Consider the following 55,193-nt stretch of genomic DNA (forward strand, 5'->3'; position numbering starts at 1 on the left):
CTTGCCGGCGACCCGGCCGACCTTGTGAAGATCGTTCATGCCGGCAATGCCGGTCGCAATTGTCAGGAAGATGACAGGCGCGATGATCATCTTGACCAGCTTGATGAAGGCATCGCCCAGCGGCTTCAGGCTCTCGCCGGTCCCTGGATAGAAATAGCCAATTGCGACGCCGAGGGCGATGGCGGCAAGCACCTGCGCGTAAAGCTTGGCATAGAAGGGTTTGCGGGGCGCGGGACTCGCGCCGCGGACTTGTGCAGCTGACACTGTTTCTCTCTCCCTGACCGGATCGAGGTGGCGTGACTTCTCCCGGGCTTCTCCCTATCGCGGCGCTCCGGTCGAACGCTGCACCAACGCCGCCGCAATACCCATGCCAAATGGATCCGCATGACCTGAACTGACGTTGGGCTCGCCAATGATGGGATGAATGCGGTGGCACAAGACGGTTGACAAGGCCGCCGTCCAGCACGCGCTTGATGTTCTCCGGCAGATTGCCGGTCGATCTCTCTGGCTTGCGGTTTTGCTGCACATCGTGGCGGGCTCCTCGGTTTGCCGACTTTGGGAAGGGCCGCATCGCTGGCACCAGGGCGCAGAATTGCCGTGTTCTTTGCCGCGCTCCCGCTGCAGCGACAGCTTGAAAGCGACGTCGAGACGTAGGGATTGACGCCGCTGGTGCTGACCGCGACGATGCGGTTCAGAAGTTCCAAGCACCGCCGAGAAAGCCGCGCTCGACCGCCACCTTCGCGCCTTCACACGCGACGCCGCCGCCTTATCTGCGTCATCAATATCGAGGAAATGGCGGTTGCCGCGACCGACCAGTGTCGTCGGCAGTGATTATCGCTCCCGCCCCTGGTTCGCAGGCGCTGGTGACTGGCACGGCCCGGCAACTCGGCGCGGTCAGCCGCTCGGGCACCGCATCGCCGGCGCCGTATTTCTGTCGTTCAACATCGCCGACAAAAATTAGAACTGATGAATTCTATCATAGGCCGCGAGGTTTCCTTTCACGAATGAAAGAAAGCTCGATTGACTATCCCGCCTCGCTCCAGTCTTTTGAAAATCAACGTGTGGTTGCCCCCGTGCAAGCCGAGAACGTGGCCAAGCTTCGTGGAGGGAGAGCCAAGCGATGCGTCAGGGGTCGACCCGCTTTGTACTCGACCACACGGCGGTGGCACGAGTTCACGTCAGAGCATTTTCGCGCTTGCCCGCGACGTCGCGGGCGCACATGCCGCCGGCATGCATTTCATGGCGCGAGATCGAGGATCATATGCACCACAACATTCCCAAATCAGAACAAAATGCCAGCGAGTGCCGCATTTCGCTTCCGGATGCGAAAAGGGCTTACCCAAAGTCCGAGATGAACACCGCGGTCCCTTTTGTGCCATCGCACGAGCACGCGCTTACCGGCATCTTCGAAATATCGAAAGTACTCACGGACCCCGCCCGGCTCGAAGTCACGTTGGCCAAGGTCGTCGATCTCCTGCCCTCGTTTGTGCAGATGCGGCACGGCATCATCGCTCTCTTCGACGCTGAGGGCGTACTGGACATCACCGTAGTCACCGGCTGCGACGAGAACAGCGATGAGCGCTCCCGCATGCGCCTGCCGCGCAAGGCAATCGATCTGATTGTGACGACGGACACGCCGCTCGTCGCCGAGAACATAGCGGTGCATTCGGCCTTCACTGCCGCTGACATAGAGGTGCTTGGGGCCTCCGACACCGTGTCCTTCATCGGCGTTCCCATTCGTGTTGATGGGAACGCCGTAGGCACGCTGACTATCGACCGCGCCTTGGACAGCAGGTCAACGTATCGGCTCGATTATGATGTCCGGCTGCTCACCATGATCGCCAACATGGTGGGACAGACAGTCAAGTTGCACCGCTTCTCCGCGGGCGACCGCGAACGACCGACGGAGGTGGAAGATGGGCTGCAAACGCAATTCTCTGATCTCAAGCACCCTGCACCGCAGCGCAAGAAGGTTCACGTCAAGGGAATGATTGGCGATAGTCCGGCGCTAAGCGCGCTGCTCGAGAAGATCGCAGTTGTAGCTAAGGCAAAGACCACGGTTCTGTTGCGAGGCGAATCCGGTACCGGGAAGGAGCTGGTCGCCAAGGCAATTCACGAGTTGTCGCCGCGCGCCAAGCGGCCCTTCATCAAACTCAATTGTGCAGCGCTGCCAGAGACAGTCCTGGAATCCGAATTGTTCGGTCATGAGAAGGGTGCCTTCACAAGCGCGTTCAATTCCCGCAAGGGTCGCTTTGAGCTCGCCGACAAGGGGACGTTGTTTCTGGATGAGATCGGCGAGATCTCGGCCTCCTTCCAGGCAAAGCTACTGCGCGTGCTGCAGGAGCAGGAGTTTGAGCGCGTCGGCAGCAACCAGACCATCAAGGTCGACGTTCGCGTGATTGCCGCCACCAACAGGAACCTTGAAGAGGCGGTTGCAAGGAATGAGTTCCGCGCCGACCTATATTATCGCATCAACGTGGTTCCCTTGCTGGTGCCGGCATTACGCCAAAGGCGCAGCGATATTCCGCTCCTCGCAGCTGAGTTTCTCAAGAATTTCAACGATGAGAACGGCCGTACGCTGACCTTCGATGCGCGTGCGATTGAAGTACTGATGAAATGTGAATTTCCCGGCAACATTCGCGAGCTTGAAAATTGCGTGCACCGGACAGCGATCCTGGCGGAGGGACTATCAATCGGGAGAAACGACTTTGCGTGCTCCCACGACCAATGCTTTGCCGAGGCGCTGCGGAAGAGCAGATCGGGCAAGGCCGCGCTGCAACCAGCGCCAATCGTGCCAGAGGCAGTGAATTCGGCCACGCCGCCGGATGCGGCCGCTCGTTCGGCCGCCACCACAGTCCCGCCTGCCGGAGCAACCCACTCATTGGGCGCGAGGACCACCGACGCCGAGCGCGTCATTGCTGCCATGGAAAGATGTGGCTGGGTGCAGGCAAAGGCGGCGCGCCTGCTTGGACTGACCCCGCGCCAGATTGGCTACGTGCTGAGGAAATACGGCATCGAGGTCAAGCGTCTGTGAAAGCATGACTCAGGCGGATTAGCTAAGACCGCTTAGCGGCTTGGCCCGCGCAGGGATGCAGATCCGCGTCCGCGTCAAGTCGATCCGACCGAGGACAGCCTGGCCGAATTCCCGTGGCAGCCGGCGTTGCGACCATCTTGTGAAAGGCGACGCTGCCATCGTCAATCCGTCCGCCATGTTGCTCTCGTTGCGAGCTCATACGGATGCCCCTGTGCGACTGAAACGGAGATAAAATATGTCCGATGCAAAACTGCAAGCTGTGCTTTCGTCTCTTCCGCAAGGGACGCGACAGTTAGATGCTCTGCCGTCCAACGGACCAGCGCCGGACAAAAGTTTTGTCAAGCTGAATACGAATGAGAACCCGTTTCCGTTGCCGCCAATCATAATGCAAAGTGCAGTGGCGGCCCTCAATCGCCAGTATCTGTATCCGGACGACGATAACATCAGCTTGAGGGAAGCAGCGTCCAATACCTATGGGGTATCCACGGATCAGGTCATCGCAGGCAACGGGTCGTCTGAACTGCTCGGACTCATCTACAGAGCTTTCCTCGCCCCTGGCGACAAGGTGGCGATGATATCGCCAGGGTTTTCGTTCAACCGCAAACTTGCCATGTTGCATGGTGCTGAGTTTCTCGAGATCGGATGTCAAACTCATTCGCTGCCAATGGAGCAATTGCTTTCCGGTCCGGCAAAAGACGCCAAGTTCATTCTGGTGGCCAATCCAAACAATCCGACCGGAACATTCCTCTCGATAAGCAATATCGAACGCCTCGTGGCACAATCGGATCGCCTGGTCGTCCTTGATGAGGCCTACGTCGACTTTGCACCCGATCACGGGCTGCGCCTCATCAACCGTTATTCGAACCTTCTGATCTTGAGAACATTTTCGAAGAGCTATGCCGCCGCCGGCATTCGCGTCGGTTTCGGTTTCGGTCACCCTGAGATTATTGGCAGGCTGCGCAACATCCAGAACGTCTTCAACATGAACGTGATCGGGCATGCGGTTGGTATCAGCGTGCTTGCGCATCGCGGCGCCTACGCAGAGAACCACAAGCACATCAGACATGAACGACAGCGAGTGACAGCCGCACTGTCGCAACTTGGATTTTCCGTAACGCCCTCCCACGCAAATTTCTTGCTAGCCCGTGTGCCAGCGGGACAGGACGGCTCATGGTGGCAAGCAGCCTTGGAAAGGCAAAAGATACTCGTTGCCTACTTTCCGGACAATGGTTTGGAACATTGCATCCGCGTCAGCATCGGCACAAAAGAGCAATTGGATGCATTTCTTGCTGCCGCTCGCGATATAGTTGGAAGCTTAAACATACCAAGCACCACGGGCAGGGGAGCGTCAGGCTCTGCTCGTTCGGTACGCTGACGCTAATCCGATATCACACATTGCTATCTTTAGACTTGCTTGGTCACCCAAGCACGACAACATTTTTCTTTAAAATCGGGGACAATATCGAGTGACAAACGTCTTTCCTTCAAACCTAGCCTTCGGCATCTTCGATCATCTGGACGAGGACGGCCTCGATATCGCCCGGCAGTACGAAGATCGCCTGATATTAGCAGAGGCGTGCGATCAGCTAGGGTTCTATGCCTATCATCTCGCAGAGCACCACTGTACCCCCCATGGGAGAGGTCCATCGCCGAATCTGTTCTTATCGAGCGTCGCCCAGCGCACCCGGCGCCTGCGTCTCGGACCCTTGGTGATGCTGCTTGCGCTTTATCATCCGCTGCGTGCGTTCGAAGAGATCTGTATGCTGGACCAGTTGAGCGGTGGCAGGCTCGAACTGGGCATAGGGCGCGGTGCTCTCCCGATCGAATTGGGTTACTTCGGGATTGGTGCGGACGCGGTGCCGGGCCGCTATGCGGAAGCCAGCGAAATTCTTGTTGAAATACTTGTTAATGCCATGAAGGTTGGCACGCTGTGCTATCAAGGCCGCCATTTTGAGCTCAATGACGTTCCTTTGACGCTAAGACCTCATCAGCGTCCACATCCGCCGACATGGGTCGCCGCCAATCGACCCGAGTCCGCAGCCTGGGCCGCTGCGAATGGAGCAAATATCGCGTGTGTAGGACCTTCCTCTTCTGTTCGCAAAACTACTGATGCGTTCCGCGCCTATCAAGAGGACAACACTGGCGCGGGCGATCGAGCGCCATTTATTGGATTGCTCCGCATGGTCGTGGTTGGGCGTTGTGACACACATGCCTATTCGCTCGCGGCACCTGCTTACGAACGATGGCTCAAGAGCTTCCAATTCCTTTACGAGCTTAACGCTATCCCCACTCCACCCAACCTGCCGCTGACCTTCGATGCGGCAGTCGAGAGTGAATTGTGCGTGGTAGGATCAGCAGCGTCTGTGCGAGAAGCTCTGCTCAGTCAGTTGGAAGAGGCAGGTGCTAACTACCTGCTTTGTCAACTGGCATTTGGAAATCTGCCGCTAGATGCTTCCCTGTACACCGCGACGACCATTCAATCCGAAATCATGGCTCGACTTGGCTGACCATGAAATTCGCGGTCTGATCTGAAGGTTAAATCGTTGTAACAGCGCTCCCTCACATCCACGTGCTCGAGCGTGCACGTGGTGGGGATTGGGAAATCGTGAGGGAGGCCAAACTGACGACGAGCCGGCGGCACAGATTACCAGGTTTGTGCGTTGGCCGGCATCTGGGCACGGTGTGAGACTACACGATCCTAAGGAGATGATGGCCGAGCGCGTCACGATGCCGGCACGCATCTGCTCGTCGCGCTCGCGCTAGTCGTTGCCCATAGCCCGCCGCAAGAGGTTCTTCTCGCCCGGGGCGGCGCCGGTGGCGGCTCCCGCATCCAGCTTCAACAGCGGCTCGGCGGTAGCAAAGCCGTCACTCGCTACGGCGCTGTTGAGGGCGCGCTCGCGAGCGGCTTTGCTACGCCGAGCGACACCACCTGGAGCGAGTTCGCCCGATGTCGCGGCGTGCACCGCGGTCGGATAACGACGCTGGAGGAAATCGTTCGCAACCGGTCTTCACGATCCGCGCGAGTGCTTTGCATGAATGCTGCCTGGCTTCCTCGTCTGCGGCGGCCTGAGTGTCCGCCGGCACGCCCGAAGTCAATGTCAGTACCACAAGGCCGCCAAGACGTCAGGTCTGGGAGCCGGCTTGTACGGTCGTATCGTGTTCTGGAATATCGTCAAAGGAGGCGTAGTTGAGATTGTAGAGTTTGGAATACAGACCCCCCATGGCTATTAGCTGATCGTGGTTGCCAGTCGCAATAACTTGGCCATTCTGAAGCACGATGATGCGGTCGGCACCCCGGATCGTGGCAAGACGGTGGGCGATGACGAGGCCAGTGCGCCCTTCAAGCAGCTTTATCAGAGCCTTCTGAATCTGCATTTCCGTGTAGCTGTCGATGTTGGCGGTAGCTTCGTCGAGCACGAGGATCTTGGCGTCGGCGACGAGGGCGCGAGCGAAACTGATGAGCTGGCGCTGGCCGAGAGATAAGTTGTCGCCGCGTTCGCCAAGTTGGGTCTCATACCCATCGGCGAGGCTCATGATGAAGTCGTGGGCGCCGACCGCCTTGGCCGCCTCCATCACCTTGTCTCGCGTGGCCTCTGTCTTGTGGTATCGAATGTTCTCGAAGACCGTCCCGGTGAACAGGAATGGCTCCTGCAGCACCATGGCGACCTGGCGGCCGAGCGATTCCTGGGTGAGATCGCGCACATCATATCCGCCGACCAGCACTTGGCCCTGCTGAACATCATAGAAGCGGTGGACCAGGGCCATCGCACTCGATTTGCCAGAACCGCTCGGCCCGACCAGTGCGACCGTCTCGCCGGGATTGACCCGGAAGGAGACATTTTTCAGCACCGAACGGTTCGGATTGTAGCCGAAGGTGACGTCCCTGAACTCGACCGAGCCGTCCATTTCGGGCGAAAGCACCTCGGCATTGGGTTTGTCCTGAACATCGATCTTGACGTCGAGCACATCGGTCAGGCGCTTGCCTGAGGCCATGGCGCGCTGCATGACCGAATATTGCAGGGTGAGTGAGCGGATCGGGTCAAAGAAGCGCTGGATGTAAAATAGGTAGGCAACCAATACGCCCACATCTATGCGGCCATTCATGACCATCGAGCCGCCGACCACAATAACGGCGGCCATGGCGAGGCCGGTGAGGCCATCGACGATAGGCACCATGACCAGTGCATATTTGGCAGCGATCAGGTGGGTCCTGAGGTTGGCATGGGCCTTGTCGTCAAAAAGGATGAAATTCACCTGCTGGCGGTCCATTGACTGGACGGTGCGCACGCCGTGAATGGCTTCGGCCAGCGCGCCGTTGACGACGGAATTAGTCTCGTGTGCGGCCATGAAGGCGTCGCGGGCACGCGGCAGCCAGACAATGCGGACGATCACCAGGACCGGCAGAACCGAGAGCGTCAGGAGGCCGAGGCGGAAGTCGAGCCACAGCATTACGAAAACGATGCCGAAGAGAAGCGCAACATCGCCTACGGAATATACCGAGGTTTCGAGGAATTCCTGTATGGAGTTGACGTCGCCTTGCAGGCGCGACATGAGGCGTCCGACCTCGGTCTTGTCCATGAATGAGAGCGAAACCTTCTGCAGATGGCCAAACATGGCGCGGCGGATGTCGAACAGGACAGTTTCGGCCACTTTCCCAACCACGGTTTCCTGCATGTAGCCGGCAGCGAAATTGACCAAAATCGCCAAAACGAACGCGCCGACGGCCGCGAGCTGGGCTGAGCGATCGGTCCTTGCCGGGTTCATGCCCTGATCGAGCGCGTAGCGGATGATCAACGGGATGAGAAGCTGCGTCCCGGTGAAGATCAGCATTGCTGCAATCGTGATGACTACCCTGGCCCGATAGGGACGGACGAAAGCCCAGATGCGCCGGAGGATGCTCTTGTCGAAAGCCCGGCCGAACATCTCCTCCTCGATGCGGTGCGAGCCGACAACCGCGCGCGGAGGGCGTCTACCGTCGTCACGTTCGGCTTCGACTTCGCCGGCGCGGCCCTGCGCCATCAGCGGGCGCCCCCATACTGGGTCATATTGTCATCACCCGGGCGCGTCTGGAGATCGTAAAGGGCCCTGTAGCGTCCCCGCTTCGCCAAAAGCTCTTGATGCGTGCCGCGTTCTACGATTTCGCCGTTATCGACAAAAAGGATCTGATCGGCATGCACAAGCGCACTCAGCCGGTGCGCGGTGATGATCGTCACCCGATCCTTGGCGAAGCGCCGCATCGCCGCGCGGATGCGCTGCTCGGTGCCGGCATCGATCGCGGCCGTTGAGTCGTCGAAAACGACGACGGAGGGGCGCAGCATCATGGTGCGAGCAATCGTGAGACGCTGGCGCTGGCCGCCAGAGAGAGAGACGCCGCGTTCGCCCACGACCGTCTCGTAGCCTGCTGGGAGCCCGAGGATGTAGTTGTGGAGCTGGGCGAATTCGCCAGCGCGTTCGATTCGCTGTCTCTTCGCCCAGGGATCGCCATAAGCGATGTTGTTCTCGATCGTAGTGGTGAATAGGAATGCATCCTGCTGTACGACGGCGACCGCCTTGCGAAGCGTCGCGAGGGTGACATTGCGTACGTCCTGGCCGTCCAGCGTGATGGCGCCACCGGTCACGTCGTAAAAGCGGGGGACCAGATGAGCCATCGTCGATTTGCCCGAACCCGGCGGACCGACGATCGCGATCGTCTCGCCTCTACGGGCCTCAAAGCTGAGGTTCTTCAAAATGGCGCGGTTTTCGGCGCTGGGGTACGCAAACGAGACATTGTGGAAGCGCAGAGTGCCGTCGCGTATCTCGAGCGGTCTGGCCTCGAGAGCATCCCTGATTGTGATCTCCTGGTCGAGGAGACCGAAAAGCCGCGAACCGCAGCTAGAAGCGCGGGCAAAGGCATTGACCATGAGGCCGATCTGGCGGACTGGCATTTGCAGGATTGTCATGAAGGTCAGGAAGGTCGCCACCGTTCCGACGCTGATCTCGCCAGCGACGAGCTTGCTGCCACCGATCCAGAGCACCAATCCCATTGCGAAAAAGAAGGACAAGGTCATCGTCGACGTGCTGGGCACGTAGATGTCAACGCGGTCGTGGGCGAGGTCGAGCGCGTTCTTGGAAGCGCCGTCGAACTTCAGCATCTCGTAGGCTTGAGCCGCAAAAGCGCGGACCACGCGGATGCCTGCGAGATTTTCCTCCATCACGCGGCTCAGTACCGAAAGCCGCTCATGCAGGTCGAGCCAGGTGGCGCGCAGCCTAAGCTGTGTGGCCGATGAGCGCCAGGCGACAAAAGGCACGAAGCTCAGCGCGACCAGGCCGAGCATGGGATCGGTCGAGATCATCATGTAGGCGCCGATCCCGATCAGCATGGTGAGCAGGAGCACGCGAACGAGCGCGGTGGAAAAATACATCCGCACGCCTTGGAGATCGAGCATTCCGATGGTGATCAGATCGCCTGAATGGACCCGGTCGTGAAAGGAAAAGCTGAGACGCTGGATCTTGTCGTAGTAGGCGAGCCGCAGTTCGTACGCGACATGATGCCCGACGGCTTCGGCAAAATAGTTCTGCGCCATCGTGAAAAGGCCGCGTAGCGCGCTGACGGCGAGCAGCAGGAGAGCCGGGGTCCAGAGCGCTTGTCCTGCCGCGGTCCCCGCGACACCGCCCCCGATGGCTGTCTGGGTCTGGTCGACAGCCCGGCCGAGAAGCTGGGGAATGAGCAACTGGAGGATTGCCGCCATGATCGTCGAGCCCATAGCGAAGGCGACCTGCCAGGGATGCCGCAAATTCATACGCGTGATACGCAACAGCGTACTCAAATCCCTGCCCCAGCGCGCCGCTTCCACATGGGTCAACGAATTCAGAGCGTTCGTTGCGCTGCCAATAGCATCACTGCTCACGGGTGTATTCCCGACTGCATTTTGCGCCTTCGAGGCAAGCCGAAGGACCAATCATCAAAGGGGCCCGCCATTGTTAATCCTGTCCACCACCTGCAGCAGTGCCCCTCCCTATAAGCCGAGCCGCGGCTTCACTTACTGGCATGTCGATCACCGTGATTCCGCTTGCCGCAAGGAAACGCGCTTCGTTTCTGGTCAGCGTTTCCGCGTCCATTACCGCGCAATGTGGACCTCGGGAGCGCTTCATGATCTGCCTGGCGTAGGTGCGCAGCATCTGATCGTTGAAGCGGCAGCCAACGAAGAAAAATCCACGGATGATGCGCCCTTCCTTCACCACGTCTGGGATCGGTGTCTGGATATCGATTTCGGTCAGGACTTCGACATAGTCGGAATCTGCCACGAGAAAGTTTTGCGCCGGCCTAATACTCCCGTGAGGTGTATAGAGAACCGTCTTTGCCCCCGATCGGGGGTCGAGTTCCCTCCCGGACAAATCGTAGGTTTTCGTCCAAATGTTACCGATTTCGTTCGCCCGCGTGACGCCTTGTATCTCAACGACGTCCGTTCGGCCGGTCTCTACGAGAGCCGTGCGCATCGCGCCGTCGTACCAGCTGTCGACGATGAGGGAGAGCGGCAGCCTTGCGAGCCAGGCGTGGAGGAGGGTAGGCGCCACCGGCGCTGCGAATATGTCGGTCATCCAAGCTTGAAGCGTCCGGCGATGCCGGCGCTGTTCGATGAACTGCGCAACCGACCACATATTGGTGCGGATCCTGGAAGGGGCTGGCGCCCGTGCATTGAGTGCCGCGGCAACGACCTCGGGCGTATGCGGCACAGGCGGTTCCGCACAGTTGAACCCAAGAAGACCCGGACCGAGATAGGGGATCACCTGATCGGCGGCGAGCGCTTCCTTCGCCAGGTCAAGCAGCTTTTCGGCAAAACTGTCCCGCACGATGACCAGGTGGCCCGATGTCAGGATCGTGTTCATGCTCGTTTCCTCGCGACGCACCTTATGAACGGGCAGCATCAGTCCTCTTCGGAAACCTTCCTTGCCTCGACGGTGATCGGCAGACGCGTATCCCGTGGAAGATCGGGTAGGAGGAGCCGCCACCCGTTCCTGAGCGTCACAGTTCCGCCCCACAACTCTTCCTTCTCGAGCTTGATGATCGGCTCTTCGAGGTCCTTCTTCGGGACATACGCCGACAAGCCAGCCTCGGTCCTGCGGATCATGACTTTCATCTGGCCGTCCCTTCATTGGTATTGCTATCAGCACTGCAGGGCGCCTCGGCTTTGTCGAGGCTCATCAGTTCACGCGCTCGCATGCCGACGACGGTGCCACGGTCGATCCATTCGACCGCATAGATGAAGAATTGCTGGAGAAAGGTGCCAATGTCGCGCACATATCCCTCGTCGCCCTTCCGCACGAGATTTTCGCCGATCTCCCTGCCAGGATAGGTGCCGTCATTCTTTATGTGGCGAGTGGCACGTACCCGCTCTCCCGGCATGAATCGTGGAGGCCTGCGGATTTCGACCTCCTCTTCGCGTCCGAGCGACATGTCCGTTCCCTGATTTCTCTTGAGGCTGCAGATCGTGAACAAAGGCGTTCCAGGCGTCCTGCAAAGGCATCCCCGACCATGTCGGCAGCCCAATGTCCGTCACGCAGGAACGCAGGTCTTCGGCACCGGGCATACCGAGGCACATTGCTGCGCATCGAAGACCCCCTCGCACTCGGTGCACTTGTGCGGCTCGATCACGTAGCTCTCGCCTTTGAACTTGATCGCGCCGGAGGGACATTCGAATTCGCAGGCGCCGCATTGGGTGCATTGGGATGCGATGATCTTGAAAGCCATTTTAACTCCTGGTCCGAATGAATGAGACAGCTCAGGCCGTCGCCGCGAGTGCGGGGGTCCCACACGCGGCGGCGTAAATCGCGCTGATTGCGGTCTCGATATAGTCATGGGCATAAGCGTCGGTGGCTCGGATTCCAGCGTCCGCGAGCTGATCCTCGGGGCAATTTCCGATCTTGGCGCACAGCACGATATCTATGCCTTCAAGCGCTGCGATGACGCCATCGAGGGCGGCTTCTCCGCCCCAGCCGCCGAGGCAATACTGCTCCACCTTGCGATGCCCGACAAAGCTGATCCCTCCCGGCGAGGCTTGATAAACCTGGAATTCCTTCGCATGGCCGAAATGTTCATTGACGCGGCCGCCGCCCTTGGTCGCCACCGCGAAGAGAAGGGACTTGCCGGGGCTCGCTGCCTTGACCAATCCGATCGCTTCTCTCCTAGCAGCCACGTGATCACGGCGCTCCTCCGCGACCAGCTCCCGATAGGCCTTGCGATTGCTGGCATCGTAGGTGACCTCGCCGGGAATCCGGTCGACTGTGAATTCCTGGCCACGATCCTCTCCGAGCAGGCCGACGGCATCTGCCCGGCACTGCCGGCAGTGGCGCATCAACTGGGCGCCGCCTTCGACACGATCCTGAAGAGCCTTCATCTCCATTGCGTTTGGGCCGCGTTGCCCGCTCAGTCCGTAGTGCGTGCCGTGCGCCGGGTCCGAAATCAGCGGCATGAGGTTGTGCAGGAACGCGCCTCGCTCCTTGACCCATCTATTCACCTCGATCAGATGCTCATCGTTCACGCCGGGGATCATCACCGAATTGATTTTGGTGAGGATGCCGCGCGCGGTCAGCATCTCCAGGCCCAACATCTGCCGCTCGTGCAGGATCCGGGCGGCTTCGATGCCGACGTAGCGGCGATGGTCGTAAAAGATCCAAGGATAGATCTTTGCACCGACCTCAGGGTCGACCATGTTGATGGTGATCGTCACGTGATCGACATTCATGTCGGCAAGCTCCTCGACATGGTCCGGCAGCGCGAGCCCATTCGTGGAGATGCAAAACTTGATGTCTGGGATTTCCCTGGCGACTCGTTCGAACGTTGCCTTCGTCTTCTTCCAGTCGTAACAGGCATCGCCAGGTCCGGCGATGCCGAGCACGGAAAGCTGCGGCACCTCGTTGGCGACCGCGATCACCTTGCGTAGCGCCTGGTCGGGCGTCAGCTTTTCGGAGACCACCCCAGGCCGGCTTTCGTTGGCGCAGTTATATTTGCGATTGCAGTAGTTGCACTGGATATTGCAGCCGGGCGCGACCGCGACGTGCATGCGCGCGAAATAGTGATGCGCCTCTTCTGAAAAGCAGGGGTGATCCTTGATCTTGTCCCAGACAGCCGGATCCGTGTCGTCCGGCTTTATCGACGAGCCGCAGGACGAAGACGCGCAGCCACCGGCTTTCACGGTGGCAAGCAACTGGTCATCGAATGTCGTGCTGAGGCTCTCAAGCGAAATTGCCGGTGCGGACATCGAACGGCTCCGTTGCTGGGTGAATGTCGCAGTTCAAACCGCAAGAGCCATGCCAGCTCAAAGAGCGGTTTTGGTTCACGAATTGGCTTTCGTGTCGGAATCCGTCGGATTGCTCCGACACACCTTTGTCGGGCTTCCGACAGTGGACAAGCAAATCGGGTCGCGAAGGCTACCAGCCTTGGGCGCGCAGAGTGTGAGGGAGACTACTCCGGGCTTACGTTTGACGTCATCACAACGTCTAGAATTTCTTCACCTCGATGCCATGTCGGCGCAGGGCGTAGCCGATTTGCCGCGGCGTGAGGCCGAGGATACGAGCCGCCCTGGCCTGAACCCACCCGGCTTTGTCCATCGCGTCGATCAGCCGGTCGCGTTCCGTCAGACACGGGGGACAAGCGGGATCGTTCGGATCGCCGGCCGTAAGGGGAGATACGTTGCCTGCGGAGGCACCGATGCGAGTGGCCGGCAGCCGCAATCCGACCGGCACTGCGTTGACCCGTGCGAGATCGTCGATGGTATTGCCGCCATTCGAGCGGTCGGCTCGCTTCCAGAGGAGCCAGGAAAGGCACTGGCTCTTCTTACAGGCGAAATCGGATGGCGTGATCGTCCTTGAACGCGCAAGTGTGGCCGTCCTTTGGACGCAGTTCTCCAGCTCGCGGACGTTACCAGGGAAGTAGCATTGCGAGATCAGGTCAAGCGCCGACGGCGCGAAGGCGAGTGCGCGATCGTTCTCCTTGTTGAATCGGTTGAGGAAGGCGTTCGCAAGGCGTGGAATATCGCCGGGTCGCTCTCTGAGCGGAGGCAGGATAATCGGCACCACATTGATGCGGTAATAAAGGTCGGCCCTGAACTCCCCTTTTATGACGGCCGTCTCGAGGTCCTTGTTGGTGGCGCATATGAGGCGCACGTCGACCTGTAGCGTTTTGGTGCCGCCGACTCGCTCCAACTCGCCTTCCTGCAAGACACGCAACAGCTTGGCTTGAAAGGCCGGCGAAATCTCGCCGATTTCATCAAGTAGCAGCGTTCCCTCATTTGCCAATTCAAAACGACCGGCGCGCTGGGAGATAGCACCCGTGAAAGCGCCCTTTTCATGCCCAAACAGTTCTGACTCCAGAACGCTTTCAGACAGTGCGGCGCAGTTCAATTTGACGAAAGACTTCTTCCTCCGACGTGAGAGCTTATGGATGGCTTGCGCAAAGAATTCCTTGCCGGTGCCGCTTTCACCCCGCAGTAGCACGGTGGAATTGGTCCCTGCTACGACCGAGACGGTTTCGAGGACCTGCTTGAGTGCGGGGCTTTCCCCGATGATCCCGTCGATTTTGACATCCGCATGCCGGGCAGGGTCGTAGGTCCTACCCTCGTTGGGCGATTTCTCCGGTCTCCATTGCTCATGGACAGACCGCTGACGATCTGTACTCAGGATGCGATGGAGACGGATGGTCCGGCCTACAAGGTTGGCGACCATCGTCAGGAAGTATGTGTCCTCGTCGTCGCGAAAGTCGGTGGCGCCGTCTCCGGCGCGGTCGATCGACAATGTCCCAAGGATCTTATGATCAGCCTTTAGCGGGATACCGATAAAGGCAATTGGGATGGTGCCGCTGCTCGAAGACGTTTGAAGGTCAGCCTGAAATAGTTGGGACTTGCGGACGTCCGGTATCAAGAGCGGCGTCCCCGTAGCGACGATTTGATCTGTTACGGCCTGTGGTATGACGCGGCGAGTGCCTGATTGAGGTGCGTGGGTATTGCCGGCAGTTGCGGCAATCTCCGGCTCTCCTTCAGCGTCCAGGACGATGATTGCTCCGTGACGCATCTGCAGAAACGAAGGCAGGATGTTCACGACATTGGCGAGCGTAATCTCCAGCTCGCTGGGGGCGGTCAGCACCTTCGATATCTCGTAGAGTCCCCTGAGCGCGATATCTGCTTGGGGCATGCTTTTGATGGGCGGTTCAGGGCGGGTATCCCGAGGTGCTACCTCGTCGACCCGATCTTGCGGTACGTGAGCCATGGAAACACCTCAGAGGTTGTCGTCCAGAGTGCTCCTCCTTTTGTATCTGGGTCTGAATTGTGAAAGCACAGTATTCACGAGCTTCTCTTCGTTGCGAGGCGATTCAAGCAAAGATGAGACTTGGCGTTGGTCGCGACCTCAGGTGTACCAAGACTAACGCTCTTGATACGTGCGTGCGTCGGTCATCCGAATTTGAAGAGGACTCCGAAACCGCCGCGTGGATAGTTCCACTCGATCTCGCCACTGGTCTCACACAAAATCCGGCAGGTGCCGCACTCCATGCAGCCGTCGGCAGTGATCTCCACTTGACCTTTGTCGTTCAACTCATAACATTTCGCCGGGCAGACGTGGGTCAGCGCGAGCAAGTTCGCGCTTGGCCTCTCGTGCGGTAGCACTTTGATATGCGGACGGCCGGAATCCACCAAGTAGCGGTTCTGGTAAAGCTTGTCCTCGACACGTGACTTCGTCACTGCGATCGTCATTTCGTCTCCCCTCAGCGCCACGCCAATGCAAGGCGGACCGCGTCGCTGACCAGCCCCCAGCGCGAGCGCGCCTTGATGAAGGCCGCCGTGGTCGCCTTTTCCTTCTCGATCTTCGGCGTGCCGTCGACACGCATGAAATTCTGCGCGGCTTGCGACATCAACCGCGGATAAGTCGTGAAGTAATTGCAGGAATTGGTGTGGAGCAAGGCCGGCATGTCTTTGTATTTCCTTAGGTCCTTGACCACGAAGGACTTGTCCAGCATGGCTTTGTAAAGGGCGAGATTCCGTTTGGTCATAGGACCGTTGCGGCTCTTGACCTCGATGATTGCCTCAGCCGCGATGCGGCCGGAGGTCATGGCGAGGTTCGAACCCTCGCGGTGAATGGCGTTGTTCAGTTGCGCGGCATCGCCGACCACGACCCAACCGTCGCCAAAGAGCTGCGGAATAGCCTTGTAGCCGCCTTCGGGAATGAGATGCGCGGAATATTCTTTCACTTCCGAGCCGGCGATCAGCGGCCGGATCGAAGGATGGGTTTTTAAGGCGTCGAGGAGGACGTAAGGGCTCTCGACCATCGCGGCGAAATCGGAGACGAGGCAGCCAATGCCCAGTGAGATCGACTCCTTGTTGGTGTAGAGGAAGCCGAGCCCGGCCATGCTGCGGGAGGTCGTGCCCACCGCCTCGATCACGCAGCCTTCATCGCCTTTGAGGCCGAACCGCTGCTCAATGACCTCTTCGGGCAGGAAATGCATTTCCTTGACGGCGAGCGCCACGGTTTGCGGCTTCGGCATCTCGCGCAGGCCGGCCCGCGTGCCAAGCAGTCCGCATACACCTTCTGCGAGGACGACCACGTCCGCGTAGATGGCTCCGCCGGCCCGGTCTGTGCGGACGCCGATCACCCTGTCCTTGGCGTCACGGATGAGTTCCGTCACGGTCGTCTCGCACAGAACCGTCGCGCCGGCCTCGCGCACCTTACGCGAAAACCATTTATCGAACTGGGCACGGATGATCGTGTAGCGGTTGGGCTTCGCCTCATTGAAGTCGTCCGACCGATAGTGAATCCCGGTATGGGATGTGTCGTCCATCACCCAAAGCCGCTGTTCAACCAAATGCCGCTCGAGAGGCGCATCGTCCCGGAAATCCGGGATGATCTTCTCCAGCATGTTCGCGTACATGATGGCACCCTGGACATTCTTGGAGCCCGGATATTCACCCCGCTCCAACTGCAGCACCTTCAGGCCGTGGCTGGCCATGGTGTAAGCAGCTGCGTTTCCGGACATGCCGGCCCCAATAACAATGGCGTCGAATTGTTCCTCAATCATGTCCATCCCTTAGCTCGCAAGCTTGTCGCGACTGTGGGGCGACAGCCGCCGGGTGAAGGCTTCCGTCAGTGCGGGCAGGAAGCGGATCGCGTCGGTGACGATCCCGAGGTGAGCGAAATCGAAAATCGGCGCGTTCGGGTCGGTGTTGATGGCCACGATGAGATCCGCCCCCTCGACGCCAACCCGATGCTGGACGGCGCCGGAAATCCCGGCCGCTATGTAAAGCTTCGGCCGGATGGTCTTGCCAGTTTGGCCGATCTGCCGATCAGCTGGCATCCAGCTCTTCTGGACCAACGGGCGCGAACAGCCATGCTCGGCGCCGATTGCCCGCGCGAGATTCTTCACAAGCTGCAGGTTCTCCGCCGCGCCTAGACCGAGGCCTCCCGCAACCACGACGTCGGCATAGGCAAGATTTGCCTTTGCCGACTGACTATCCGGCAGGAAGCCGAGGATTTTGGTAACGATCTCGTCCTCGGCTACCGAGAGCTTGTGCCGGATGACACGCCCGACCGGTTTATCCGCCCGCTGCGGCATGGGCATGACCCTCGGTCGCACTGTCGCCATCTGGGGGCGGAAATTGAGCGTATAGATGGTGCACAACAAGGAACCGCCGAAAGTCGGACGGGTGGCGGCGAGCGAACCGTCGGTATCCACATCGAGTTCGGTGCAGTCGGCCGTGAGCCCTGTCTGCAAGGTCGTCGCCACGGAGCCGGCAAGATCCCTGCCGAGTGTGGTGGCACCGAGAAGAAGGATCTCGGGTTTGTGGGTATCGACCAGATCCGTCATCGCCTTGGTGAAAGGCTCGTTCCTGTAGTCGGCGAGCAGCGGCTCCTCGACGATGTAGACCAGGTCGGCACCATAAACGAAGGCTTCGGCAACGGCGTTCCCGATGGCCTCTCCCGGCGGTCCAAGCACGACGCCCGCAAGCTGGACCTGAAGCTTCTCTGCTAACTTGCGGCCTTCGCCGAGCAGTTCGAATGATACGGGATGGACCTGACCGCGTTCGAGCTCGATGAAAACCCAAACGTGCCGGTAGTCCTTGAAATGCGCGGGCAGCTCCTTCTTTATGCCGGCACGGCCGGCGGCAGGGCGAGGGGTTTCTCGGTTCGCGTTCGACATCGTCTGATCCTTGCCCTCTCACGCGCCGCCGTTGAAGGCGAGCTCATGTTCCAATGCCGGCTGGCGGGTGAAGATTGCCGTGATGAGTTCGTCAGCGACATCGCGCAAAGCCATCTCGGCGGTGTCGATTTTTGCCGCCTTTTCCGCCCGCGCAGGAGGGGCGAAAACGCGCTTGACGACCGTCGGTGAACCGCGCAGGCCGCATTTGGTGAGATCCTCAATGCCGGCGTCGGCCGCACTCCATTTCAAGACCAGGCTGCGCGCGGCGCACAGGGCGTCCTGGATCGAGCCCCGGCGGATCTCGTTTGTGCCTTCCAGCATGGTGATGAGGCAAGGGAGCCTGCTCTTCAGCATCTGTGTGCCGCCTTCGGAGCGGCGCTCGACCTTGATCTCGCGTGCAGCAAGGTCAATAGAGGCGATCTTCGCGACATAGGTCAGTTGCAGGAGTCCGAGGCGCTTGGCGATGCCGGGCCCGACCTGGGCGGTGTCGCCATCGATCGTCTGCTTGCCAGTGAAGACGAGGTCTGGCGTGCCGAACGTCTCGCCAACCTTCGCGATTGCCTGGGAAAGGGCGAACGAGGTCGCCAGCGTGTCGGAGCCGGCAAAATAGCGGTCGGTCAAGAGCACCGCTCGGTCGGCGCCGTAACCGAGCGCCTTGCGCAGCGCGTCCTCTGCCATGGGCGGACCCATAGTGAGCACGGTGACTTCGCCACCATAGGCGTCGCGCAGCCTGAGGGCTTCTTCGAGGGCGAACAGGTCGTAAGGGTTGATGATAGTCGGAACACCCTGGCGCATGATCGTGTTCGTCACCGGATGAACCCTTATCTGTGCCGAGTCCGGCACCTGCTTGATGCAGATTACGATGTGCATTGGCGGTTTCTCCAGGCTCCTGTCCGGATGCGGGCTTGGCGGTTATCTCTTTGGAGCGCATCATTCGTGCCAACTGTTTTGCGCTGCCCCTATTCCTAGAACTTCGCTTGGTTGCTTCCGAGGGCGCCGTGATGATGACGGATTTGTCGGCTTCTCGACATTGTCGCGTCGCAACCCGTGTCGCGGTCATTCCTGTCCGAACCGCTTCAGTACGGAGTCGAACGGGACAAAGGTGCGGCCCGGCGTGGCAGGTTTGTTCGGATCGTGGTCTTTGAGCACCTTGAAGACCCGATGCGAGAGCGGCGAGGAAATCGCGAAGTCTTCGTAAGCGCGTTCGAGCGTCGCGCGCACCCGCGCGGCAATCACCTGGTCGGGCAGACCGGAGAAATCTTCTTCGGCAAGGTATTGGCCGACGCGCTTCATGATATGGAGCCGCGAGACATTCAGCACCTTCGGATCATAGGAGACGCCAAGGACTGCGAAGAACTCCTCCGCAGCCGACAGGCGCTTCAGTCGTGCGAGGATGTCGGTGACATCGATAGGGCGGCTGTCAGCGGAACAATTCATTGCATTCTCCCTGGTCGGAAAACTGTGGTGTCGGTGCGCTCGCGCACGGCTGACCTGGACCCGCACAGCTCCGCGAGGGATGCCTCGCTGCACATTCCATCGTAGAGCTCGACCAGTTTCGTTGCAGTGACGGTCGATTTGGTCTCGGCCGCCTCGCGCCGGGCGCGGGCCACCATCGCGGCTGCCAGATCCGGGTCGAGATCGCGGCCGCTTTCGCTCAGCACATGGGCAATCGCAGTGGCGCCGGAATGCTTGCCGATGACGATACGCCGGCAGCGGCCCACGAGAGCCGGATCGAGCCCCTGATAAGTACGCGAGTCCTTCAGCAGCCCTGCGACGTGAATGCCGGATTCGTGGGTGAAAACATCGGCGCCGACGACCGGCTTAATGGCCGCGGTCTGCCGGCGGGCGGCCCAAGCCACCTGGGCGGCGAGGTCGGGCAATGCGGTCAGCTCGATGCCGGTATCCGCGCCGTCGAGGACCGCCATCGCGGCGGCCACCTCTTCCAGCGCGGCATTGCCCGCACGCTCGCCGAGCCCCAGGACGGTGACGGACGCATGGCGCGCGCCTGCGCGGATCGCGGCCAGCGTGTTGGCGGCAGCAAGTCCGAGATCGTTGTGCGCATGAAATTCAAGGTCGATTGGAGACTGCGCCACGAGTTGGGCGACAAGTTCGAAGGTCGAAAACGGGTCGAGAACGCCGACTGTGTCGGCTAGCCTGACGCGGCTTGCGCCGGCGCGTGCAGCCGTCTCGATGACGCGGGCGAGATGATCCCGATTGGCCCGCGAGGCGTCCTCGCAGCCCACCGCGACGAAGAAGCCGGCGGCGGCTGCGCGCCTGACCATACGTTCGATGACCTGGAGCGCTCCCGCCTTATCGAGGCCGAGCTTGGCGGCAAGTTGGATGTCCGACGCAGGCAGCGATAGATTGATGGCGTGGACGCCGCTCTCGATCGCTGCATCGAGATCCAGCGACGTCATCCGGCACCAGGCCATGAGCCGAACCGGGAGACACCGCGCGACCACGGCGCGAATTGTTTCGATCTCGTCGGCGCCCATGACCGGCGTGCCGATCTCGATCTCTGTGACGCCGGCCGCCGCAAGAGACTCGGCGATCTCCAGCTTTTCCGTCGTGGTAAAGGCGACGCCGGGCGCCTGCTCGCCATCGCGCAAGGTCGTATCGTTGAGAAAGACATGACGGGTCATGAACGGAAGCCTGTTCTGCTGCCGCTCAGGCATAGACCGGATTGAACGTCTTCGGAGCTTCGCTTACCCGGCCCAGAACTGGGAAAGCCACGCAGCTTCTCCACGATTGCCGGCATGACCTCGAGCACCCGGTCGACGTCCGCTTCGCCGTTGTCCCGCGCCAAGGAGAAGCGGACTGCCGCGTGTGGCGTTTTCATCGCGCTCAGGACATGGCTCGGTTCCAGCGAGCCGGAGGTGCAGGCGGAGCCGGAGGAACACGCGATGCCCACGCGGCTGAGGAGAAGTGGAATTCCATCACTTTCGACATGTTCGAAGGAGATGTTTGCGGTGTTGGGCAACCGTTCCAGGGGATCACCAGTGACACAGGTGCTTGGGATGCGCTGGAGAATCCCGTCCTCTAAACGGTCGCGGAGCGACTTTACCCGTGTGGTCTCGTCGTCCATGAATTTCAAGGCGAGTTCGGCCGCCATGCCGAGCCCGACTATGCCGGGCGTATTCTCGGTGCCAGCACGCCGGTTGTGTTCTTGGTGGCCCCCCTTGATCAGCGAGTGGAAATTGACGCCACGTTTTACGAAAAGCGCGCCGATCCCTTTCGGCCCGTGCAGCTTGTGGCCGGAGAGCGACAGCATGTCGATTGCGGTCGACTTCAGGTCCATCGGAAGCTTGCCGACCGCCTGCACAGCATCGGTATGGAAAAGGGCGCCCACTTCCTTGGCCAACTCGGCAAGCCTGACCACGGGGAAGATCACACCAGTCTCATTGTTCGCCCACATTATCGAGACGATTGCCACCTGTGGGGTGAGGGCGGCCATATAGGCGTCGAGGTCGAGCCGGCCACGGCAATCCACCGGGATCCTGTGCACCTTGACGCGGCGGGTCTTCTCAAGATGCGCGCAGAGCGTCAGCACGGCGGGATGCTCGACCGCGGACGTCACGATCTCGGTTCGGTTGGGCGCCGCCTCGAGCGCCGAAAGAAGCGCTGCATTGTCGCTTTCTGTCCCACCCGAGGTGAAGGTGATCTCATCGTCGGACTCCGCGCCGATCAGAGCTTGCAACTGCCTCCGCGCCTTTCTCACCGCCGCACTGACTGAGGCGCCAAGAGCGTGCGCCGACGAAGGGTTGCCGAATTGATCCCTAAAGAACGGCAACATCGCTTGCACGACCTCAGGATCGACCCGTGTGGTTGCGTTGTTGTCGAGGTAGACAGGTTTCATGTGCGATCCTCAGTTGACCGGAATGACGCGAGCGGGCGACCGCCTCATTGAGCCTCTGGCGTATGCCGTTGATGATGATGGGCCCGAACTGGCAGCCGGCGCAGACGCCCGAGAGTTTGACGTAGACCGGATCGGCGTCGACATGGACAAGTCCGCAGTCGCCGCCGTCAGCCCGCAGGTAAGGACGCCCGAACACGACAACGTTATCGATAAGCCGAATTTGGCGCAGCGGCGCGATTTGGCCGCCAGCAGCTTGGGTGCCACCAGGAACCGAACTGTTTCGGGAGGCGACGTTCTTTGCATCCTACCTGAAGCAATTGCCGGTCCCAAGATCGGCTTCGACCTTGCCTTGTTCTTGAGGACAGGGACATCTGTTGTGCCGGCCATATAAGCCTCCTCTGCCGCAAATGAGTCCGTCGGCGGCAATCGCTTCATGGACCCGCACAGGCGCTTCGGACGATCAACTGAAGGACTTGCCGCAGCCGCACTTCTCGCGCGCGTTGGGGTTATCGAAGACAAAGCCGGAAGATTCGAGCCCGGTGAGGAAGTCGACGGTCATGCCGGCGACATGCGGTTGGGAGCCCGCGTCCACGAACAGCTTGATCCCATCTGTCTCGGTGATCGCGTCGCCCTCGCGCGACACGCTCTCCAGGCCCATTAAGTATTTGAAGCCGGCGCAGCCGCCGGCCTGGACCATGATGCGAAAGCCTTCCGCCGGCTCGCTGGCGCGGGAAAGAGCAGTCTTGATGGCGGCAACAGCGTTGTCGGTGAGCGTAATCATGGCTCCATTCTCCTCAGTCCGGGACCTGCTTGCGCATCACGTTGCATGCACCGTGCCAAAGCGAAAAATGTTTCAACACAGCGCGGCATCTCTGACACTGCGGTGGTTCTTGTGAGTCCATTGCTGCGAAGGTGTCGGCCAACCGACACGTACTGTCGGGTTTGTCGGGTCCGCCACGGGGATGTTGGGCCTGAGTTCTTGGCTGAACTCACATTAAACCAATGACCATTACAGAAGACTTCTTCTGAGCTTGCTTCGGCGCAATTGGCACGGTTTTTGAAGCTCCATTTGGCGAGGCGGCAAGAGACTGCCGATCCACAATCATGTCGTGGGTGCCCTCGCGATCGATGGGGCGAAGCAAGGGAGCAACATGTCAGGACTGGGTCAGATACGCTTTGTTTGGCAAAGCAGCGCCGCCTGTGGCATCCGAATGCCCGATTGGCCGATTGCGACAACACCGACAATCGCTCACCACCGCCCAGTGGCCGCCGGCCGGCTCGATGGGATTCCATCGGCATGTGCCTGCTCGTGTCACTCGGGTCTCGCCGCTCCGACAGCACCCCCGGTTTTCGCGCGGGTGCGACGACGTGCGCACGCTGTCCAGCGACACTTTGTTCACGGGCCAGCAGCAGATCAGGGTCGAGCATTACGGCACGCCCTATCGGCTGAAGATTCCCCGGCAGGGCAGCTGATCCTTACACGTAGGTGGAAGCAGGGGTAAGACATGGACCAGCGCGAGAAACCGTCGCCGGACGAAATCCGGCGGGCGTGCGAAGACAATCCGAAAATCCGGGAGCATGATATCGCCGCTCGATTGGGCATTTCGGAAGCCGAATTGGTCGCGGCGCATTGTGGTCACGGCGCGGTGCGCATCGAGCCGCGCGTCGATGACCTGCTGACCGGCCTCGAAGCGGTCGGCGAGGTGATGGCGCTCACCCGCAATGAAAGTGCCGTGCACGAAAAGATCGGCGTCTACGACAAAGTGGTCACCGGCAACCAGCATGCCATGGTGCTCGGCGACGAAATCGACCTGCGCATCTTCCCGAAAGCGTGGGCGTATGGCTTCGCCGTCGAGAAGCGCGAGGGAGCCGAGATCCGCCGCAGCCTGCAATTCTTTGATGCCACCGGCGAGGCGATGCACAAAGTACATCTCAGGGCCGCCTCGAACCTGCACGCCTATCAGAATCTGGCGGCAAAGCTCGCATCCTCCGACCAGGAGCCGATCATATCGGTCAAGCCGAGCGGGGCGGGCGATAACGCAGTGAGTCCGGACCAAGCCGCCACGGTCGACGACCTACGCGAGCACTGGAGCCGGCTGAGCGACGTGCATCAGTTCTACGATATGTTGAAGACACTGAAGCTCAGCCGCTGCCAGGCGATGCGTATGGCCGGCGAGGATTACGCCTGGCAGCTCGACAATGATGCCGTTGGCGCCCTGTTCCAACAAGCGGCCGAAGACGAGATGCCGATCATGTGCTTTGTCGGCAATCGTGGTTGCATCCAGATCCATTCCGGCCCGATCAAGTCGGTCAAGCAGATAGGGCCGCGGATCAATGTGCTCGACGAGACCTTCCATCTGCATCTTAGGACCCATCACATCCGCGAGGTCTGGGCCGTGCGCAAGCCGACGAGGGACGGTCACGTCACGTCCATTGAAGCCTATGGCGCCGACGGCAAGATGATCATCCAGTTCTTCGGCGCGCGCAAGGAAGGCGAACGCGAGCGCAGCGACTGGCGGTTTCTGGCCGAGAGTCTACCACGTGTTCCCGGTCCGACCTACAGGGATGTGTAGAGTGCTGAGAGGCCCTCGGATTGAACCGGCCGCCATAGGACTCGGCACCACGTTGCGACAGCGGCTGCGAGGTCGTAGCGCATACGGACGGTTAGGTGTGCACGCCGGAATTGACCGCATCGATACAGTCAAGCTGGTCGCCGGCCGGACTGCTGCGCACGAGTGCATCGCCGTCTGACCGAAAATCCTTGCAGCGCCTGCGAGCGATAAAACGCATACGCCATCAGCGCCGAACCGAAGCGCGGCTCGACCTTGTTGATATTTCCGATCATCGCGCGCAAGCGCCGTCGGGTATTGTCGGACCGCACCCGATCCTTGCGCTGGATCGCGTCGTAGCTCAATCCGGGCCGTGCGAGCGATCTCCTCGCTCGTCGACCGGAAGGCTGTGCAGCAGCAGCCAAGCCGAACAGCCCTATGTCGCGGACTCGACAAAACCGACCACGGATGTCGGTTGTCGGACGTTGTCCTAAGAATGATGGACAGGTGATCATCAGCGGCGGGCCCAGTGCAGGCTGGCATTGATTGGTGCAGCGCCATGGGTACGCCTATCCGGCACGCGACTTGCTTCGACAATTTGATCAGCAGGGCATCAGCAGTGCGTCACGGTGCTCAGAGGTGATTGACCAGCCTCTCAACCCTAACGGGGATAAGCGGCGGCTTTGCTTCATGACCGCAGCGCGGCGGAGATGCCCCTTCTGATCGACTTCGCAACCGATCTCATCCGCGCTGGTGCAGGTGGGCTGTATCAGGCGACAGAATCTAGAAGGCGCCCGACAAGAGACGTGCCCATGCTGGAAATCGACTTTATGAACAGCGGTGCAATCTCAATCGAGCCATGAACGCCAATGTAGAGAAAACAAAATGGCGACCAACCCCGTTCCAGATCATGTCCCGCCCGAAATGGTGAGGGACTTCAGCCTGTTTACATCGCCAGGGATGCCACCAACACTCAACGGGGATCCACACGCAGCTGTCGCTTGCGTACATGACGGGCCTCCGATCTTTTACTCCCGCTACAACACGCAAGATGGCCGGGGTACCTGGGTCATCACCCGTGCCGCGGACCAGCGGAAGGTGCTGCAGGACGCAGAGACTTTTTCCAGCCATCGCAGCATCTTCTCCTCCATACTGGGTGAAAACTGGCCGACGATCCCGCTTGAGCTCGATCCACCGGCCCATGGCGTCTTTCGCTCACTGCTCAGTCCGCTGCTTTCGCCAAAGCGGGTGAGGGTGTTGGAGCCGGCTGTCCGCGAGCAAGTAATCATGCTGATCGATAGAATTGTCGCATCGGGCACAAGCTGCGACGCGATGAAGGATTTTGCCTTTCCTTTCGCGGTGAGCACCTTTCTTCGCTTTCTGGGGTTGCCCGATGACCGACTCGATACATTCGTCGGCTGGGGGAAAGATCTGCTCCACGGCGACGATAAGGAACGACCTGTGGCTGCCCGGACGATCGTGGCATTCATCGACGAACTTGCAGCCATGCGCCGCCAGGAGGCGGTTGACGATTTCATGACCTTTATCGTGCAGGCACAGGTCGAGGGCCGCCGGCTGACGGACACCCAAGTCCGCGGCATCGGCGTGCTTGTCTTCGTCGCTGGGCTCGACACGGTCGCAGCAGCTATAGGCTTTGACTTGGCGTACCTCGCGCGCAACCTCAAAGATCAGCAATTGCTGCGGAGCGAACCGGACCGCATCCCGCTCGCAACCGAAGAATTGCTGCGGGCCTATCCGCCCATTCAGTTGATCCGCGTGGCTACGAAAGATATCGACTTCGAAGGCGCGCCGATCCGGAAGGGGGACTATGTTTCCTGCGCCACGATGATTGCCAATCGTGACCCGGCGGAATTCGAATGCCCCAACACGATCGATTTGGAGCGGGAGGACAACCGCCACGCAGCGTTTGGCTATGGTCCCCACCGTTGCCTTGGCTCACACCTTGCCCGGCGGGAGATTGTCATTGGCCTGGAGGAGTGGCTGGCGCGCATCCCGGCTTTCAGGATCAAGCAGGGTACGGCACCGATAACCTCTGGCGGCCATGTGTTCGGGATCGAAAATTTGATCCTGGACTGGTCTTAGGCCCGCCCCGAGCCGGGGCACAGACAATGGAGGCAGCGCCATGCGCATCATCGTCCAAAAGGCCAAATGCCAGGGTCACGCGCGATGCGCGGCGCAAGCGCCGGACATCTTCAAGCTTGATGACGAGGGCTACATCCTGCCTGGTGACATTGAAGTTGCGAAAGGGGAGGAACTGCCTGCATCGCGAGGCGCGCGATGCTGTCCTGAACGTGCGCTGGAACTCACCCGCTGACGCTTTGAATCAGACGTCATTCAACCGAGAGTCTGGCGGGCTTGAATGGGGTCGACCATGTGGCCGCACTGGAAAGGACGGCACGCGACCTCTGTCCCAGCACGGTCCACGTCCAACTCCGCGGGGGCACTTCCGGCGCAGAGGTGTTCCCCATGAGGCGCAAACGGCACGGCGGGGGTTCGCGACACACCTCTTCCAATCACAGAATTTGCGACAGAGCCGATGGACCAGACGAAAATTACCGCACTACTCGACCGCGAGACGATCCGCGACTGCCTCTACCCGAAGAACTGCCCGACCCATGTTGCGGCCGGCCGGGTCGCTGCATGACTTGATAGGACAAACCAGGAGAACGGCACCATATTTGCCCAACACTATGCCCGGCTCCGCACCGGCGGATGGCCGCAGATCGAGCTGGAGAGGAGGTTCGACCAGCATGTGCTTGCCTGTGTGCTTTCACGTGCGCTCGAGGAGATCGAGGCCGGCGAGGCGACGGCGACGCAGGCAACCGGCCTTTCGCGCGCCGAGCTGCGCGATGTCCTGGCCCGCTGTTTCCCTGCTATTCCTATCACCGCGTTTGCCTTGGAAGAGGTGAGCGAGCCCGAGCCGGACCTGGAGGAAGAACTTCTGCGCGGACTGCTGCTGGCGCATGCCCGGCCGGGCGACCCGGCGAGCGCCCGCTTCGCCAAGATCATCGCCCGGCGTGCCATGCGCAATGACCATCTCTGGCAGGACCTTGGCCTTTTTAATCGAAGCGACCTCGGCTGCCTGCTCGCCTCGCATTTTCCGACGCTGGCGGCCGGCAACACCCAAAATATGAAATGGAAGAGATACTTTTACCGCAAGCTCTGCGAGGCCGAAGGTTTTTCGCTGTGCAGCGCGCCCAGTTGCCGGGAATGCAATGATTTCGAAAGCTGCTTCGGCCCGGAGGAAGGCGAAAGCCACCTCACACGGATCAAGAACGGCATCGCCTCGGATTGAGAGCCGCTTCCGTCAGTCGTAAGCCCCAGCGCTCGCGCCGCGCCATATGTCTCTTGTCGAATGTCGACTGACGCCTTCGGGGATTGAATGCTGTGCCTGCTGCCCGATTGCTCGCGGTGCTCGCTTCGGCGGGCCGTCGTCATGGCGCGCCGCCGGTGGAGCTCTTACGGCAGGCGCAAGCGATTTGACCTGCTTGCGAGCGTCTTTCTCGTTGCCGCAAAAAGAGAGCCTCAACGTGAGCTAAAGCGGAAAACGGGAGAGTGACCAATTCGTGAGGATATTTGTTGCATTTTTAAGCTGGCATGATTGCAGTTTCTCGATTTTTGGGCACATTGTGCCGCCAAGTCGGGTGGTCACTATGAAATCGCGATCCAGAATGCTTCCAATGCTCGCCGCGTCGTTGGTAGTCGGGGTTGTATCGGCCGAAGCGAAAACCTGCGATGAGGGCGATACCCGTCAGGAACATCACGTCGGCAACTTCAACTTCGTAACCAGCTCCTGGGTCGAGAAGAAAGGCAAGCTGCGACGTTACATTTCTTGTGTTAAAAACCTCGATCCCAACAGCGATCTTCTAGTCACCTGGTTTATCGCTGGGCCATTTCAGACCTATGTTCCCGCGACAGTCGAACTACCCACGCCTCGATTGCGTGACGACATCAGCCCCAGGCCAGTGCGTGGCTGCATCCAATATGGGAACCTCGGAGAAAGGACGCCTGCCGAGTTCATGGGGACGGCAGACGACGAAGAACGAAATGGCAAAGAAGGAAATTGCGCTCCCGCCACCCAAGTTGGGAACGAACCTCAGGGTACGGACTTACCTCCCGATGGGTGGCAGGATGATGTGAGAGTATTCTTCCCAAGCGACCCAGATGATCCGCACGACACAATGCTCGAAGTTACCGGAAAAATTGGCATCGCACCGATCCCAGGAGGCGTGACGGGGGGTGGCTTCCAAAGCTTCTTCGCTTACTCCGCGAAACAGTATGAGGGAAGAAAGCTTGGCAAGGTTGAGGACGTTACGGTCACGCCTGTTTTCCCGATAAAATCCGACTTCTTCGCTGCGGCCTTCTTCAAAGAAAACAAAGAGGCGACAGGGCTTTCGCGCGACGGATCGATCAGCTTTGACGTGCTCGCCCCCTTTTCTAACGCCTGGAGGCCTGCGCCGGCGTTCTACGAGTTTCGCGACAAGCATGGCCGAGTGTTGGGAGCCATACCAATGCCGCTCTTCCAGAGCTCAGGCGGATGAGTTTAGAAGAGATTTTTGACTTTATTCGAAAGGTCACGCCAGAGCTTCTTCAGGGCTGGGTTTCTAGCTGGGCTACGCTCTTCAAAAACACGTACATAATGCGTCCAGATGCCAACGATCAGGTCGTTTCCACAGCGTTGGCCATTTCCACTCTGTTCGCCATTTTCTTCGTATTGATTACTGTTTCCACAACTGCGGCACGCCTTAAAGCGATCGCTATAGGCTTCGCCGCTGCCGTTGTGGTCCTCTTTTGCTTCTGCAATGCCATAAGGATTTGGCTAAATTTCCCTCTGACCCGCGAAACCATAGGGAAGCTGCAACCCACCTGGGACTATGTGACCATGGCATTCACACTTGCAATGGTAATGATGATGCTATTTGCAATCCTGTCATTTATAAAGGCGGTTTACGGAAATCTTCGATCGACCTCGTGAACAAAAAGAAAAGACTCAATGGTCGACTGATTAAGCTCTTGGAAGAAGTAATCTCAATTCAGACGAGAATGAACTTGTAGATTTCTGCCCTTGTTTATCTTATGCACATGAGGGGCATGGAGCGGACGGCGGATGACCTCACATATACGTAGGATGGTTCCTCGTCGCAAGTCGGCTGGGGCGGCCAAGATTGCGACCTCCACTATGAAGCGAACCGGGGCGCCGAAGAAGCCGCTGCTAGTCGAAAGCGTGACGGCATACCTGCAACGGGTGTTCGAGCTCCCTGAGATGACAGGTGGCGCTCGCTGCTACCGTGGCGAGTCTGATGCCAAGTGGCAACTGAAGCCCTCTATTATGCGGGGAGTGCGCTCTGATGCGGAGGCACCTACAGAGTTCAGCACGCATTAGTTCGCTGAAGATGCGGTTCTCGATGTCTGCTCGACTCTGACGTCGCCGATGAGGCTCCCACTTCTTCGGTTCTGACCGGATACGACGAAGAGCGTCTGCTTACCTACATTCGTCTGCTCGACGCCGCGGCCGAGGAGGCGGACTGGCGAGAGGTCGCCAGGATCGTCCTGCATATCGATCCTGAGAAGGAACCGGAGCGGGCATTCAGGGCTTGGGAGACGCATCTCGCCCGCGCCCGGTGGATGACGACGAACGGCTACCGATATCTGCTGGCGGGCGGTGCGCCGCACTGAAAACCTGGCCCGATCGTTTGGCAAAGGACACCTCAGAGAAAGCTGGCCCAGTGACTTTCGGCGACGATCGAGATTGGCAATCCTTTGTCGCGCCAGCCGGTAGCCTTGACGATTTTATCCCCAAATGAAGAATGCTTCCACGATTCGGTGGCATAGGCGCCTATAACCAAAACTTCTGTTTTCTGGCTCAGACCTCCCGCGAAGGCTCCGCGATCTGCGATGGCCTGTTCGCAATGCTTCCGCTGGCCAAAATTGAATGTGCCTGTGAAGCAGTACAACCGGCCGACGAAAGTCAAAGTCGGGGCCGGATCGCAGAGTGGCAGCGACGTCGGCTTTAGCACTTCTCCGAGTTCGAAATTCCGATTCGAGAAGCTGTTTAGCGTATCCACAAGTTGCGCGTGTTCATCGGAATCGAGCACGCCGTCTTCAAGGATCTCATTGATGCGCCGGTACAAGGTTCGGATGATTGGTTGATTACTGATCTCCACATTCGCCGCCAACCATTTTTGAAGGAACTGGACCTCGGCCTTGTTGATGGTTCCATCTGCGGCCAGGCCACGGGCGAGCCCTATGAGTTCGTCGACCTGACGCGACGAGATACGGTCGCCGCCAACGCGATTGTAGAATTTCTCGTCCATTAATACGTCCCCCCGAGGGCCGCGGCCCATTGTCGTTCCTAACAGAGCGTCTCGCACGCCCTTCCGTCGCCATCGCGGTCCAGCTTGCCGCCCCACGGGCAATTGCCGAGATACCATTGCGCCTCGTCGCACGGGCTGATTTTCGAGCAAGTTCGCCGCGGCTGGCATGAGTAGCTTTGCGCCACTTGCCGGCCGCCGACGATGCCGAGCGGCTGGCTGATCGCCGGCTGCGCCTTTTCTGCGTGCTCTACCCGCCAAACCCACGGCGCCTCGAAATCGCCAGCCCAAAGACCGATTTTCGCCGCCTCCGCTCTCGCCTGCTGCGGTGCATATGCGCCCTGGCTGTAGCTAGGCCAATCAAGAGCCTGGCCGTTCTCCACCAGCCACGAGGCAACGCTTCTGCCGTCGGCCCGCGAGCAGTCGGCAACAAAGCGGCCGTAGCGGTCCCAAGCGACGAAAGTGCACCGGAGCGGCCTCGAGGGCTGCCAGGAAGGCGTCAAGGGCGCCGGCGGACTTCGCACCGCACTGGTAGCGGAAGCCCTTGGCGTCATCGCACCGTTGCGCGGCCTCCCGGGCGTCGATTCCACTGAAACGGATACGCTGGCCGTGAATTTCGATCGTATCGCCGCCGATAACGTCGGCCGAGCGCTGGTTCGACCATAGCATCGGTAATGCCGATGGTATCTTTTCGGTCGAGCAGCGGAAGCAATCCCCGCTATTGGAGCGGGAGCCGGGCCGATCCATTTCGACACGGCTTTTTGGAAACCATCGGTGTGCTGCAGGAAGTACTGTGTCGCCAATGCGGCCACTGCCGCGATGGTAACATACACCAGCCGCATCGGCACGCCCGAGAGCGGTCGGGCACGATATCGCCTTACGCCAGGGCGCTTCCGCCACTGGCCAGACCGATTGTCATACCGAGATTTGTCCAAGTCCCCGCTCCCCTCGGGAACAATGCGTTCTTTGCTCCGGAGAGTCCAGTGGGCCTTCACGGTTGCGCGGGCAGGTGCGTGACAAGGGCGTTCGGCTTGGTGGTCATGAAGCCATAGACCTCGTAGCCCCTGGGACCTCCTGGACCTTGCGCATCCCCGCCGTCATGCCATCCACCTCGATACGCAAAACGGAATACGATCTGGATCGCAGAATCCTTTCGGTGTGGTTCGTCGCCAGCGGCAAACGATACGAATTTGAAGATGTGCCGCCGGAGACCTTTGCCGAGTTCCGAGGCCCGGTCGTTGCTGCCGGCCTCGCTGGGGGCGTCCTGCGCGCTCTGTCGCGCCACCGCTACAAGATACGCGCATGGTGGCGTCGCCGATCTGCGGCGCCCTGGCGGCTGCCCTATCTGACGCTGCCGGTAGTGAATTACTTCCGCGCCACAGGGTTGCCGATTCCGGCGACCGACGACGACACAACGACGCTCGCCGCGGCGTTCCTGATCGGGGTGTCGGCAATGTGGATCTCGGACATCCTGTTCGAATTCATCGTGCGGAAGTTCAGACCGGCGGCGGAGGAGTGAATCGGCAGCTGGGTCACTGGGCCGCAATATTTTCTGTATCTGCTGTCGTCTTGTCGATTTCATCCGACTCGGACTGCTCTGATTTGACCACTATACCTAGCTCCTCAGCCACTGCTATTAGGGAGGAGTATATAGCGGACTCTTCATCGTAAATGTACGACGGGCCTTTATCTTCGAGCAAAGGCATAGGCTCTCCTTTGTACCATTCAGCAACTTTCCCATCAGCAGAGCGTCTCGAACCTTTTTCAAATATGTCTCGATACCTGCGGGGCGAAATACCCACGAAATGCTCAAATAAAATGCGTCGTTCATTCTTTTCATCAAGGACAGCAGAGTCCTCGTGAAACTCCACTGCCTTACTTTTTGGGTACGGTTCGATGAACACAACCCGCTTTAAACCTGATGCAATTATGTGCTTCGCGCAGTTGTGGCATGGAAAGGTCGTGACAAAGATGGTCGCGCCGCCTGTTGGCCGACCCAAGCGCGCCGCATCACAGAGTGCCGTCATCTCGGCATGGGTCATTCTCCCGAATTCCGTGATATCGGAAATCGAGGCTGCCTTAATTCGCTTCCGGACGGCCGAGTCGGCATAAAGCGCTTCGGCTGTTGCGCCATCCTTCAAAACGGATGCCTCCTCCAAAGTTCGAAGGAAGTTGAAAATAATTCGGTTCTTTTCGGTTCGATTTACGTCGACCCATCATCATAATCCCTATGGGGATAATCGTCTTCGGTCCAATAGGTGCGCCACCAAATTTCGGCACCTCGTTGCAGCCCCGTGCCTGGTGAACGACTGATCGCCCGCCGTGCCGAAAGGTGCGGCGGGCGGTCCCGATCGCCGGGTTTTGTCGGCGCTCAGACCAGAGGCACGTCGCAGCGCGAGCGCAGTTTCTACCTAGTGGAAGTCAATCTTTTTTGACGACTGCGAGGTGTGTCTTTGGAGACGGATGAGCGCAGGCGTGTCGATCTTCGACGCTATGCGCCTAGCGAGTTCCCGCAATTCGAAAAAGCCGTCAATACTCATTAGGCTCAACGGTTGGCCTGACGAAGTGTCCCACCGCAAAGGTGCTTTGTCTTGCCTGTACGAAGATCCGTTCATCTCGCAAATGGCATCGTAAATCGCCTGTGCGATCGACATTTCGGCAAGGATACGCTCTGCATCTTTTTGGCTATTCACGAAAAGTTCCCCCAAATCCGCGCTCCCCTTAGCCGGTTTCATTAGAAGCCGCTAGATTACCCGGATGTGACACCTCGGATAAAATCGATTGATATGGCGGAGGGAGCACGCCGGGCTTTTTGTCTGGCCGTATGTACGCGATGAAAAATCGACGTTTTTGTTGCTGCAGCCCGGCGCCCGCCGGCTCGAGTTCATTCCGCCGATGGAGCCAAAGCTGGTCGCCAAGCCGCCCGGTGGCGAGTGACCTTGCCCCCAGTTTCTATCCAGTTTTGAGTTCGTTTCCGGCGTGGGTTGTGCCCTGCTGGGCGGGTGAAGCGGCGGGCGCTGGCGCGGAGCCTTTGGCATAGCGCAGCGCGAGCGACCGTCGCAGATTGAAGGTGGTGGCGAACTCGGCCGGTGTCTGCCAGGATTTGGGAATGCGGCCGCGGGGTGTTGTACAACACGACGACAGTACACCCACGGGACGGAGGTTCGCGAGCTTTTATATCCGTGGCATCCTTGGTGCGGTCAGCTCGTGCATGTCCCTCAGGCGCTGGCCAAAGGTACGGATAGTTTCCGCTGCAGCCTTTCTGGTGCTTCTTCTGATCGGCTTCTTGAAGTCCCAGCATGGATGTTCGACCGCGGATATTGGCGCAGCCTGCCGGTTCCGCACGTCGATCTCGCGAGCCTGCATGCTTTGGCAAAGTTACTGGAAGACGCCGACGCCTCATCGCAATCTGCGGTAATGGGCGCAGCATTGGTCTCTCACGAAACGAGTCGGAGAGATGTCCATGCCTCGCCAGTCCATGACATACCAGTTCGATCTGTTTCGGCTCGGCCGCGACAGAGGACGAGTTGGCGGCAGAGAAAGCGGCGGCGCAGACGCAGTCGGTCAAATCGTTCGAGCGCAACCGGCCTTCGCGCAAGCCGTTCCCAGAGCACCTGCCGCGCGAGCGCGTCGTCATCGCCGCGCCCGAAAGCTGTCCCTGCTGCGGATCGGCGAAACTGTCGAAGCTGGGCGAGGACGTCACGGAGACGCTGGAAGTGATCCCGCGCCAGTGGAAGGTGATCCAGACGGTGCGCGAAAACTTCTCGTGCCGGGATGCGAGAAGATCACGCAGCCGCCGGCCCCCTTCCACGTAACCCCGCGGGGCTTCGCCGGCCCGAACCTTTTGGCGATGATCCTGTTCGAGAAGTTCGGTCAGCATCAGCCGCTGAACCGGCAGAGCGAACGATACGCCCGCGAAGGCATCGATCTGAGCGTGTCGACGCTGGCCGACCAGGTCGGCGCCTGCGCGTTGGTGCTGCAGCCGCTGCATGCGCTGATCGAGACCCATGTGCTTGCCGCCGAGCGGCTGCATGGCGAGGACACCACGGTGCCCATCCTGGCCAAGGGCAAGACGGCCACCGGCCACATCTGGACTTATGTCCGTGACGACCGGCCGTTCGGCGGAACCTCGCCGCCGGCCGCGCTCTACTACGCTTCGCGCGATCGACGACAGGATCACCCCGAGCGCCATCTGCAAGACTTCACCGGTTCCTGCAGGCCGACGCCTATAGCGGGTACAACACGCTTTACGATCCGTCGCGGGCTCAGGGACCAGTCACACCGGCGCTGTGCTAGGCCCATGCGCGACGACAGTTCTTCGAGCTGGCCGACATTGCCGCCAATGCGCGGCGCGGAAAGAAGGCGCCGGCGATCTCACCCATTGCATTCGAGGCCGTCAAGCGCATCGACGCGCTGTTCGACATCGAGCGCGACATCAACGGCCTCACTGAGGAGCAACGGTTGGCGGTTCGCCAGGAAAGAAGTGCCCCACTGTTATTGAAGCTCGAAGAATGGCTGCGTGAGGAGCGCTCCCGCCTGTCGCGCTCGGCCTCTGTCGCCAAGCCGATCGACTATATGCTCCGGCGGTGGGACCGCTTTGCCCGCTTCATCGAGGACGGCCGGGTGTCTTACGAACAACGCCGCCGAACGGGCGCTGCGCGGTTTTGCCCTGGGCCGCAAATCCTGGCTGTTTGCCGGCTCCGAACGCGGCGCTGCCCGGGCGGCGGCCATGGCGACGCTGATCATGACCTGCTTATGCCGCGCGCGGCATAAGCAGGTTTATGCCGACCGCCAAACTATGCCGAGTGAGCAAGTTTTTACCAACACTTTCCTCAACGTAGCGGTAGCTGAATCGGCATAGCTTAGGCTCTCTCCGTCGCAATTGACGCGAAGGAGAGGACACATGAATGCAAGTGACTACCTGCAACGCAGCACACTGTTTCGGAAGCTGATCCACGGGCCGTATGGCGAGTTTGCACGCGTTTATGCGGGCAGATTGTCGGATGAAGGCTTCGGTCAGCAATGCACATGGCGATCGCTAAGCCTATTTCGTGAGCTGAGAGACTGGCATCTCGGCAACGGGCACGATCTCCAGGATTTAAACGAAGATCATGTCGAGCGGTTTCTTGAGCACCGTTCCAAACACTGGAGCATCGATTCGGGCGACCGCGCTGCGCTCCGGCGCTTGCTTGCCGCGTTACGGCAAGAAGGCTTGATACCAGCCGCCCTTCCGATTGAGCGCACGGAGCACGAGCGGATTGTTGATGTGTTCGCGGCTTACCTCACGAGTGAGAGAGGGCTCGCCGCCTCGACGGTGGAAAGTCACAAGCTGCTCTCACACCGATTTCTGCAGGAGGTCTGTCCGGCTGGCGCAGATGGGTTTGCAGCGCTCACCCCGGAGATCGTCATCGGCTATGTCGAGCGACATGCTCTCGATGGCTCCGCCGACAGCGGCAAAGCGATGTGCGGGGTGGTGCGCACCTTCCTGCGCTATTTGCATCTGAAGGGCTTCATTTCGGTAGCCTTGGCCGATTGTGTGCCGTCGATCCGTCGCTGGCGGCTTGCTGGCCTGCCAACCTTCCTGCCACCACAGAAGGTTCAGTTGGTTCTCGATGCCTGCGATCGGACCACGGCAATGGGGCTTCGCGACTATGCGGTTCTGATGGCGCTGGCCAAGCTGGGCTTGCGCGCCAGCGAGGTTGCTGCGCTCAGTCTTGACGATATCGATTGGCAGTCGGGCAGTGTCCTCGTCCATGGCAAGGGACGGCGGCAAGCGATGATGCCACTACGCCACGACGTCGGTGCAGCTGTCGTCGCCTACATCCGGCATGGGCGACCGGCTTCAGCGTGTCGCCGATTATTTCTGCGAATGCTTGCTCCGCACGTCGGCTTTGCCTCCGGCTGCGCCATCACGATGATCGCGAAGGAGGCCCTCGAGCGGGCAGGTATTCACGGCTATGCGCACCACGGCGCGCACCTCTTCCGCCACAGCCTTGCGACCGACCTGCTGCGGTCGGGGGCCAGCTTTGCTGAGATCCGCCAGTTGCTTCGTCACCGGAGCATCGACAGCACGAGGATCTATGCCAAGCTCGACATCGAGAAGCTGCGCGAACTGAGCCTGCCGTGGCCGGGAGGTGCCCAATGAGACGTCTTCGAACAGCGCTCGAGCGCTATGTGGGCATGCGCCAGGGGTTGGGATACAAGTACCACGGGCCCGCTCGACGGTTGTCGGATTTCGTCACCTTCATGGAGGCTCGCGGCGCCGAGACCATCACCACGGCGCTGGCAATGAAGTGGGTGACGTTGATCGGCCGACAACCGAGTTGGTCCATCCGCCTGACCGATGTGCGCTGCTTCGCTCAGCACCTCGCTCATTTCGACCCCATGACGGAAGTGCCACCTCAAGACGCTGTGCCGCCGGCGCGGCGGGCAAAGCCCTACATCTATACCGATGCTGAGATCACGGCGCTTCTGGCGGCGGCACTGGCGCTGCCGCCGGCCAACGCCCTCCGTCCCTGGACATATCATTGCCTGTTCGGATTGATAGCGGTCGCCGGGCTACGCCATTCCGAAGCGCTGGACCTGCGCCGAGACGACGTCGATCTCGACCAAGGTGTCCTCACCATTCGGGAGACGAAGTTCGGCAAGTCGCGGCTGGTCCCGCTCCATGCCACGACGGTCGCCGTGCTGTCGGACTACGCCGCGCGACGCGACGCGCATCTCGTCGCGCCTCGTAGCCCCTATTTCTTTGTCGCCGAGCAGGGCGGCAGATTGCTGCACCAATACGTGCACCGGGTGTTCTGGCAGCTGTCGCGACAGATCGGTCTGCGGCAGCGGGGACAGCGCAATGGTCCGCGGGTTCACGATCTTCGTCACCGTTTCGCCGTCCAGGTCCTGACCAACTGGTATCGTGCGGGCGAAGATGTCGAGCGGGAACTGCCGGTCCTCTCGACCTTTCTCGGCCACGCCAATGTTCGCGACACCTACTGGTATCTATCCGCCGCGCCGGAGCTAATGACCCATGCTGCGCGACTGCTGGATGAGCGGTGGGAGGTTCGCTCATGAGCGCCTCGAAGGATCTGGCCGTGCTGATCGAGCGGTGGTTCACCGATCGGCTCATGCGACATCGAGGCGTAAGCTCCAACACCATCGCCTCCTATCGCGACACCTTCCGGCTCCTGTTTGCATTCGCGCAGACACGCCTTGGCAGGTCTCCGACGCAGTTGACGCTGCGGGATTTGGACGCGCCTTTCATCGGCGCATTTCTGGAGGACCTCGAGACACTGCGGTCCGCCTCAGTGAGGACCCGGAACCTCCGCCTCACAGCCATTCGGTCTTTCTTCAGATATGCGTCGTTCGAGGAGCCGGCCCATAGCGCTCAGATTCAACGCGTGCTCGCGATCCCGAGCAAGCGATGCGACAAGCGACAACTTCAGTTTCTCACCAGGCCCGAGATTGAAGCGATCCTGGCCTGTCCGGATCGCAGCACATGGCTGGGACGGCGTGATCACACTCTGCTGTTGCTGGCCGCGCAAACAGGCCTGCGGGTCTCGGAGATCATCGATCTCAACCGGGACTCGGTCATGCTGGGGCACGGTGCCCACGTGCGATGCGTTGGCAAGGGCCGCAAGGAGCGAAGTACGCCGCTCACCAAGGTTGCACAGCAAGCCCTTCGGGGCTGGCTCAACGAGCCCAGGAAACGGGGCGCAACGGCTCTCTTTCCGAACATGCACGGCGGCAGGCTGAGCGCCGACGGCGTGCAGGCGCTGCTGAACAAACATGTCGCCAAGGCTCGCGAACACTGCGTCATCCTCCGCTCGAAGCGGGTGTCGCCTCATGTTTTGAGGCACAGCGCTGCCATGGAGCTGCTGCAGGCGGGCGTCGATTGTTCGGTCATCGCCCTATGGCTGGGCCATGAGGCGATGGAAACGACGCTGACCTATCTTCACGCACATCTTGAGCTGAAGGAATCCGCACTTGGCAAGCTGAAGCCATACGAACGCGCAAAGGCCGAACGATTTCGGCCAAACGACCGACTTCTTGAATTCCTGAACGCCCTTTGAGCATGAGAACTATGCCGAGTGTCAACGACCGGCTCTCGGTCGAAATGGCGGGCAAAGCGCTTCATACCGCCATGATCGGAAGAGGCGCTCGGCATAGTTTGGCGGTCGGCATAAACGGCGAAGCTCAACGACGTCGATCCGCAGGCCTGGCTGGCCGACGTCCTCACCCGCGTCGCCGATACGCCGCAGAACCGGCTTCATGAACTGCTTCCGTGGAATTGGCAGCCCCGCCAGATCCTTATGGCCTCGGCCGCGTGAACAGCGCGCGGAACAGTTCCTCCGACCGCTGAAGACCTTCGTCGGTCAGGACCAAGGACTTCGCCTTGTTCACAGGGTCTGCAATCAGCCCCTTCCGATGCAGCCGATCCGTCACATCCCAATCAAAGCTCTTCCAGGCGCATCGTTCATTGTGCAGCGTCAGCCAAAGCAGCGCCAAGACCGCATCATCGATCTTGTCCGTGTCGATCTCCATCCGCCCAGTCTAGCACAAATCACGCGTCTGCCGCGGCCCAGACCGGCCCAGACCGGATGGTTACCGAAGGGGTGCGCGGCGTGCCGGTGCTCCGGCTGGTCTATCCCGAGCTGATCTACCGGCCATTCACTGCTGGTCTATGTCGCGTCCTGATGATGCCATCTCCCTGATTGGTGCTGTTTAGCACCCGCGTCGGCCTAGGGCTTCGCGCGGTCGACGATAATCCGGCCGCCGTTGACACCACTGGCATTTCGCGACCTGGCTGCGCTATCGTGCGGCATCTTCACCGGCGTTCTGACGGGCATGGCCGGCGCGTAGCTGTCGCTCGCCCAGAATGCCGGCTTGTCGTCAAGGATATGACCGCCAGCAACGCGCTGGCAGCGCTCATCGTCGCCAAGTGGAAACCGGTGCCAGCGAGGTTCGCGTGTCTGGCGGCGAAGGTCGCCATACGCTGCTCTAGGTTTCCCGCTTCGGGCCGAGCAGGAACACTGTCAGGGCAGCGAGGAACGTGGCAACAGCACTGTAGGCAATGGCACTGGTAATCCCGGCATTGTCCACCAATAGTCCGCCGAAAATCGCGCCGCCTGCGATTGCCACTTGGAACGCTACGACCATCAGCACACCCGCGCTTTCGGCCTGCTCGGGAGCGGCGCGCCACACCATCCACGTCTGCAATCCCACCGGCACTGCGCCGAAGGCAAAGCCCCACGCGGCAACCGCAACCGCCGAGGCGGAGGCCGATGCTCCCGCCGTCAGCAGCGAAACAGCGGCTATCGCTATGAGCAGCGGTGCAAGGGCCGCGACTGCCTTGAGACTGTACTCGGCCAGCAGCCCGCCGGCCAAATTGCCGAAGAATCCGCCGATGCCAAAAGCAAGCAACACAAGCGAGATCGTCTCGACATCCAGCGCGGGAACCTTCTCGAGGAAGGCGCGGATATAGGTGAAGCCGGCGAAGTGGCCGGAAGCGACCAGCAGGACGACCAAAAGCGCGACCTTGATCATCGGAATCTTGGCCACATCCAGCAGGCTGCGGAAGCTAGCCACTCCAACCGGAGGCAGCCTCGGAATGGTTATGAGTTGCACCAGCAGTGTCGCGGCGCCGACGACTGCGGCGAGCATGAAGGCGCTTCGCCATCCCCAGATATCGCCGACATAAGCGCCGATTGGAGCTGCGCAAACGGTAGCGACGGAAACGCCGGTGAGGATGATCGATATGGCGCGCGGCAGGAGGTGGCTTGGAACGAGCCGCATCGCCACTGCTGCCGACATCGACCAGAAGCCTCCGAGCGCTATGCCGAGCACGACGCGTGCCGTCAGAAGTACCGCCAGCGACCACGCGCCGGCCGCCAGAACGTCCGACAGGATCAGCAGCAGCGTCATCGCCCACATGACGATCCTGCGGTCCAGGCGCTTTGTGATGATGGCCACAGTCGGCGCCGAGATCGCCCCGACGATAGCGGTCGCCGTCATCGCCTGTCCAGCCGCACCCTCGGTGACACCGAGATCATTCGCGAGGGGCGTGAGGAGGCTGACAGGCAGAAACTCTGCCGTCACCAGCCCGAAGGTGCCCAAGGAAAGCGAAATGACCGCACCCCATCCGGGACCAGACGGTTGGTCGGGCTTTTCTGGGTCGTGCAGAACAGCGTCCATCACGCCTGCCGCGGATCGGGTCATGAACGAAGTCTCCACTTTGGATGCACTGCAACATGAGGTTGGCTGCCTTGACCCACATTAAAGACACAAGCGCATTTCGCGGCGGCGTTGCACGGAGGAGGGGATGTTCATTGCTTCGCGATATTTTGTGACGGTGCGGCGCGCAACATCGATGCCGGTTTCCTTCAGCCGGACAGCGATGTCATCGTCGGAAAGCACGTCGCCGGGAGATTCTGCGGCAATTATCGCTTTGATCCGATGGCGGACAGCTTCGGCGGAGTGCGCATCGCCGCCTTGGCAGGACGCGATCGCGACGGTGAAAAAATACTTGAGTTCGAAGACTCCGCGCGGGGTAAGCATGTACTTGTTCGAGGTCACCCGGCTTACCGTCGACTCGTGCACGCCGATCGCGTCAGCGACGGTTCTGAGATTGAGAGGCCGCAGGTGGGCGACGCCATGTTCCAAAAAGGCATCCTGCTGGCGCACGATTTCAGCCGCAACCTTAAGAATCGTCTTGGCGCGCTGATCGAGGCTGCGGATCAGCCAGTTCGCGTTTTGCAGGCATTCGTTGAGAAATGCTTGATCTTTCGAATTTTGGACAGTGTGACGCGAGACTTCAGCATAGTAGGTTTGGTTGATCAGCAGCTTGGGCAGTGTGGCCGGATCAAGTTCGATCTGCCATCCGCCTTCCGGCGAGGGCGTGACCCAGACGTCGGGTATGATTGATTCACACGCACCGGATTGGAACTGGTTTCCAGGCTTGGGATCGAGCGCACGAATCTCATGCATCATGTCGAGAAGGTCGTCTTCATCGACGCCGCAATGCTGCTTCAGCGCCTGAAAATCGCGTCGCGCAAGCATTTCAAGATTGGCAACCAAAGCTGCCATTGCCGGGTCGAACCGGTCTCGCTGGCGCAACTGGATCTCGAGGCATTCTCTGAGTGTTCGCGCAAAAATTCCCGGTGGATCAAAGTGCTGCAAGGTTCCGAGAACCCGTTCCACATCAGTCTCCCGGACATTCAGGCTCTCGGCCAGCTCCAAAAGGTTGGCCCGAAGATAGCCAGTGTCTTCCAGATCGGCGGCAAGCTGGCCAGCGATCAGCCGCTCCTGTGGTGTGAACGCAGTGAGGGCGATCTGACGAGCGACATGGTCGTGCAATGTTTCGGCGAGGGTGGCAAACTCGTCGAGGGAAGGGCCATTACCCGGCGGGTTGTTGGTCGTGTTGCGAAGTGATTTCCATTGCCCGAGCCGTTCAGGCGACCCGGCCCCGGTCGATCCGTGAACGGCGTTTGCGCGTGGGCCGACACGCTGATCCGCTCCCGAAATCGAAACATCGCCAAAAGGCCCGCCATCGTTTGACGCAGATTCCAAGAGCGGGTTCTTCTCGATTTCCCGCTCCACGAACTGATGCAGTTCAGTATGCGCCAGTTGCAGCAAGCGAATCGACTCAATGAGTTGAGGCGATGCGACCATGGATTGCTTCTGGCGCTGAAGCAGGCTTGCTGAGGATTGCATGGTGAGCGCGATAATCCTGTCGAGGGAGCCTCTTGGGGCGGGCAATGGCACCAGTGAGACGTTTTCTAGGTCATGCGGCGGCTTTCAGCGTTTCGAGAACGTTTTGCGGGGATGAGACGCCATAGGGGTCGGCCTCGCAGTTGTCGGAGAAACCTTCCTCCTCAAACCACTGCTCCACCACGCCATTGTTGATCAGGGCGGCGTAGCGCCAGGAGCGCATCCCGAAGCCGAGATTGTCCTTGGCGACCAGCATGCCCATCTTGCGTGTGAACTCGCCTGAGCCATCGGGGATGAGCTCGACCTTCTGCAGGCCCAAGGACTTCCCCCACGCATTCATGACGAAGGCATCGTTGACGGAGACGCAGTAAATCGCGTCAATTCCCTCCTTCTCAAACTCATCATAGAGCTCTTCGAAATTGGGCAGTTGGTACGTCGAGCAGGTCGGAGTGAAGGCGCCAGGCAGCGAGAACAGGATGACGCGCTTGCCGGCAAAGTAGTCGTCAGATGTCTTTTCTTCCCAGCGATATGGATTTGGGCCCTGGACTGACTCATCGCGAACACGCGTGAGAAAGGTGACGAAGGGAACCTTCTTTTGAACGGTCATCAACTTGCTCCTCAGGAAAAAACTGGCGCGCCGGATTCTGGCAGAGGCTGGCGCAATACCGAGCAAAGGCTCGTATGCCGGGCATGAAATGAGGCCCTCGCGGCTCGCCCCCTCCTTTTTCCATCCCGATGTAGGGGAACGTCTTGGCTGCTGGTCTTCGTCACCCGAACGCCATCGATCTGAGCAACTGGAGGCTGTCGAGCCGCTGGGGCAATCTTTCCACGGCTATGGCGCCGGAAGCGGCATCCATCGCTCGCGCTCGTGCCCGGGAAAAAGTGATAGCGGGCCCGAAGTAGCCAATATCGGAAGCATGTGGAGGCCTCAAATGTGACTTTCCGCAAGAGCCCCGCGTTACTGAGCTGGTTCGGCGTATTGTCGATATTTGCCAGTGACCTGCCGACCTTGGCTTCGGTGGCTCTTTGATGGGGCTCTTGGGCACTCAGATGCTGATCAGAACCGGTAAACGGCAGTTGCGCGAGCGCCATGTGTTGGCGTGCCGGCATCGGACCAGCCGTGCGCAAATCGGCTGCCGAGGAGGGACCTCCGGAGGAGATGATGTACCGATGTTCAGCGGGAACGGGCACCGTCTCCTCAGGCCACGGTCTAGAGCTTCGCGTGTCGGGCATGGCGCAAGTCGCTTTCATCGTGATTTGATGGGCTCTAACCAGGAGCAGCAAGCGACGTGCCATTTCAAATAGAGATGCTTTTGGACCGCCCCCTTTTTCTCGGAGGCCGTGTCTTCGCCAAGATCGGGCGCGCGCTATAACCGCCTCGTCACCACACTCAACAACGGTGCTGTATGGTGCGGATATTCGGCGCTTCCGCCCCGGCTGGGCAAAGACGAACCGGAAGCCGAGCCGATGCACTACCTCACACCGGCGGGCACTGCAGCGATTGCGTAGCGTGTGCCGCTAGCGTGTTCTTGCGTGCGGAGGCACGGCTATCGCGAACACGCGCCTGTCGCAGCAACCATGAGCGTGCGCTCTTCGGCAAGCGCCCTGATTCCGTGAGAATCGAATTCTCCAAGCGAGTCCTATTTGCAACCCTCTTATGTTCGAAACTGGACCAGAATGTCGCAAGCCCGACCGAAAGGTCGCCGAGGCGAACTATCCGACACTGTTCTGTCGCCTTTGTTGGTCCGCGACAGCGGCCTATTTCGCCGAGCTCTTGTCTGGCCTCAGGGTAACCCACTGAAAAGCAATCACAATTTTTTTCTTCTGCTGGGTCGGCCAAATTGGCACGAGTTTTGAAGCTCCTTCGTTGCGGGCCGGGAGCTGCCGACCGACCTTCATTTCGTGGATGGCACCGCGATCGATGGAACGAAGAAAGAAAAGCAAAATGTCAAATCCGCATCAGATGGGGCCTCGGCGAAACCGCCCCCTACCAAACAGGCTCGCCGCCCTTGTCGACCCTTGCGCAGGAAATTTTGATGGCCGGCTGCGACTCAAAGGCCCGCCACACTCGCCTTATCCTGAACTCGAAGGCGCAGGATAACGTTCTGCATCTCGCCGCGCGGTATGCCTAGGCAGTTACACGTTGGCCGACCTTGATAATCGAATCGGGCTACGCTGCGGAGGACGTCGTCTACATGCCTTCCTAGCCCTTCGCTGCCCGCAGCGCCTGCCGGTCACCTTCCGCCCTTCCATCGCTTAGAGATCAAGTGCCACCATGTCCGAACAACCCTTGCCGACGCTGCCGATGTGGCGCGTCGATCACATCGAGCCCTCGCCCGAGATGTTGGCGCAACGCGCCAACGGTCCGATCCACCGCGTGCGCTTCCCGTCCGGGCACGAAGGCTGGTGGGTGACAGGCTACGATGAAGCCAAGGCGGTGCTGTCCGACGCGGCGTTCCGGCCCTCGGGAATGCCGCCGTCGGCATTCACCCCGGATTCGGTGATTCTCGGATCGCCGGGGTGGTTGGTCTCGCACGAGGGGGGCGAGCATGCCCGGTTACGCACGATCGTGGCGCCGGCCTTCAGCAACCGCAGGGTGAAGCTGCTCGCGCAGCAGGTCGAGGTGATCGCCGCGCAGTTGTTCGAGACACTGGCGGCCCAGCCCCAGCCCGCCGACCTGCGGCGCCACCTCTCCTTTCCACTTCCGGCCATGGTCATCAGCGCGCTGATGGGCGTGCTCTACGAGGATCACGCCTTTTTCGCCGGGCTGTCCGACGAGGTGATGACGCACCAGCATGAAAGCGGCCCGCGCAGCGCGTCGCGCTTGGCCTGGGAAGAACTGCGCGCCTACATTCGCGGCAAGATGCGGGACAAGCGCCAGGATCCTGGCGACAACCTCCTGACGGATCTGCTCGCGGCGGTCGACCAGGGCAAGGCGACAGAGGAAGAGGCGATCGGCCTGGCGACGGGCATGCTGGTGGCGGGGCACGAGAGCACCGTCGCGCAGATCGAATTCGGCCTGCTGGCCATGTTCCGCCATCCGCAACAGCGCGAACGCCTGGTCGGCGATCCATCCCTGGTGGACAAGGCGGTGGAGGAAATCCTGCGCATGTACCCGCCGGGCGCGGGCTGGGACGGCATCATGCGCTACCCGAGGACCGACGTGACCATCGCGGGCGTGGATATTCCTGCGGAGAGCAAGGTGCTTGTCGGCCTGCCGGCGACATCGTTCGATGCGCGCCATTTCGACGACCCGGAAATCTTCGACATCGGACGCGACGAAAACCCGCACCTGGCGTTCTCCTACGGGCCGCACTACTGCATCGGCGCGGCGCTGGCCAGGCTGGAACTCAAGGTGGTGTTCGGTTCGATCTTCCAGCGCTTTCCCGCGCTGCGCCTGGCCGTAGCGCCCGAAGAACTGAAGTTGCGCAAGGAGATCATCACTGGCGGGTTCGAGGAGTTCCCGGTGCTCTGGTGATGCGGACGCCGGGAATCGCGATCTTCTACGCAATTTGCCGGCGCGCCTGGCGCGCCGGTCCGATCAGCCAGCCAACAGGTAACCAAGATGGACGTGCAAGAAACCACGGCAGCATGCCGGGACGCCTTCGCCGAACTGGCGTCGCCAGCGTGCATCCACGACCCGTATCCGTTCATGCGGTGGTTGCGCGAGCACGATCCGGTGCATCGCGCGGCGTCGGGCCTCTTTCTGTTGAGCCGCCACGCCGACATCTACTGGGCGCTCAAGGCCACGGGCGATGCTTTTCGGGGACCGGCGCCGGGCGAACTGGCGCGCTATTTCCCGCGTGCGGCGACCAGCCTGTCACTCAATCTGCTGGCGTCCACGCTAGCGATGAAGGAACCACCGACGCATACGCGTCTGCGCCGGCTGATCTCGCGCGATTTCACCATGGGCCAGATCGACAACCTGAGGCCGACCATCGCTCGCATCGTCGCAGCGCGCCTGGACGGCATGGCGCCCTCGCTGGAGCGCGGGGAGGCGGTGGACCTGCATCGGGAATTCGCGCTGGCCTTGCCCATGCTGGTTTTCGGCGAACTGTTCGGCATGCCCCGGGACGACATTCTCGGGCTCGTCACCGGCATCAGCGCCATTCTGGAAGGCCTGAGCCCGCACGCCAGCGATCCCCAACTCGCTGCGGGGGACGCGGCCAGCGCCAGGGTGCAGGCCTACTTCGGCGACCTCATACAGCGCAAGCGCACCGATTCCCGCCACGACATCGTGTCAATGCTGGTCGGCGCACACGACGACGATGCCGAGATGCTGTCGGATGCGGAATTGATCAGCATGCTCTGGGGCATGCTGCTGGGCGGCTTCGCCACCACTGCCGCGGCCATCGGCCATGCGGTCCTGGCGATGCTGGCGCATCCCGAACAGCGGCACTGGCTGAGGGGAGATGCCGTGGGGGTGAAGGCATTCGTCGAAGAAGCCCTGCGCTACGACGCGCCCGCCATGTTCAGCTCCATTCCGCGTATCGCCCAGCGCGACATCGAACTGGGCGGCGTGGTGATCCCGAAGAACGCGGACGTGCGCGTGCTGATCGCGGCCGGCAATCGCGACCCGGACGCCTTCGCCGATCCCGACCGCTTCGATCCCGTGCGGTTCTACGGCACCAGTCCTGGCATGTCGATCGACGGGAAGATCATGCTGACCTTCGGCCACGGCATCCACTTCTGCCTTGGGGCGCAACTGGCCCGGGTGCAGTTAGCCGAGAGCCTGCCGCGGATCCAGGCGCGCTTCCCCACGCTGGCATTGGCCGAGCAGCCGACCCGGGAGCCCTCCGCGTTCCTTAGGACGTTCCGCGCGCTGCCGGTGCGGCTGCATGGGCAGGAGGGCTGAGATGCGCGTCCTGGTCGATCAGGATCTGTGCGGAACTACCGGGCAGTGCGTGCTGACGCTGCCGGGCACCTTTCGCCAGCGCGAACCGGACGGCGTGGCCGAAGTGTGCGTGGCGACGGTCCCGCAGGCGCTGCACGCCGCCGTGCGGCTTGCGGCCAACCAGTGCCCGGTCGCCGCCATTCGGGTCATCGAAAGCGACGCTGGCCATGACGAGCGCGCCAGCGCCGACCCTGCGCCTTCTCCGGCGGAGGCCGAGCGGCATGCCGCGAAAGACCAATGCAATTTAGGAGACACGATGGGACGGTTTGAAGGCAAGGTGGCCGTGGTGACCGGCGCCGGCGCCGGCATCGGCAAGGCATGCGCTCTCGCCATCGCGCGCGGGGGCGGCAGAGTGGTGGTGGCCGACATTGATGGCTCGGCGGCCATCGCCTGCACTGCGCAGATCGCGGCCGAAGCAGGCCACGCGCTGCCCATAGCCATGGATATCGCCGATGAGCAGGCGGTGGCAGCGCTGTTCGAGACGGCGGAGCGGCACTTCGGGGGGGTCGACCTGCTGGTGAACAATGCGAGCGCCATGCATCTGACCCCGCGCGACCGCGCGATCCTCGACCTGGACCTGGCGGTCTGGGATCAGACCATGGCGACCAATCTGCGCGGCACCCTGCTCTGCTGCCGGCAGGCCATCCCACGGATGATCGCCCGCGGCGGTGGCGCGATCGTCAACATGTCGTCGTGCCAGGGACTCAGCGGGGACACCGCGCAGACGTCCTACGCCGCGTCGAAGGCGGCGATGAACATGCTCTCGGCTTCGCTCGCCACCCAATACGGTCATGCGCAGATCCGCTGCAACGCCGTTGCGCCGGGTCTCGTCATGACCGAGCGTCTCCTCGCCAAGCTGGACGAGTGCATGCAACTGCATCTGCGCCGTCACCAGCTCCTGCAGCGCGTCGGCCGCCCCGAGGACGTGGCCGCGCTCGTGGCGTTCCTGCTCTCCGACGATGCTGCGTTCATCACCGGCCAGGTCGTGTGCATCGATGGCGGCATGCTGGCGCATGTGCCGACATACGCCGACGGTGGCAACAGCTGCGCCGCGCGCCCTGCCGGCGACACCGAATCGGCGGCGGCGGCGCGCTGCTGATGGACATGCTGCTCAACCCGTTCAACCGTCGGCACCGGCTGCGATGCGACATCCCGGTCATGCCTGGCGCTTTCCCCCTGGTCGGGCATCTTCCCGCCATTGTCTGCGACCTGCCGCGCCTGCTGCAGCGCGCAGAACGGACGCTGGGCAGCCACTTCTGGCTGGATTTCGGCCCTGCTGGACACCTGATGACCTGCGTGGATCCGGATGCGTTCGCACTGCTCCGGCACAAGGACGTGTCCTCGGCGCTGATCGAAGAGATCGCGCCCGAATTGCTTGGCGGAACGTTGGTTGCCCAGGACGGCCGCGCGCACCGGCAGGCGCGCGATGCGATCAAGGCGGCGTTCCTGCCCAAGGGGCTGACCCAGGCCGGCATCGGCGACCTGTTCGCGCCCGTCATCTGGGCGCGGGTGCAGGCGTGGCGCGACCACGGCGACGTAACCATCCTGCGCGAAACCGGCGACCTGATGCTCAAGCTCATCTTCAGCCTCATGGGAATCCCCGCGCAGGACCTGCCGGGATGGCATCGCAAGTACCGGCAACTGCTGCAGTTGATCGTCGCGCCCCCGGTCGACCTGCCCGGACTGCCCTTGCGGCGCGGCCGCGCCGCCCGAGACTGGATCGACGCGCAGTTGCGCCAGTTCGTCCGCGACGCGCGCGCGCATGCCGCGCGCACCGGGTTGATCAACGACATGGTGAGCGCCTTCGACCGCAGCGACGATGCGCTTTCCGATGACGTCCTGGTCGCCAATATCCGCTTGCTGCTGCTTGCCGGTCACGACACCACTGCCTCGACGATGGCCTGGATGGTGATCGAACTGGCGCGGCAGCCTGTGCTGTGGGACGCCCTGGTCGAGGAGGCGCAACGCGTGGGCGCGGTGCCGACCCGGCACGCGGACCTGGCGGAGTGTCCGGTCGCCGAGGCGCTGTTCCGGGAGACGCTGCGCCTGCATCCGGCGACCACGCTCCTGCCGCGTCGCGCCCTGCAGGAATTGCAACTCGGCCAACGGCGCATTCCCGCGGGCACCCATCTGTGCATCCCGCTGCTGCATTTCTCGACCTCGGCGCTGCTGCACGAGGCGCCTGATCAGTTCCGCCTGGCGCGGTGGCTGCAACGCACGGAGCCGATCCGGCCGGTGGACATGCTGCAGTTCGGTACCGGCCCACACGTCTGCATCGGCTACCACCTGGTATGGCTGGAAATGGTGCAGTTCTGCATCGCCTTGGCGCTGACAATGCACAAGGCCGGGGTGCGGCCGCAGTTGCTGAGCGGCGTCGAAAAAGGCCGGCGCTATTACCCGACCGCACATCCGTCCATGGCAATCCGCATAGGCTTCTCATGAGCTGGCATCGCATGTCCCGTGTGGCGAGGCAGCGGCGCCGGCGAGGCGCGGCATTGCTGCACTCAGCGCACGCGCTCGGTGCGACGCCGGCAACACCGCGGCGGCTTGGCGCTCGCCGTGGCCATCTCGTGTCAGGTACAAGGACATGAAAAACATGCAGACCGGTTCCACGCTACACGACGACCGAACTGGCGTTTCCGCCCTCGGCGGATTGGGTGCGCAGGCGCGCGGCGCATCCGGCAGGCTGCTGCCGGAGATCTGGATGCAGGACGGCGCGAAGCGGCTCGAACAGGCGCTGGCGCGTCTTCTCTGCGCCGAAGACGACGGTGAGACAGAGCTGATGGCGGCGATGCGCTACGCCACCTTGCATGGCGGGAAGCGCACCCGCGCCTTGCTCTGTCTGGCTGCCGGCGCACTGGCCGACACGCCGGCGCACATGCTCGACGATGTCGGCGCCGCCATCGAGATGATGCACGCCTGTACCCTGGTCCACGACGACCTGCCCGCGATGGACGACGACGTGCTTCGCCGCGGCCTTCCGACCGTGCACGTCAAGTTCGGCGAAGCCACTGCGATCCTGGTCGGCGATGCGCTGCAGGCGCACGCCTTCCTGACCCTGGCGAGCCTGGATGCGCCGGGCGACAACCGTATCGCGCTCGTGCGCGAACTGGCGCAGGCCGTGTCCGCCGAGGGTGCCGCAGGCGGGCAGGCCATGGATCTGTCGCTGGTCGGAAAGCACGCCGAGCTGGACAGGATCGTGGCGATGCACCGGATGAAGAGCGGAGCGCTAGTGCGCGCGTCCGTTCGCATGGGCGCGCTATGCTCCATCGCGGAGGATGCCGCGCACGCTGCGCTGTACTGTGCGCTTGATCGGTACACCGCCTGTTTCGGCCTGGCGTTGCAGGTGATCGACGACATTCTCGACGCGACAGCGGATACCGCGACGCTGGGCAAGACCCCCGGCAAGGACGCGGCGGCGCAGAAGCCGACCTGCGCGTCGATCATGGGGCTGCAGGCAGCGCGCCAGTTCGCGCTGGATTTGTTGCGCGACGCCGGGGAGGCCATCGCCCCGCTGGGGCCGCGTGCGGAACGGTTGGCGCAGATGCTGCAGCGGGCCAACGCGTATCTGTTCAAGCACGCGCCATGCGCATGAGCGCGCCCGTCCGCATGGAGTCGCCGCTGTGCCGCTGCGATCGGCCGGCGGCAGCGGTGCATGCTGCACCGTGTCCGAGTCTGCGGCGTCTGCCCGATCCTGGTTCTCCTCAACCGTCTGCAGAAGGAACATCCCGCGTGAACGCGCTGTCCGAACAGATCCTTTCCGAATTGCGCCACCTGCTCAGCGAGATGAGCGACGGCGGCAGCATCGGTCCGTCCGTCTACGACACGGCGCGCGCTCTGCAGTTCCACGGCAACGACGCCGGTCGGCAGGACGCATACGGGTGGCTCATCGCGCAGCAACAGGCCGATGGCGGATGGGGAAGTGCGGACTTCCCGCTGTTCCGCCATGCGCCCACGTGGGCGGCGTTGCTGGCATTGCAGCGTGCCGATCCTCTTCCCGGCGCTGCCGACGCAGTCCAGGCTGCAACCCGGTTCATCGGGCGCCAGCCCGATCCCTACGCGCATGAGGTGCCAGAAGACGCGCCTATCGGCGCGGAGCTGATCCTGCCGCAGTTGTGCGACGAGGCCGCATCCTTGCTGGGCGGCTTAGCGTTTCCGCGCCACCCGGCGCTGTTGCCGTTGCGGCAAGCACGCCTGGTCAAGCTGGGGGCGGTGGCGACGTTGCCGAGCGGCCATCCGTTGCTGCACTCCTGGGAAGCCTGGGGGACGTCGCCGGCCACCGCATGCCCCGATGACGACGGCAGCATCGGCATCAGTCCGGCGGCCACCGCCGCGTGGCGTGCGCACGCCGTGACACAGGGAAGAACGCCGCAGGTCGGGCGCGCCGACGGGTATCTGCAGGCGGCATCGCGGGCGACGCATACCGGCATCGAAGGTGTCGTTCCCAATGTCTGGCCGATCAATGTGTTCGAGCCATGCTGGTCGCTGTACACCCTGCATCTGGCCGGCCTGTTCGCACATCCCGCGCTCGCCGAGGCAGTGCAAGTGATCGTCGCGCAGCTCCACGCCCGCCTCGGCGTGCGCGGTCTGGGCCCGGCCTTGCACTTCGCGGCCGATGCGGACGACACCGCCGTTGCGATATGCGTCCTGCGCCTTGCAGGCCGCGACCCTGCGGTCGATGCGCTGCGCCATTTCGAAATCGGCGAGCTGTTCGTCACCTTCCCCGGCGAGCGCAATGCCTCGGTATCGACCAACATCCATGCCCTGCATGCGTTGCGACTGTTGGGAAAGCCCGCCGCCGGCACCAGCGCCTACGTCGAGGCCAATCGCAACCCGCACGGTCTATGGAACAACGAGAAATGGCACGTTTCGTGGCTGTATCCCACCGCGCATGCGGTCGCTGCGCTGGCGCAAGGCAAGCCCCAGTGGCGCGACGAGCGCGCGCTGGCGGCGCTGCTGCAGGCGCAGCGCGGCGACGGCGGCTGGGGCGCCGGTCGCGCGTCCACATTCGAGGAAACCGCCTATGCGCTGTTCGCGTTGCACGTGATGGACGGGAGCGAAGAGCCGACAGGGCGCCGGCGCATCGCGCAGGCGGTGGCGCGTGCGCTGGAGTGGATGCTCGCCCGCCATGCGGCGCATGCATTGCCGCAGACGCCGCTGTGGATCGGCAAGGAACTGTATTGCCCCACCCGGGTGGTGCGCGTGGCCGAACTCGCCGGGTTGTGGCTGGCGCTCCGTTGGGGGCGGCGCGTCCTGGCCGAGGGAGCAGGAGCGGCGCCATGATCCAGACCGAACGCGCGCTGCAGCAGGTGCTGGAGTGGGGGCATTCGCTGACCGGGTTCGCCGACGAGCATGCCGTGGAAGCGGTCAGGGGCGGCCAGTACATCCTGCAGCGCATCCACCAGAGCCTGCGCGACACCAGCGCCCGCACCGGCCGCGATCCGCAGGACGAAACGCTGATCGTGGCGTTCTATCGCGAACTGTCGCTGCTGTTCTGGCTCGACGATTGCAACGACCTTGGCCTGATCGCGCCGGAGCAGCTCGCCGCGGTGGAGCAGGCGCTGGGGCAGGGCGTGCCGTGCGCGCTCCCCGGATTCGAGGGCTGCGCTGTGCTGCGCGCTTCGCTGGCCGCGCTCGCCTACGATCGTCGCGACTATGCTCAGCTTCTCGACGATACCCGGTGCTACTGCGCGGCGCTGCGCGCCGGACACGCGCAGGCGCGGGCGGAACGCTGGTCCTACGCCGAGTACCTGCACAACGGCATCGATTCGATCGCCTACACGAACGTGTTCTGTTGCCTGTCCTTGCTGTGGGGGCTGGACATGGCGACCCTGCGCGCGCGTCCGGCGTTTCGCCAGGTCCTGCGGCTCATCTCCGCGATAGGGCGCTTGCAGAACGATCTGCATGGACGCGAAAAGGACAGGTCGGCCGGCGAGGCCGACAACGCGGCGATCCTGCTGCTGCAGCTCTATCCGGCTATGCCTGTGGTAGAGTTCCTCAACGACGAACTGGCCGGCCATACGCGCATGCTGCACCGGGTGATGGCGGAAGAACGCTTTCCCGCGCCGTGGGGACCGTTGATCGAGGCCATGGCGGCCATCCGCGCGCAGTACTACCAGACCTCGACCAGCCGCTACCGCAGCGACGCTGCGGGGGGAGGCCAGCGTGCGCCGGCCTGAACGCGCGGGAGGCGGCGGCCTGCGCCCGCTGCCGTCGGTCCGATCCGACGCAACGCCGTCGCCCAATGCGCCGGATGGAGCGAGCATGCGCGACACCAACTTGAGCCGGCGCAAGAACGACCACCTTGACATCGTGCTGGATCGGCGAACGGCGCCGGCCAAGGCCGCCGGCTGGGAGTACATCCGTTTCGAACACTGCGCATTGCCCGAGTTGGACCTGACGCAGATCGACCTCAGCGCCTCGCTGCTGGGCAAGACCATGCGCGCGCCGCTGCTGATCAGCTCCATGACCGGCGGCATGCCACGCGCCGAGGCCATTAACCGCCATCTGAGCGAGGCAGCGCAAGCCTTGGGGATCGCCATGTGTGTCGGTTCGCAACGCGTGAGCCTGCAATCCCGCAACTCCCAGGGGCTGACGCGCGCGCTGCGCCGCCTGGCCCCAGACATTCCCTTGCTGGCCAACATCGGCGCCGCGCAACTGTGCGAGGCCGACGGCCTGGACCTCGCGCGCCGGGCGGTGGATGCGCTGGAGGCCGATGGACTCATCGTCCATCTCAATCCGCTGCACGAAGCAGTACAGCCGGAGGGCGACCGCGACTGGCGCGGCGTCCTGGCACAGATCGCTCGCGCCGCGCGCAGCGTGGGCGTGCCGATCGTGGCCAAGGAAGTGGGGTCGGGCCTGTCCGCCTCGGTGGCCTGTGCGCTCGTCGAAGCGGGCGTGGCGGTGATCGATGTCGCCGGTGCCGGCGGCACCAGTTGGGCCGCGGTGGAGGGCGAGCGCGCCCGCGATGCCGCCGACCGTGCAGTGGCGATGGCGTTCGCCGATTGGGGGATTCCGACCCCGGCCAGCGTGCAGGCGGTACGTCGGGCGCTGCCAACGGTTAAGCTGATCGCGTCGGGCGGGATCCGCGACGGCGTCGACGTGGCCAAGGCCATCCGCCTGGGCGCGGACATCGCCGGGCAGGCGGCCGGCGTGCTGCGCGCGGCTACGATATCCACCGAGGCGGTTGTCGCGCATTTCGAGATCGTCATCCGCCAGTTGGCCGTCGCCTGCTTCTGTACCGGCTCGGCTGATCTGGCGGCCTTGCGTCAGGCGCGCTTGTTGCCCTCGGCGCATCTGCCCGCCGGTTGATGCCGGCATCGCGCGCACGTGGCGGCGGGCGCCTAGAACTGGAGAAGCGAAAAAGTGCGCTACGACATCATCATCATCGGCGGAGCCATCGTCGGCTCCTCGGTCGCCTATTATCTGCGCGAGGAAGGGTTTTCGGGCTCGATCGCGCTTGTCGAGCGCGACCCGCAATTTTCCCGCGCCGCGACCACGCTGTCCTGCGCCTCCATCCGCCAGCAGTTCTCGATCCCGGAAAACATCCGGCTGTCGCAATTCACGCTGAAACTGTTCCGGCGGCTCAGGGAAGAGTTTGGCGCGGACGCCGATATCGGCTTTCGCGAAGGCGGCTACCTCATCCTTGCCGGCGAGAACGGGCTGCCG

The 55,193-nt window shown here is 61.5% G+C and carries 51 protein-coding genes and 7 pseudogenes; 31 read left to right on the top strand and 27 right to left on the bottom strand.

Translation table 11 applies throughout. The annotated features are described in order from the left end of the window. On the bottom strand, window positions 1-264 hold a 264-nt coding region (locus NKJ32_RS26615), incomplete at its 3' end, for a cation:dicarboxylate symporter family transporter (RefSeq protein WP_352829362.1). A gap of 997 nt (window positions 265-1,261) precedes the next feature. Between NKJ32_RS26615 and nifA (NKJ32_RS26620) the strand changes: the two genes are divergently transcribed. The 3 genes from nifA (NKJ32_RS26620) to NKJ32_RS26630 all read left to right on the top strand — a co-directional run bounded on the left by nifA (NKJ32_RS26620) (window position 1,262) and on the right by NKJ32_RS26630 (window position 5,541). Continuing rightward, a complete protein-coding gene (gene nifA, locus NKJ32_RS26620; protein ID WP_502902700.1) occupies window positions 1,262-3,034 on the top strand; it encodes a nif-specific transcriptional activator NifA in 1,773 nt (590 codons plus the stop codon). A gap of 235 nt (window positions 3,035-3,269) precedes the next feature. Next, window positions 3,270-4,409, top strand: coding sequence for a histidinol-phosphate transaminase (gene hisC / locus NKJ32_RS26625; RefSeq protein WP_023678255.1), 1,140 nt, complete (start codon window positions 3,270-3,272; stop codon window positions 4,407-4,409). Window positions 4,410-4,500: 91 nt separating this feature from the next. Then, entirely contained in the window at window positions 4,501-5,541 is a 1,041-nt protein-coding gene (locus NKJ32_RS26630) for an LLM class flavin-dependent oxidoreductase (RefSeq protein ID WP_023678254.1), read from the top strand. Between the two features lie 252 nt (window positions 5,542-5,793). Here NKJ32_RS26630 and NKJ32_RS26635 read toward each other — a convergent pair whose 3' ends face one another. The 18 genes from NKJ32_RS26635 to NKJ32_RS26720 all read right to left on the bottom strand — a co-directional run bounded on the left by NKJ32_RS26635 (window position 5,794) and on the right by NKJ32_RS26720 (window position 22,831). Beyond that, a complete protein-coding gene (locus NKJ32_RS26635; protein ID WP_352829364.1) occupies window positions 5,794-5,997 on the bottom strand; it encodes a hypothetical protein in 204 nt (67 codons plus the stop codon). 160 nt (window positions 5,998-6,157) lie between these two features. Further along, window positions 6,158-8,053, bottom strand: coding sequence for an ABC transporter ATP-binding protein (locus NKJ32_RS26640; protein ID WP_352784640.1), 1,896 nt, complete (start codon window positions 8,051-8,053; stop codon window positions 6,158-6,160). After that, entirely contained in the window at window positions 8,053-9,921 is a 1,869-nt protein-coding gene (locus NKJ32_RS26645) for an ABC transporter ATP-binding protein (protein WP_352829366.1), read from the bottom strand. The genes NKJ32_RS26640 and NKJ32_RS26645 overlap by 1 nt, the downstream gene beginning before the upstream one ends. Before the next feature lie 73 nt (window positions 9,922-9,994). After that, window positions 9,995-10,900: an SIR2 family NAD-dependent protein deacylase gene (locus NKJ32_RS26650; protein WP_352829368.1), complete on the bottom strand. Its 906-nt coding sequence runs from the start codon at window positions 10,898-10,900 to the stop codon at window positions 9,995-9,997. A gap of 38 nt (window positions 10,901-10,938) precedes the next feature. Continuing rightward, entirely contained in the window at window positions 10,939-11,151 is a 213-nt protein-coding gene (nifT, locus tag NKJ32_RS26655) for a putative nitrogen fixation protein NifT (protein ID WP_352687744.1), read from the bottom strand. Further along, window positions 11,148-11,468 carry a nitrogen fixation protein NifZ gene (locus tag NKJ32_RS26660; protein ID WP_352516056.1) on the bottom strand — a complete coding sequence of 107 codons (321 nt, stop codon included), beginning with the start codon at window positions 11,466-11,468 and terminating at the stop codon, window positions 11,148-11,150. The genes nifT and NKJ32_RS26660 overlap by 4 nt, the downstream gene beginning before the upstream one ends. 99 nt (window positions 11,469-11,567) lie before the next feature. Further along, the gene (locus tag NKJ32_RS26665; RefSeq protein ID WP_352457023.1) at window positions 11,568-11,762 is read right to left on the bottom strand and encodes a 4Fe-4S dicluster domain-containing protein; all 195 of its coding nucleotides are present in this window, start codon (window positions 11,760-11,762) and stop codon (window positions 11,568-11,570) included. A gap of 31 nt (window positions 11,763-11,793) precedes the next feature. Continuing rightward, complete coding sequence (gene nifB, locus NKJ32_RS26670) at window positions 11,794-13,272, bottom strand: nitrogenase cofactor biosynthesis protein NifB (protein WP_352641279.1); 1,479 nt, start codon at window positions 13,270-13,272, stop codon at window positions 11,794-11,796. Between the two features lie 238 nt (window positions 13,273-13,510). After that, window positions 13,511-15,274 carry a nif-specific transcriptional activator NifA gene (gene nifA, locus NKJ32_RS26675; protein ID WP_352829370.1) on the bottom strand — a complete coding sequence of 588 codons (1,764 nt, stop codon included), beginning with the start codon at window positions 15,272-15,274 and terminating at the stop codon, window positions 13,511-13,513. Window positions 15,275-15,456: 182 nt separating this feature from the next. After that, entirely contained in the window at window positions 15,457-15,756 is a 300-nt protein-coding gene (locus NKJ32_RS26680; protein WP_352480510.1) for a ferredoxin family protein, read from the bottom strand. A gap of 11 nt (window positions 15,757-15,767) precedes the next feature. Then, window positions 15,768-17,075 carry an FAD-binding protein gene (locus NKJ32_RS26685; RefSeq protein WP_352450801.1) on the bottom strand — a complete coding sequence of 436 codons (1,308 nt, stop codon included), beginning with the start codon at window positions 17,073-17,075 and terminating at the stop codon, window positions 15,768-15,770. 9 nt (window positions 17,076-17,084) lie between these two features. Then, complete coding sequence (locus NKJ32_RS26690; RefSeq protein WP_352829372.1) at window positions 17,085-18,194, bottom strand: electron transfer flavoprotein subunit alpha/FixB family protein; 1,110 nt, start codon at window positions 18,192-18,194, stop codon at window positions 17,085-17,087. Between the two features lie 18 nt (window positions 18,195-18,212). After that, window positions 18,213-19,064, bottom strand: coding sequence for an electron transfer flavoprotein subunit beta/FixA family protein (locus tag NKJ32_RS26695; RefSeq protein WP_352639912.1), 852 nt, complete (start codon window positions 19,062-19,064; stop codon window positions 18,213-18,215). Between the two features lie 186 nt (window positions 19,065-19,250). Next, window positions 19,251-19,631, bottom strand: coding sequence for a nitrogenase stabilizing/protective protein NifW (nifW, locus tag NKJ32_RS26700; RefSeq protein ID WP_352480507.1), 381 nt, complete (start codon window positions 19,629-19,631; stop codon window positions 19,251-19,253). Further along, window positions 19,628-20,836 carry a homocitrate synthase gene (nifV, locus tag NKJ32_RS26705; RefSeq protein ID WP_352639909.1) on the bottom strand — a complete coding sequence of 403 codons (1,209 nt, stop codon included), beginning with the start codon at window positions 20,834-20,836 and terminating at the stop codon, window positions 19,628-19,630. Before nifV ends, nifW begins: the two co-directional genes overlap by 4 nt. Continuing rightward, window positions 20,833-22,050 (bottom strand): cysteine desulfurase NifS, encoded by a 1,218-nt coding sequence (gene nifS / locus NKJ32_RS26710; RefSeq protein ID WP_352829374.1) that lies wholly within the window; start codon window positions 22,048-22,050, stop codon window positions 20,833-20,835. Before nifS ends, nifV begins: the two co-directional genes overlap by 4 nt. After that, a complete protein-coding gene (locus NKJ32_RS26715) occupies window positions 22,001-22,246 on the bottom strand; it encodes a NifU family protein (RefSeq protein WP_352472419.1) in 246 nt (81 codons plus the stop codon). The genes nifS and NKJ32_RS26715 overlap by 50 nt, the downstream gene beginning before the upstream one ends. 264 nt (window positions 22,247-22,510) lie before the next feature. Continuing rightward, window positions 22,511-22,831, bottom strand: a complete 321-nt coding sequence (locus tag NKJ32_RS26720) for a HesB/IscA family protein (protein ID WP_023678237.1) — start codon at window positions 22,829-22,831, stop codon at window positions 22,511-22,513. 587 nt (window positions 22,832-23,418) lie between these two features. Here NKJ32_RS26720 and hemP point away from each other — a divergent pair. Together hemP and NKJ32_RS26730 are read left to right on the top strand one after the other, a co-directional pair. Then, a complete protein-coding gene (gene hemP / locus NKJ32_RS26725; protein ID WP_352692227.1) occupies window positions 23,419-23,523 on the top strand; it encodes a hemin uptake protein HemP in 105 nt (34 codons plus the stop codon). Between the two features lie 32 nt (window positions 23,524-23,555). After that, entirely contained in the window at window positions 23,556-24,623 is a 1,068-nt protein-coding gene (locus NKJ32_RS26730) for a hemin-degrading factor (RefSeq protein ID WP_352829375.1), read from the top strand. 128 nt (window positions 24,624-24,751) lie between these two features. On the opposite strand, the gene NKJ32_RS26735 is transcribed toward NKJ32_RS26730, so the two are convergent. Then, window positions 24,752-24,964 (bottom strand): hypothetical protein, encoded by a 213-nt coding sequence (locus NKJ32_RS26735; protein ID WP_352829376.1) that lies wholly within the window; start codon window positions 24,962-24,964, stop codon window positions 24,752-24,754. A 520-nt stretch (window positions 24,965-25,484) separates the two neighbouring features. Here NKJ32_RS26735 and NKJ32_RS26740 point away from each other — a divergent pair. The 6 genes from NKJ32_RS26740 (at window position 25,485) to NKJ32_RS26765 (ending at window position 30,296) form a co-directional block, all read left to right on the top strand. Beyond that, complete coding sequence (locus NKJ32_RS26740) at window positions 25,485-26,702, top strand: cytochrome P450 (protein WP_352829378.1); 1,218 nt, start codon at window positions 25,485-25,487, stop codon at window positions 26,700-26,702. A 40-nt stretch (window positions 26,703-26,742) separates the two neighbouring features. After that, entirely contained in the window at window positions 26,743-26,934 is a 192-nt protein-coding gene (locus NKJ32_RS26745) for a ferredoxin (protein ID WP_352829380.1), read from the top strand. A 360-nt stretch (window positions 26,935-27,294) separates the two neighbouring features. After that, on the top strand, window positions 27,295-27,915 hold the full coding sequence (locus tag NKJ32_RS26750) for a nitrogen fixation protein NifQ (RefSeq protein ID WP_352829404.1): 621 nt from the start codon (window positions 27,295-27,297) through the stop codon (window positions 27,913-27,915). Window positions 27,916-28,273: 358 nt separating this feature from the next. Next, entirely contained in the window at window positions 28,274-29,161 is an 888-nt protein-coding gene (locus NKJ32_RS26755) for a hypothetical protein (RefSeq protein WP_352825263.1), read from the top strand. Continuing rightward, window positions 29,158-29,595 (top strand): hypothetical protein, encoded by a 438-nt coding sequence (locus NKJ32_RS26760; protein WP_352623420.1) that lies wholly within the window; start codon window positions 29,158-29,160, stop codon window positions 29,593-29,595. Before NKJ32_RS26755 ends, NKJ32_RS26760 begins: the two co-directional genes overlap by 4 nt. A 434-nt stretch (window positions 29,596-30,029) precedes the next feature. Then, a complete protein-coding gene (locus NKJ32_RS26765; protein WP_352623449.1) occupies window positions 30,030-30,296 on the top strand; it encodes a DNA -binding domain-containing protein in 267 nt (88 codons plus the stop codon). A gap of 32 nt (window positions 30,297-30,328) precedes the next feature. Here the strand turns inward: NKJ32_RS26765 and NKJ32_RS26770 are convergent, their stop codons facing one another. Both NKJ32_RS26770 and NKJ32_RS26775 read right to left on the bottom strand, forming a co-directional pair. Then, on the bottom strand, window positions 30,329-30,934 hold the full coding sequence (locus NKJ32_RS26770) for a BRCT domain-containing protein (protein ID WP_352829382.1): 606 nt from the start codon (window positions 30,932-30,934) through the stop codon (window positions 30,329-30,331). 38 nt (window positions 30,935-30,972) lie between these two features. Next, a complete protein-coding gene (locus NKJ32_RS26775; protein ID WP_352450766.1) occupies window positions 30,973-31,485 on the bottom strand; it encodes an excalibur calcium-binding domain-containing protein in 513 nt (170 codons plus the stop codon). On the opposite strand from NKJ32_RS26775, the gene NKJ32_RS26780 reads away from it, so the two are divergent. From NKJ32_RS26780 to NKJ32_RS26790, 3 genes and pseudogenes are all read left to right on the top strand, one after another. Further along, window positions 31,394-31,597, top strand: a complete 204-nt coding sequence (locus NKJ32_RS26780) for a hypothetical protein (protein WP_352623453.1) — start codon at window positions 31,394-31,396, stop codon at window positions 31,595-31,597. The genes NKJ32_RS26775 and NKJ32_RS26780 overlap by 92 nt on opposite strands. Window positions 31,598-32,030: 433 nt before the next feature. Beyond that, a pseudogene (locus NKJ32_RS26785) lies at window positions 32,031-32,147 on the top strand (KTSC domain-containing protein); the annotation flags it as partial. Then, a pseudogene (locus NKJ32_RS26790) lies at window positions 32,130-32,450 on the top strand (hypothetical protein). The pseudogenes NKJ32_RS26785 and NKJ32_RS26790, both read left to right, overlap by 18 nt. A 13-nt stretch (window positions 32,451-32,463) precedes the next feature. Here the strand turns inward: NKJ32_RS26790 and NKJ32_RS26795 are convergent. Beyond that, complete coding sequence (locus NKJ32_RS26795) at window positions 32,464-33,072, bottom strand: deaminase (RefSeq protein ID WP_352825266.1); 609 nt, start codon at window positions 33,070-33,072, stop codon at window positions 32,464-32,466. Window positions 33,073-34,440: 1,368 nt separating this feature from the next. On the opposite strand from NKJ32_RS26795, the pseudogene tnpC reads away from it, so the two are divergent. From tnpC to NKJ32_RS26820, 5 genes and pseudogenes are all read left to right on the top strand, one after another. Further along, a pseudogene (gene tnpC, locus NKJ32_RS26800) lies at window positions 34,441-35,681 on the top strand (IS66 family transposase); the annotation flags it as partial. A 153-nt stretch (window positions 35,682-35,834) separates the two neighbouring features. Next, a complete protein-coding gene (locus NKJ32_RS26805) occupies window positions 35,835-37,076 on the top strand; it encodes a site-specific integrase (protein WP_352807202.1) in 1,242 nt (413 codons plus the stop codon). Beyond that, the gene (locus NKJ32_RS26810) at window positions 37,073-37,996 is read left to right on the top strand and encodes a tyrosine-type recombinase/integrase (protein WP_352829384.1); all 924 of its coding nucleotides are present in this window, start codon (window positions 37,073-37,075) and stop codon (window positions 37,994-37,996) included. The genes NKJ32_RS26805 and NKJ32_RS26810 overlap by 4 nt, the downstream gene beginning before the upstream one ends. Beyond that, a complete protein-coding gene (locus NKJ32_RS26815; protein WP_352807204.1) occupies window positions 37,993-38,994 on the top strand; it encodes a tyrosine-type recombinase/integrase in 1,002 nt (333 codons plus the stop codon). Before NKJ32_RS26810 ends, NKJ32_RS26815 begins: the two co-directional genes overlap by 4 nt. 114 nt (window positions 38,995-39,108) lie before the next feature. Further along, window positions 39,109-39,252 (top strand): annotated as a pseudogene (locus NKJ32_RS26820) (transposase domain-containing protein); the annotation flags it as partial. Here the strand turns inward: NKJ32_RS26820 and NKJ32_RS26825 are convergent. Beyond that, entirely contained in the window at window positions 39,233-39,466 is a 234-nt protein-coding gene (locus NKJ32_RS26825) for a DUF6429 family protein (protein WP_128204748.1), read from the bottom strand. The pseudogene NKJ32_RS26820 and the gene NKJ32_RS26825 overlap by 20 nt on opposite strands. Before the next feature lie 65 nt (window positions 39,467-39,531). On the opposite strand from NKJ32_RS26825, the pseudogene NKJ32_RS26830 reads away from it, so the two are divergent. After that, window positions 39,532-39,897, top strand: a pseudogene (locus NKJ32_RS26830) (ABC transporter permease subunit); the annotation flags it as partial. A gap of 25 nt (window positions 39,898-39,922) precedes the next feature. Here NKJ32_RS26830 and NKJ32_RS26835 read toward each other — a convergent pair. The 3 genes from NKJ32_RS26835 to NKJ32_RS26845 all read right to left on the bottom strand — a co-directional run bounded on the left by NKJ32_RS26835 (window position 39,923) and on the right by NKJ32_RS26845 (window position 43,238). Next, window positions 39,923-41,140, bottom strand: a complete 1,218-nt coding sequence (locus NKJ32_RS26835; RefSeq protein ID WP_352829386.1) for an MFS transporter — start codon at window positions 41,138-41,140, stop codon at window positions 39,923-39,925. Window positions 41,141-41,197: 57 nt separating this feature from the next. Next, window positions 41,198-42,634, bottom strand: a complete 1,437-nt coding sequence (gene rpoN, locus NKJ32_RS26840) for an RNA polymerase factor sigma-54 (RefSeq protein ID WP_352829388.1) — start codon at window positions 42,632-42,634, stop codon at window positions 41,198-41,200. Window positions 42,635-42,704: 70 nt separating this feature from the next. Then, the gene (locus NKJ32_RS26845; RefSeq protein ID WP_352466644.1) at window positions 42,705-43,238 is read right to left on the bottom strand and encodes a peroxiredoxin; all 534 of its coding nucleotides are present in this window, start codon (window positions 43,236-43,238) and stop codon (window positions 42,705-42,707) included. A gap of 1,408 nt (window positions 43,239-44,646) precedes the next feature. On the opposite strand from NKJ32_RS26845, the pseudogene nifH reads away from it, so the two are divergent. The 11 genes and pseudogenes from nifH to NKJ32_RS26900 all read left to right on the top strand — a co-directional run. Further along, a pseudogene (nifH, locus tag NKJ32_RS26850) lies at window positions 44,647-44,754 on the top strand (nitrogenase reductase); the annotation flags it as partial. 152 nt (window positions 44,755-44,906) lie between these two features. Beyond that, window positions 44,907-46,109 (top strand): cytochrome P450, encoded by a 1,203-nt coding sequence (locus tag NKJ32_RS26855; protein WP_352829389.1) that lies wholly within the window; start codon window positions 44,907-44,909, stop codon window positions 46,107-46,109. A gap of 87 nt (window positions 46,110-46,196) precedes the next feature. Then, a complete protein-coding gene (locus NKJ32_RS26860) occupies window positions 46,197-47,486 on the top strand; it encodes a cytochrome P450 (RefSeq protein ID WP_352829391.1) in 1,290 nt (429 codons plus the stop codon). A 1-nt stretch (window position 47,487) separates the two neighbouring features. After that, window positions 47,488-47,613 (top strand): annotated as a pseudogene (locus tag NKJ32_RS26865) (ferredoxin); the annotation flags it as partial. Window positions 47,614-47,781: 168 nt separating this feature from the next. Continuing rightward, window positions 47,782-48,624 (top strand): SDR family oxidoreductase, encoded by an 843-nt coding sequence (locus NKJ32_RS26870; RefSeq protein WP_352829406.1) that lies wholly within the window; start codon window positions 47,782-47,784, stop codon window positions 48,622-48,624. Beyond that, window positions 48,624-49,967 carry a cytochrome P450 gene (locus NKJ32_RS26875; protein WP_352829393.1) on the top strand — a complete coding sequence of 448 codons (1,344 nt, stop codon included), beginning with the start codon at window positions 48,624-48,626 and terminating at the stop codon, window positions 49,965-49,967. Before NKJ32_RS26870 ends, NKJ32_RS26875 begins: the two co-directional genes overlap by 1 nt. Window positions 49,968-50,121: 154 nt before the next feature. Next, the gene (locus NKJ32_RS26880; protein ID WP_352829408.1) at window positions 50,122-51,120 is read left to right on the top strand and encodes a polyprenyl synthetase family protein; all 999 of its coding nucleotides are present in this window, start codon (window positions 50,122-50,124) and stop codon (window positions 51,118-51,120) included. A 137-nt stretch (window positions 51,121-51,257) separates the two neighbouring features. Next, window positions 51,258-52,808: a hypothetical protein gene (locus NKJ32_RS26885; RefSeq protein WP_352829394.1), complete on the top strand. Its 1,551-nt coding sequence runs from the start codon at window positions 51,258-51,260 to the stop codon at window positions 52,806-52,808. Continuing rightward, entirely contained in the window at window positions 52,805-53,704 is a 900-nt protein-coding gene (locus NKJ32_RS26890) for a terpene synthase family protein (protein ID WP_352829396.1), read from the top strand. Before NKJ32_RS26885 ends, NKJ32_RS26890 begins: the two co-directional genes overlap by 4 nt. 85 nt (window positions 53,705-53,789) lie before the next feature. Further along, on the top strand, window positions 53,790-54,836 hold the full coding sequence (gene fni / locus NKJ32_RS26895) for a type 2 isopentenyl-diphosphate Delta-isomerase (protein WP_352829398.1): 1,047 nt from the start codon (window positions 53,790-53,792) through the stop codon (window positions 54,834-54,836). 54 nt (window positions 54,837-54,890) lie between these two features. Next, on the top strand, window positions 54,891-55,193 hold a 303-nt coding region (locus tag NKJ32_RS26900), incomplete at its 3' end, for an FAD-dependent oxidoreductase (RefSeq protein WP_352829400.1).

It is taken from the genome of Mesorhizobium sp. M0159 (genome assembly GCF_040322295.1).
In the GTDB taxonomy this organism is placed as follows: Bacteria; Pseudomonadota; Alphaproteobacteria; order Rhizobiales; family Rhizobiaceae; genus Mesorhizobium.

Coding starts and splice junctions, on each gene's coding strand:
- NKJ32_RS26880 (WP_352829408.1), top strand. CDS start 50,122: ATGCAGACCGGTTCCACGCTACACGACGACCGAACTGGCGTTTCCGCC.
- NKJ32_RS26650 (WP_352829368.1), bottom strand. CDS start 10,900: ATGAACACGATCCTGACATCGGGCCACCTGGTCATCGTGCGGGACAGT.
- nifS (WP_352829374.1), bottom strand. CDS start 22,050: ATGAAACCTGTCTACCTCGACAACAACGCAACCACACGGGTCGATCCT.
- NKJ32_RS26720 (WP_023678237.1), bottom strand. CDS start 22,831: ATGATTACGCTCACCGACAACGCTGTTGCCGCCATCAAGACTGCTCTT.
- NKJ32_RS26825 (WP_128204748.1), bottom strand. CDS start 39,466: ATGGAGATCGACACGGACAAGATCGATGATGCGGTCTTGGCGCTGCTT.
- rpoN (WP_352829388.1), bottom strand. CDS start 42,634: ATGCAATCCTCAGCAAGCCTGCTTCAGCGCCAGAAGCAATCCATGGTC.
- NKJ32_RS26860 (WP_352829391.1), top strand. CDS start 46,197: ATGGACGTGCAAGAAACCACGGCAGCATGCCGGGACGCCTTCGCCGAA.
- NKJ32_RS26660 (WP_352516056.1), bottom strand. CDS start 11,468: ATGTCGCTCGGACGCGAAGAGGAGGTCGAAATCCGCAGGCCTCCACGA.
- NKJ32_RS26845 (WP_352466644.1), bottom strand. CDS start 43,238: ATGACCGTTCAAAAGAAGGTTCCCTTCGTCACCTTTCTCACGCGTGTT.
- NKJ32_RS26685 (WP_352450801.1), bottom strand. CDS start 17,075: ATGATTGAGGAACAATTCGACGCCATTGTTATTGGGGCCGGCATGTCC.
- hisC (WP_023678255.1), top strand. CDS start 3,270: ATGTCCGATGCAAAACTGCAAGCTGTGCTTTCGTCTCTTCCGCAAGGG.
- NKJ32_RS26640 (WP_352784640.1), bottom strand. CDS start 8,053: ATGGCGCAGGGCCGCGCCGGCGAAGTCGAAGCCGAACGTGACGACGGT.
- fni (WP_352829398.1), top strand. CDS start 53,790: ATGCGCGACACCAACTTGAGCCGGCGCAAGAACGACCACCTTGACATC.
- NKJ32_RS26745 (WP_352829380.1), top strand. CDS start 26,743: ATGCGCATCATCGTCCAAAAGGCCAAATGCCAGGGTCACGCGCGATGC.
- nifA (WP_502902700.1), top strand. CDS start 1,262: ATGCACCACAACATTCCCAAATCAGAACAAAATGCCAGCGAGTGCCGC.
- NKJ32_RS26805 (WP_352807202.1), top strand. CDS start 35,835: ATGAATGCAAGTGACTACCTGCAACGCAGCACACTGTTTCGGAAGCTG.
- NKJ32_RS26810 (WP_352829384.1), top strand. CDS start 37,073: ATGAGACGTCTTCGAACAGCGCTCGAGCGCTATGTGGGCATGCGCCAG.
- NKJ32_RS26665 (WP_352457023.1), bottom strand. CDS start 11,762: ATGGCTTTCAAGATCATCGCATCCCAATGCACCCAATGCGGCGCCTGC.
- NKJ32_RS26815 (WP_352807204.1), top strand. CDS start 37,993: ATGAGCGCCTCGAAGGATCTGGCCGTGCTGATCGAGCGGTGGTTCACC.
- NKJ32_RS26755 (WP_352825263.1), top strand. CDS start 28,274: ATGAAATCGCGATCCAGAATGCTTCCAATGCTCGCCGCGTCGTTGGTA.
- nifB (WP_352641279.1), bottom strand. CDS start 13,272: ATGTCCGCACCGGCAATTTCGCTTGAGAGCCTCAGCACGACATTCGAT.
- NKJ32_RS26870 (WP_352829406.1), top strand. CDS start 47,782: ATGGGACGGTTTGAAGGCAAGGTGGCCGTGGTGACCGGCGCCGGCGCC.
- NKJ32_RS26775 (WP_352450766.1), bottom strand. CDS start 31,485: ATGACGCCAAGGGCTTCCGCTACCAGTGCGGTGCGAAGTCCGCCGGCG.
- nifV (WP_352639909.1), bottom strand. CDS start 20,836: ATGACCCGTCATGTCTTTCTCAACGATACGACCTTGCGCGATGGCGAG.
- nifA (WP_352829370.1), bottom strand. CDS start 15,274: ATGGCTCACGTACCGCAAGATCGGGTCGACGAGGTAGCACCTCGGGAT.
- NKJ32_RS26730 (WP_352829375.1), top strand. CDS start 23,556: ATGGACCAGCGCGAGAAACCGTCGCCGGACGAAATCCGGCGGGCGTGC.
- NKJ32_RS26875 (WP_352829393.1), top strand. CDS start 48,624: ATGGACATGCTGCTCAACCCGTTCAACCGTCGGCACCGGCTGCGATGC.
- NKJ32_RS26740 (WP_352829378.1), top strand. CDS start 25,485: ATGGCGACCAACCCCGTTCCAGATCATGTCCCGCCCGAAATGGTGAGG.
- NKJ32_RS26770 (WP_352829382.1), bottom strand. CDS start 30,934: ATGGACGAGAAATTCTACAATCGCGTTGGCGGCGACCGTATCTCGTCG.
- nifT (WP_352687744.1), bottom strand. CDS start 11,151: ATGAAAGTCATGATCCGCAGGACCGAGGCTGGCTTGTCGGCGTATGTC.
- NKJ32_RS26855 (WP_352829389.1), top strand. CDS start 44,907: ATGTCCGAACAACCCTTGCCGACGCTGCCGATGTGGCGCGTCGATCAC.
- NKJ32_RS26760 (WP_352623420.1), top strand. CDS start 29,158: ATGAGTTTAGAAGAGATTTTTGACTTTATTCGAAAGGTCACGCCAGAG.
- NKJ32_RS26690 (WP_352829372.1), bottom strand. CDS start 18,194: ATGTCGAACGCGAACCGAGAAACCCCTCGCCCTGCCGCCGGCCGTGCC.
- NKJ32_RS26835 (WP_352829386.1), bottom strand. CDS start 41,140: ATGACCCGATCCGCGGCAGGCGTGATGGACGCTGTTCTGCACGACCCA.
- NKJ32_RS26695 (WP_352639912.1), bottom strand. CDS start 19,064: ATGCACATCGTAATCTGCATCAAGCAGGTGCCGGACTCGGCACAGATA.
- nifW (WP_352480507.1), bottom strand. CDS start 19,631: ATGAATTGTTCCGCTGACAGCCGCCCTATCGATGTCACCGACATCCTC.
- NKJ32_RS26680 (WP_352480510.1), bottom strand. CDS start 15,756: ATGACGATCGCAGTGACGAAGTCACGTGTCGAGGACAAGCTTTACCAG.
- NKJ32_RS26890 (WP_352829396.1), top strand. CDS start 52,805: ATGATCCAGACCGAACGCGCGCTGCAGCAGGTGCTGGAGTGGGGGCAT.